Origin of the sequence: Microbacterium sp. Cr-K20, assembly GCF_000708325.1 — a bacterium.
GTDB lineage: Bacteria > Actinomycetota > Actinomycetes > Actinomycetales > Microbacteriaceae > Microbacterium.
This window is the reverse complement of record NZ_JARE01000018.1, coordinates 1-40,705: the sequence shown is the minus strand read 5'-3', so window position 1 is coordinate 40,705 and position 40,705 is coordinate 1. Positions and strand designations below refer to the sequence as shown.

Sequence of the window (40,705 nt, the reverse complement as noted above, 5' to 3'; positions counted from 1 at the left end):
GGCAGGATCCGGGGGCGGGGGCACTGCCTCGTCAGTCCGCGGCCGCCTCGGCCAGAAGGCCCAGCCGACGAGGAACGCGGTGGCGAGGGTGAGCGATCCGAGCACCCAGGGGTTGCCGAACTGTGCGATCACCGGTGCGAGATACGGCACCGACCCGCGCACGATCCGTGCCTCGGTGAGCGTGTACGGCATCGGATCGTCCACGGCGTTTGCATCTCCGCGCATCGTGATCACGCGTTCCGCTGCGTCGCTCCCCTCGCCGACGCTCGTGACCCGGTGCGTGATCGGCAGCGTCCCTGCCCGGTCGACCGTGACGACGTCGCCGACGGCGATCTCGGACGCGGGGATCCGCTGGACCAGTGCGACCGAACCCGCCGGGATCGTGGGCGACATCGAGCCGGTCTTGAACATCATCAGCGAGTACCCGCCCGTGAAGGCGAGCAGGGCGAACACAAGGCACACCGCTCCGCCGACGGCCGCCGCGGCCAGCAGGATGTCCCGGACGAGGCGGCCCGCCCGTGCAGCACCGCGCGAGAAGGCCGTCATCCCGTGCTCCCCGTGAGGACCCAGGTCGGCGTGAGCTGTGCGCCCTGGGCGGCCGCCGGCGCATCGGCCGGGAGCGTCAGGACGATGCAGTACGTCACGGTGGAGCCGCCGGCCGGTTCGACCTGCTGCGCGGGGAGCACCGGGATCTGGGTGAGCCCCGTCACCTCGACCCCCGGTGTGCTCGCGGTGCAGTCGGGCGGAGCGGGGTCGGTCGACGAGGTCACCGATGCCCTGACCACGAGCGCATCCCGGAGCGCCTCCTCCGGACTGCCCGCGGCGGGCTCGGTCGCGAGCGACACCCCGCTGAGGAGCACGTCTCCGTCCACCGATCCGGTCGCCTGGACCTGCACCCATGCGGCCGCACTCTCCCCCGGGAAGAGCGGCGACAGCGTCCAGCTGAGCGCCGCGGCAGCATCCTCGGGGTGCGCGGTGAAGGCACCGGCATCCGTCCGCGATGCGAGGGCGAAACTTCCCGCCGTGAACGGCGAGCCCGCCAGCTCGCTGTCCGACCAGGAGGCGAGGCTCCCCGCTGCGCCCACGCCGAGCAGGAGCGCGCACGCGAGCAGCGCCTGAACACGCGTGAGCGTCTTCAGGCCGCGAACCCGCGCCTGTCGAACCACGATGGCTGTGCCGAGGTGACTACTGCGAGACGGCGTCCCACTGCCAGACCGCGGTGCCGGTGTCGCCCTGCGTGATCGTCGCACCGGCGGTGACCTGCAGGCACAGGTAGACGATGTCGCCCGGATCCATGGTGGCGGGCACGGCCGTCCCCCCGGCGAACGCGGTCTCATCGCATCCGAAGGTCGTCGTGGACACTGCGCCGAACGTCAGCTGACCGGCGAGGTCACCCGTCACGACGGGCGCGACGGCGGTGAGTCCCGCGGGAGACGTGCTGGCCGCGGTCAGTTGCAGCGCGAAGGGCGCGTACACGACGTCGTCCGGCGCGAGGTTGTCGAAGCCGGTGCTGAACGTCAGCACCGCCGCGTCGCCCTCCACGGCGTGGTCGGCCCAGGCCGCACCGTCGGTCGATCCCTGGAATTCGAAGGTTCCTGCGGCGAAGTCGCTCGTCGCGAACTCCGAGTCGTTCCACGCGGCGAGTGTCAGCGCGGATCCCACGCCGACGACGAGCCCACCGGCGAGGACGGCGTAGATCTTTCTCCGGGTCTGAGCAGCGTGCTCAGGCCCCTCCAGAACAGTTCGTACCATGATTCCTCCTGGTCATCCTGCTCCCCCGCGTGCAGCATATACATAGGATTCATCCAGCAAAAGCCTATGTTCGACGGCGTCACCCGCCCGGGTGTGCACCTCCTCCGGGCTCCGCGGTACGGATGTCGGGAGAACGGACGGATGTCGGGAGACACGCCGCTCGTCGGGCCTGCACGCGTGCATCCGTCCGACCGGTGCTCCGCCCCCGCACTCTCGGCAGGCGCCTCTTCCCAGGCGACGGGGGTATGCTGGCCCGTTGGGTCGCTCGACCCGAATGAGTCCCGAAAGGCGGTGATGGCGATGTCCGGTGATAGTTACGACGCCGCCCTCGCTGCGTCGAGACTCCCTGCGTTCACGCGTTGACCCTCGGGTCCGCTCTCGCACGTCCTTCCCGCAGCCGTCGGCGGCGTCATCCGCCCCCTGACGAATCCGCGCACGGAGCTCTCTGCTGCCGTGCACCTGCGAGAACGGAGCCGCATCATGGCGCTCATCGACAACGGCGTGTACGTCCACGGACGTCGCGTGGAGACCCCGAAGAACCTGGACGAGACCTACCGGATGCTGGATGCCGCCGGCGGCATCGCCTGGATCGGCCTCTATCGACCCAGCCCGGAAGAGGTCGCCTCCGTCGCGCGGGAGTTCGACCTGCACCCCCTCGCTGTCGAGGATGCACTCTCGGGGCACCAGCGCTCGAAGGTGGAGCGCTACGGCGACACCCTTTTCGCCGTGCTGCGGCCGGCCCGCTACCGCGACAAGGAGGAGTCGATCGAGTTCGGCGAACTGCACCTGTTCGTCGGCCCCGACTTCGTGGTGACGATCCGGCACGCCGAGTCGCCGAACCTCGCTGCCGTGCGTATGCGCATGGAGGCCAACCCCGAACTGCTCGCGATGGGCCCCGAGGCGGTGCTCTACGCGATCCTCGATGAGGTCGTCGACGGGTACGAGCCGATCGTGGCGGGTCTGCTGAACGACATCGACGAGATCGAGGACGAACTCTTCGGCGACGGCGATGACGACAGCGCGCTCTCCCGCCGTATCTACGAGCTCTCCCGCGAGGTCATCAACTTCCAGCGGGCCGTGCATCCCCTGAGCGGGATGCTGGAGTGGCTGCGCCGCGGGTCGGAGAAGTACCGCATCGACGAGGAGCTGCAGCGGTCGCTGCGCGATGTGCTCGACCACACGATCCGCGTCAACGAGCGGGTCGACTCGTTCCGGGCGATCCTCGAGAACGCGCTGACCGTGCACTCCGCGCTGGTCGCCCGCCGCCAGACCGAGGCCGGGCTGGCGCAGAACGACGAGATCAAGAAGATCTCCTCCTGGGCGGCGATCATCTTCGCGCCGACGCTGGTCGGCACGGTGTACGGCATGAACTTCGACGTGATGCCCGAGCTGCACTGGGCCTTCGGGTATCCGATGGCGATCGGTGCGATGGCCGCGTTCGCCGTCGCGCTCTACGGGGTCTTCCGCTACAAGAAGTGGCTGTAGCGCCACCGCGACGGGCGGAGAACTCGCCGTCGGGCGGAGGATCCAGGTGCATTCTTCCGCCCGACGCGGAGTTCTCCGCCTGCATCCGAGCTGCAACACATTCACCTGTGTGGCGCATCTCAGAGTATTGATATTGCGGCTCTCAGCACACTGGTTCAATAGCGCACGTCGGGCTAGCTTCGAGGAGCGCCAGGGATCGCTGGCGCTCCTACTGACCCCAGGGTGAGGTTCGAAGTCGTGATGTCAGGCATTCCCAGATTGAGCATGGCTGCTGCTTGTGTCGCGCTCAGCCTGGCGTCATTGACCGCCTGCTCGCCTGGTGGGTCAACACCCGACGCCTCCATCGCCGAAGGGGACGTTCCGCGCTTCACGGGCACCTATGCGGACGAGTACCGAGAGACGTGGCTGAGTGCCGATATCGACTTTGTCCGCGATGTGATCCGCGATGAGGAGATCACCGAACAAGAGTGGGCGGAGGTGGTCAAGCGCTTCGACGATTGCCTCGATGAGCACGACATCGAACTCGTGGAGTACGAAGAGGACGGCGCCTACGGTGTCGAACGCGGCGCCGGTCTCTCGGACGAACGCGTGCAGGACGCGATGAAGGAATGCGAAGGCGAATCCGGCGAGACGGTACTCGGCCGCCTGTGGCACAGCCAGCGGCAGAATCCGAGCAACCGCGACCCCAATGAACTCATCTACGACTGCCTCATCCGCTTAGGCGCTCTCGATCCGTCATACTCTCTGGAGAATTATCTTCGCGACAATCCAGAATTCGCATTCCCCTTCCTCACCGATGAAGGCCCCGACCTCTACGCCACGTGTTCGAGTGCGCCACTGACCACAGCGGGCGACCGGCGGATCAGTTCGCACTGATCGCTGAAGGTGGCAAAGGCGCGGTGGCCGTCCTCGCTGGCTGCATCGCGGGGGCATGGGCGATGGCGGCGGGATGCGGCAGCGGCACTTCTTCGCCTGCTTCAAGGGTCGAATCTCATACGCTCAGACCGCGAACTCAGTCGCGGGCTGGATCCAGCACACGCTGACCTCGCAAGCCGAGGCATAGGAGCAAAATGAACGACCAGCGCAGCGCGCAACCGCAGATCGGTGACAACCTGGCGTGGGTGAGTCTCTTCGTGGCGGTCGTGTCTGCGCTGGTCGTTCTGGCACGGACCCTCGAGATCGCGGGCTGCTCCGGTCACTGCGACTACCCGACACTCGAGACCGTAACCCGCGGATTCTGGATGACTGACCTGATCGTCTTCATCGTCACCACAGGCGCGTACTTCTTCACGAGATCTCGACTCCGTTTGGCCTGGCTTTTCCCGGCAGCGGGCATCACGATCACACTGATCGCCCTCCTCATCACGAATCTCGTGATGAACGGCGCGCTGAACCTCGGATAGTCGCCTGCCCTCAAGAGCGTGGACGGTCGGGGCCTGACCTCGCGCGCATCGTTCGGACCACGACCGGAAGAACGACCATCCCGAGCACCCAGAACACCGCACCCCAGATCAGCGCGTCACCGATGAAGGGCAGCCACTCGTACGAAGTCGGATAGGGGATGCCGGTGCGACCGGTGAGCCGCAGGGCGACGTCGGCCGGATACGCCGTGAAGGGATTCGACGAGTGGTCCTGCGTGATCCAGGTCAGCGGAAACCCGAACGGCACGGATGAGAGGTCGGCATCGGATACCACGGACACGCGTTGCGCGGTCGTGATCCACCACGTCACCACGACGCCGACCGCCGCCGCGCCGACCGCGGACAGCAGGATGCTCCCCCGCCCCGGGCGGCGAGATGCGAGCGGTGAGGCCGAGCGAGAAGCGGCGATGTCTTCCACGCGACGAGATCAGTCGTCGGCGCGGCTGATCTCGTCGAGCAGATCGTCGAGGGTGTCGAAGTCGACGGTCTCGGTGCCGTCGAGCTCGCGCACCTCGACGCCCTCGACCTCGAGCTCCTCGTCGAGCTGCACGAGGATCCGCGAGTCCGGGAACTGCTTCGGCGCGAGGAACGCGAGCAGCACGGCATCGGCGAAGACGACGACCGATGTCGCCTCGAGGTCGTCGCGCAGGTCGATCTGCTCGATGACGGGCTCGTCATCGACGGCGTCATCGATGTCGGTGGCGACCTCGTCGACGATGGCCCGCCACCGGGACTCGCCGACCGAGAGGATGCGCGACACCGCCGCGATCAGCGCCTCGTGATCGACGTCCTCCGGGTGCTCGTCGAGTTCCGGGTCGACGTTCACGTTCACGACGGTGCCGGCCGCATCGATGCTCGCCCGTCCGTAGACGAGACCGTTCTCGGCGATCGGGTCTTCGAGCAGCCCGCTCTCGACGATGCGGGCGAGGAGCGAGTCGAGCACAGGCGAAGTCATGCCCCCAGTCTTTCGCATCCATTGCGCTACGGGGCGATCATCGTCTCAGCAGCGGCGTGAGCATCACGCCGACGGCGGTGATCCCCGCCGCGACGAACAGCACGCCCGGCGCACCGACGCCCGAATACCCGATCCCGGCGAGCACCGGACCGCAGACCGCGCCGAGGTTCAACGCCGCCGTGGCATAGGCACCGCCGAGCACCGGTGCACCTTCGGCCTCACCGACGATGCGCGCGATCAGGGCGGAGCCGACCGCGAACGACAGCAGCCCGCCGATCAGCGCCCCGAGGAACACGGCCGACACCGACGCGGCGGCGAGGCCGAAGACCACCCAGACGACGGTCGTGGCCGCGGCACCGACCACGATCCATGTGCGCGCCCAGCGGGCACCCCATCGACCGGTGGCGGCCACCCCGAGAAAGGCCCCGACCCCGAACACGGCGAGGAGCAGCGGGATCCAGGATGCCCCGACCCCGGCATCCGCCCCGATGACGGCGAGGAACGTGAACACCCCGAAGGTCGCGGCGTTCACGAGCACCGCCAGCACCACGGCCACGAGCACCGGACGACGGCGCAGCTCGGCGACCTCGGCGCGCACGTCGATCCGCGGCGAGCGCGGAACGGCGCCGAGCGTGCGGTCCAAGAGCAGCGCGACGACGGCCGGGAGGCAGAGCAGCACCACGGCCCAGAGGGTGGAACGCCATCCGAAGGCGTTCGCGAGCATCGCGCCGGCGGGGACGCCCACGATCGTCGCGAGCGTCGTGCCCGCGAGCAGGACGGCGACGGCCCTGGTCGTCTGCGCCGGCGCGACGATGCCGCGCACGGTGGCCAGCGCGATCGCCAGGAATCCGGCGTTCGCCAGGGCGGCGAGCACCCGGGTGACGAGGAGCAGTGAGAACGACGGTGCGAGCGCACCGACCACGTGCGCGGCGATGAAGATCACGAGGAGCAGCACGAGCGTCTGCCGCGGACGCCAGCGGCTGGCGAACACCGCCATCAGCGGCGCGCCCACCACCATGCCCACCGCGAAGGCGGAGGTCAGCAGGGCGGCGGTCGGAGGGTCGACGTCGAGATCGGCGGACAGGGGGAGGAGAAGACCGGCGAGCATGAACTCGCTGGTGCCCTGGGCGAAGATCGCCAGAGCGAGGACGGGGATGAGGAACGGCATGGAGCATCCAGACGCGCAGAGCCGCGGGCGCTGCGAAACGCGCCGAGCGGCGGGTGAGTGAGGTCGACGAGGATGCGGGGAGCACACGACGTGTGCTCACACCCGCGATCTAGCGTCTATCCGACTCAGGGCTCACCCGCCCAGCGTATCCGACGAGGCTCAGCCTGTCGGCATCCGCCTCCGGCCGAACAGTGGCAGGTCGGCGATCACGATCACGAAGACCAGGTAGGCGGCGCTGAACCCGACGATGCTCAGTACGGACCCACCCAGACGCAGGGCGACCTCGTAACCCTCCGCGGATCCCGCCGTCACCGCTGCCCGTGCGAAGACGCCGAGTCGCACCTGGTTCGTCACCAGGATCAGCACGGTGGAGAGGACCACCGACACGCACACCCGCACCCCGCTGACGCGGGTCGCCGCCAGGATCACACCCCCGAGCCCCCACAGCGGCGCGGCAAGGAAAGCCACCGGGGATTCGACCGCCGCGGTGAACGCGCCAGGGGTGATCGTGGGCAGCCAGAGGCGAGCGACCTCCGTTTCCAGAAAGACGACCTGCGGCACCAGGAAGACGAGCACGACAGCGGCGGCGATCAACCCCACTCCCACGAACAGCCGTACCTTCATCGCGAGCGAGGAGCGGCGAGGAGTCCGGACGCGAACGCGGGGAGGCAGCGAAGCGGTGCGTGACATCAGGCGTCCTTCGCGATCGGACCGGCCACATCGATCTCCGCGTTGCGGCGGGTCTTCGCCCACCCGTTCCGGCCCCGGACGATCCGATAGAGCGCGCGGGCACCCGTCAGATAGACGTAGTAGTCGTACACCCACATCCCGAATCCCCAGAGGACGCCCGTCCAGAATCCGGCATCGGGCTCGCTGTACCGACGGTAGAGCGGCCCCCAGATGAAGAAGGGGCCGATGCCGAAGAGGAGGAAGAGGATGGCGAGGACGGGCAGGAAGCCCCAGGGGAGGGCGAGCGCCCCGGAGACCACTCCCACGATCGCCCCGACGACCAGGGTCACAGCGGCGAGGCTGGCCACCACCTGGAAGACCGGGAGAAGCAGGTAGTAGCAGATCTCGAGAATGCCGGCGTTCGTGAGCATGGGAGATCGGACGATCTCGGGGATGTACCGGATGCACTGCATGTTCCCCTGCGCCCAGCGCGTGCGTTGGACCGTGAACCGTCGGAAATCGTGCAGCGCCTCCTGGGCGACGTAGGTGTCATGCAGGTGACGGTTCTTATGCCCCGCCAGCAGCACGTGGATGCCCAGCTCGTAGTCCTCCAGAAGAGAGCCGTGCCACGGCCTGTCGGATCTCGCGGCGATGTCGTCCAGAACCGACAGGCGCGTGAACTGGCCGTTGCCGCCGAGGCCGACGGTCTCGGTCCAGCCGCGGAGGGATTGGATCGCGGCGATCGGCCCGCGGAACTCGAGGTCCTGCATCCGGATGAGGAATCGTCCGAACGTGTTGCGGGCCCACCCGGCGTCCGGGACCGGGCGCCGATCGTCGCGGTTCTTCATGTAGACGGTGACCTGCGCCGCCCCGACTTCGGGATCTCCGAACGCGTGGGGTGAGGCGGCCTTGCGGAGGATGTTCTCGGCCACCTCGCCATCGGCATCGACGACGCACACGACGACGCGCGAACGGTCGGTGTCGGCGGGGAGGAACGCGTTCAGCGCGAAGTACGCGGCATTGAGCGCATCCCCTTTGCCGGTCCTCGCCTCGGGGCGCCGGCGCTGGACGAGGTGCACGAAGGCGTCCGCCTCGGCGGCCGACTGGACGATCGACGCGGTGCGGTCGTCGCTGTCGTCGTCGATCACCCAGACGTGTGCCTCCGGCACCGTGGAGCGGAGCATCCGGATGGTTCGCGAGATGACGACCTCCTCATCCCGGCACGGCACGAAGATGTGCCATGCGAAGGCATCCACGCGGCCATCGGGGTCCGGAGTGCGGCGGAGGAAGGGAACGATGATCATGAAGACGTAGACGAGGAACGTCAGCGTGACGATGAACGATATGGCGCTAGCGGCGACGAGCATCGCGACCTCGAACAGTGGCGGACATCCGACGACGCATCATGCACTCTCGTCACGGGCGGTCGAGACGGCGGATCGGATGTGCTCCGCGATGCGCTCCGTGGCATGGCCGTCGCCGAACGGCGACGGCAGGGCATCGAGGTCGGCGAGGGTGCGGGTCACCGTCGAGAGCAGGGCGGAGGTCTCTGTCGCGAGGGTCTGCGGGGTGACCAGACGGGTGAAGGAACCGAGCGCCTCGGGACGTTCGGTCGAGTCCCGGACCACGAGGACCGGGCGCCCGAGCACCGTCGCCTCCTCCTGGATGCCGCCGGAATCGGAGACCAGCACGGCGGCGTGCGAAGCGAGCGCGAGGAATCGCTCGTAGGTGTATGGCTCTTCGGCGATCAGCGCGTCGAGCAGGTGCTCCGCGTCGAGTGCCCTCAGCATCGCCCGGGTCCGCGGGTGCACGGGGAAGACGACCGGCCACCCCGATGCGGCGATGTCGTTGAGTGCGTGCAGCGTCGCGAAGAGGTTGTCCGCAGAATCGACGTTCTCCTGCCGGTGCAGGGTCGCGAGCACGTATTCCGCAGGCTCGACATCGATGCGCTCCAGCTCGTCGACGTCAGGGCCGGCGGCGGCGCGCTGCGTGCGGACGGCTTCGACCACGGGATTCCCGGTCACATGGATGCGCTCCTCGTCGATGCCCTCCGCGAGCAGGTTGGCGCGGTTCGCCTGGGTCGCCGCGAACAGGTCGTCGGCGATGTGGTCGACCATGATCCGGTTGTGCTCTTCGGGCATCCGGCGATCGTTGGCGCGCAGCCCCGCTTCGACGTGCCCGAGCCGCACACCCGAGGCGTTCGCGGCGAGCGCGGCCGCGATCGTGGCATTCGTGTCTCCCTGCACGACGACGTAGCTCGGCTCGACCTCGTCGATCGCCTGCGCGATCTGCTCGGCCCCGCGGCCGATCTGCGCGGCCCGCGGGAGCCCGCCCACACGAAGCTGGCGGTGCACCCGCGTGATTCCGCACGATTTCAGGAACACGGCCGACATGTCGCGGTCATAATGCTGACCGGTGTGGACGACGTAGGCGGCATCGCCGAGGCTGCGGACCAGCGGGGCGAGCTTGACGATCTCGGGACGGGTTCCGAACACGATCATCACCGAGGACTTCGGCAGGTGGGCGGGCGCGGTCGGTGTCGAGCACTTGTTCATGGGTACCTCGATCGGCCCCCGGGAGGCTTCCCGTGGCCGACGTGATGAGTGATTTCCGGTGGGTCCGGACCGACAGTACGTGTCGCCGCGTCCGCCCAGCGCGTGGATCCGGGCACGTATATCGACGTTCCGGCATTCGTCGACGGGAGCTGCTCCGCCGATAGGCTCGAGCCGTGTCGAACGCCGCATCCTCCGCCCCCGCATCCGCCGCCTCCGAGCTCGGTCGCCTCGCCGCCGCTCTGGCCGATCCGGCTCCGCTGAACTGGATCATCACGGGCGACTCGATCACGCACGGCCTGGTGCACACCCAGGGCGGGCGCAGCTATCCGGAGCACCTGCACGAGCTGATCCGCGGCGAGCGGGAGCGCGTGCGCGACATCGTGCTGAACACGGCGATCAGCGGCAACCGCATCGTCGACCTGCTCGATGACTGGGACCGCCGCGTCGCGTCCTGGCGGCCGGATGTGGTCACCCTCATGATCGGCACCAACGACGCCTCGGACGGCGGCCCCCGCGAGGTGATCTCGGCGGCGGACTACGCCGCATCGCTGCGGGACTTCGTGGCGCGGGTGCGCGCGCTCGGGGCGATCCCCGTGCTGCAGACCCCGCCGGCGATCGACACCCGCAATGCCCCGGAGCGCGCGCGGATCGGCGAGTTCGCCCAGGCCGTGCGCGAGGTCGCCGCGAGCGAAGACGTGATCCTCGTCGACCAGTTCGCGCGCTTCGCCGAGCTCGGCGCGGGCGGAGTCCCCTGGGGACTCATGAACGACCCGTTCCACCCGAGCGCGACCGGCCACGCCGCCCTGGCCCTCGAACTCGCGAACGTGCTCGGCCTCCGCCCCGACGGGCCTCGTGCGCGCACGCACGCTCTGCTCGAAGGGCTCGTCGCCACGGCCCGCGTCAACGGCTGAACACGCCCCGCCGACGGGTCGCCCTGCCGGGGTGAAATCACTCTGGACGCCGGACTCAGCGCACCACTAGGTTGAGCGCATTCGCACTCGACAGTGAGGTGGGGCATGTCGCACGTCGTCGCAACAGGGGCCGGGAAGGCCATGATGGAGCGTCGGACCGATCCGACGCACGACTACATCCTCGAGCTGACCGGCAAGGAGCGACCCCGGGTCCTCTTCGTCGGCACGGCGACCGGCGATGATGCCGCGTACATCCTGAGCTTCTATTCCACGTACGACTCGGACCGGTGCGCGCCGCACCATCTGCCGCTGTTCCACCGGGCGGTGGACGACCTCGCGGGCTTCGTGAAGGGCTTCGACGTGATCCACGTCGGCGGCGGCAACACCGCGAACATGCTCGACGTGTGGAAGCGGCAGGGCCTGGACGAGATCATGCGCGAGATGTGGGAGGACCCCGACTCGAACGTCGTGTTCACCGGAGGCAGCGCCGGCGGCATCTGCTGGTTCGAGGGCGGCACGACCGACAGCTACGGTCCGACCCTGCAGGTGCTGCCCGAGGGGCTCGGCTTCCTGCACGGCAGCTTCTGCCCGCACTACGACGCCGAGGATCAGCGGCGTCCGCTCTTCCACGCCTCGCTGTTGAGCGGCGAGCTCTCGACCGGATACGCGGTCGGCAACCTGCAGTCGCTGCACTTCGAGAACTCCGAGTTCGTCACCGCGATCAGCCCGGTCGAGGATGCTCTGGCGCTGCGGGTCGAGGCGATCGACGGGAAGATCGTCGAGACGCAGCTCGCGACGAAGGTACTCACGGGGAACGCCCCGATCGTGAAGGGACCGTCGTCATGAACGACAACGTGTGGATCCTCATCGCGCAGCTGATCGTCGTCATCGGCGCGATCTACATGGGCACCCGCACGAGCGGGATCGGCCTCGGTGTCTGGGGCCTGGTCGGCGTGGCCGTGCTCATCTTCGTGTTCGGCGAAGCGCCGGGCAACGCCCCGGTCGACGCGGTCTTCATCGTCATCACGGTCATCACCGCGGCGTCCACCATGCAAGCGGCCGGCGGCATCGACTGGATGGTCTCGGTCGCGGCGAAGGTGATCAGACGCAAGCCGAAATCGGTCGTGTTCCTCGCCCCGGCGATGTCGTTCCTCTTCACGGTCGGCGCCGGTACGGGGAACATCTTCTACCCGCTGCTGCCCGTGATCTACGACGTCTCGTACCAGCAGAAGATCCGCCCCGAGCGGGCGCTGTCGGTCTCGGCCGTCGCCTCGCAGGTCGGCATCCTGTGCTCTCCCGTCTCGGCAGCGACCGCCTCGATGGTCGTGCTGCTCGCGCCGCAGGGCGTCGACCTCGGCCAGCTGCTGCTCATCATGTGGCCGGCCTCCATCGCCGGGCTGTTCGTCGCCGCGCTCGTCATGATGCGCCACGGCAAGGACCTCGAGGACGACCCGGAGTTCCAGCGCCGTCTGAAGGAGGGGCAGATCAAGCCGCCGCAGACCGACGCGCACGAGAACAAGCTTCCGAAGACCGCCGTGCTCTCGGCCACGCTCTTCCTCATCGGCGTCGGGGTGATCGTGTTCTTCGGCCTGTTCGAGGGACTGCGCCCCGTGATCGGCACCGACGACGCCGGCGACCCGGTGCGTCTCAGTGTCACGGTCATCATCGAGGTCACGATGGGCATCATCGCCGCCCTGATCTTCGTCTTCTGCAAGGTCAAGGCCGCCGACGTCCCCAAGCAGCCCACGTTCCCCGCCGGCATCGTCGGTGCGATCGCCCTCTTCGGTATCGCGTGGCTCGCCAACACGTTCGTCGCGGCGAACCAGACGCTCATCGTCGACGGGCTCGGATCCGTCGTCTCCGGATCGTCGGCGTTCCTCGGGGCACTGCTGTTCGCAATGGCGCTGTTCGCGGTCGCGATGCTCACCACCAGCCAATCGAGTGCGACCAATGCGATCGTCCCGATCGGCATCACGATCGGGCTCCCGGCGCCGCTGCTGGTGGGACTGTGGCCCTCGACGATGGGCATCTACACCCTGCCCGCCAACGGCAGCCAGGTCGCCACCGTCGCCTTCGACCAGACCGGCACGACGAAGATGGGCAAGTACGTCTTCGACCACTCGTTCCAGCTGCCGAACCTCGTCTACGTGGGCGTCGCCATCGTCGTCGGGGTGGGCCTCTCCTTCCTCATCAGCTGACATGACCGACACCGTCGACCGTTCGGCGCTCCGCCAGTTCCTGCTCGGGCTGGCGCAGGGGATGAACGCGTCGGCGGAGTCCGTCGACCGCATCCGCGACACGCTCACCGACGTGGCGCGGGCCTACGGCGGCGACGACACGGACTTCGTCGTGCTGCCGACGATCATCCTCGTCGAGACCGGCGAGTCGGATGAGTCCAGGGTCGCCATCCGCTCGGCGACCAACGCCTCGTTCCGGTTCGATCAGATCGCCGCGCTGTACGACCTGATCGGCGAAGCACGGACCGGTGCGGTCCCGCCGCTCGACGGCATCCGCCGGCTGAACGAGATCGGGGCGATGCGGCCGCGACTCGGCTGGTTCACCCGCACGCTCGGACACGGCGTGCTCACCGCCGGTCTCGCACTGCTCCTGGCCCCGACCTGGCAGGGCGTGATCGTCGCGTTCATCCTCGGCTTCGGGATCGGACTGCTGAAGCTCGTGCGGTCCCCGACCCTGCAGCTGATCCTGCCGATCGCGGCGGCCTTCGTGTGCGCGGGCGCCGTCTTCCTCCTCGCCGAGGTGATCGAGATCGGCGACCCCATCCGTCTGCTGATCGCGCCGCTGGTGACCTTCCTGCCCGGAGGCGTGCTCACCACCGCGACCGTCGAACTCGCCGCGGGGCAGATGATCTCAGGGGCCGCGCGTCTCGTCTACGGTTTCGTGCAGCTCGCGCTGCTGGCCTTCGGCATCCTCGCCGCCGGTGCGGTCGTCGGGGTGGAGTCGCGGTCATACGAGCCGCTCCCCGCCTCCGCTTTCCTTCCCTGGTGGGTCGGCTTCCTCGGTGTCCTCGTGTTCGCGGTCGGCAACTACCTGCACTTCTCCGCGCCCGCCTCGACCTTCGGATGGGTGCTCCTCGCGCTGGTCGTCGCGTACGTCGGCCAGTGGGCGGGGACCGAGTTCATCGACCCCACGATCGGCGGTTTCGTGGGAGCCGTCGCCGTCACCCCGGTCGTGTTCTGGATCGCAGGCCTACGCCACGGGGCTCCGTCGCAACTCACGTTCCTCCCCGCGTTCTGGCTGCTCGTGCCGGGGGCTGCCGGGCTCGTGGGCCTCACCGAGGCGTTCGCGACCGACAACGGGCTCGCCGACTTCACGGCGGCGCTCACCTCGATCATGTCGATCGCCCTCGGCGTGCTGATCGGCACCGCGCTGTACCGGGTGGTGCATCACGGGGCCGAGGAGTTCGTGCAGTTCGCCGTGGCGCTGCCCGCCGCACCGGAAGCGGAAAGGGAGCCGACCGTCTGGTCGCGGCTCACCGAGCCCTGGCGGCGGCTGGGCCTGAACCGGGCGGATCGCCGGAGGTAGGCGACGCGGACCGGCTAGCGGGCCACGCCGGCCCGCGTCAGGAGCCGCCGGACGATCGCCTCTTCGTGCCTTCTCTCTTCGTGCTGGCGTTGGCCACGATGCATCTGCGTCCACCGACGCGTCGGGAGCACAAGACGGTGAACGCGTGATCGCGATCGAGACCTAGACAAGAGCCCCCAGGATCGCTTCGACGTCGTCCATGTCGCGCCGGTCGCGGAGCTCCGCAAGCTAGAGCGTCTTCTTCGCCTTGTGAAGCAGGCCCTTCACCTCGTCTTGGTCGAGATCGCCGAACTCCTTCGCGCTCTCAGCGATGAACGCCGTTCGTCGAGCATGGATCTTGTCCCGATAAGCCAAAACGTCCGAAAGCAGGAGCTTTCGCCTCACGGTACCCGGCACGTGCGCCGGCAGCTCTCCGGTCTCGACCAGCTGCACGACAGTCGGTCGGCTGATGCCGAGTATCTCGCCAGCCTGCTGTGTCGTGACCTGCTGGTCGCTAGCAGCGATGCGCACAGACTGTCCTCGGTTCAGAGCCTCGACCGCCTGCTTCAGTACTCCGTAGAGCTGCTCGTTGATCTCGACACGATCGTGTTCGCCGGAGCCGCTGAGGAAGAACTGAGGTCGCGCTGCTTCTCCGTGCTGCGGACCATGCGCAGCTTCGTGCTCTTCCATAAAACGCAGGAGCGAAGCAATACTCGCGGCGTGACCCGGCTCGGGGGAGACAGTGGTGTTCTGCACTCGCGCGGTCATTGCGATCCTCCTCCAGAATCATCGGCACCCGACGATGCGATGAACCACTCACTCTATCTCGAAAACAAAAGTTGCGAAAGTTACGAAAGTTGCAACTTGGCCCCGAGCGTGACGCGCGGCCCACGCGACGGCGGCGGGGAGCGTGCCGAATGGCATGTTCCCCGCCGTCTGCGTTTTGCCGCGCAGCGCTACTGCCGCGACCCGATCTCGTCGATCGGACGGGTGCGCATGGCCGCGGTGGTTCCCGCCCACAGCGCCACGAACGCGAAGGCTCCCATGGCGCCGATGATGGTCAGCGACCCGAGCACCGGCAGCGCGGGAATCGGCTGACCCGAGATGCCCATGCTCACCCCGATGAGCGGAGGGATCGCGACCACGACGCCGAACACCATGCCGATCGCGGCCACCAGCATGGCTTCGATCCGCATCATCGAGCGCACCTGACCACGGGACGAGCCGATCAGCTGCATCAGGGCGAACTCCCGTGAGCGCTCCCCGGTCGCCATCACGAGGGTGTTCACTACGGCGATCGCGATGTAGCCGAGGATCACCAGCAGCGCGATGAGGTTCACCCAGCCCTGCTGCGACTGCGCACCCGCGCCCGCTGCCTCCTGTCCGGAGCCGTCGCTGACGACGAAGCCGCGATCTGTCAGCGCCGCGCGCACGTCGTCGACCGCCCCCGCCTCGACCGTCGCGAGCGCGAACGCATCGAGACCGGCCGTGGTGTGCGCCCTCACGTCATCCGCGGACATGGTGAGGTCGCCGAATCCGAGACCGCGCTCGTACACCGCGACGACCGTGGCCTCCCACGGCGAACCGTCGCCGAGGTGGCCGGTGACCGTGCTGCCGATGTCGAGCCCGAGGCTCTGGGCGGCATCCGTGCTCACGGCCACCGTCGTGGCGCCGTCGAGGTCGGTGAGCGCCCCCTCACGCACGCGCAGGTCGAGGCTCTGCGCCGCTCGCTCCGGATCGATGCCCTGCAGCACGTGCTCGTCGCGCTCGAGTTTCCCCTCGAAATCGTAGGAATCGATCACTGCGGCGCTGAGCGCGACGCCCGACGCCTCGGTCACACCCGGGGTCTCGCGGATCACCTCGACCGCCTCCGGCGTGAGCCCGGTCGGCGCCGTCACCCGCAGGTCGGCGATGACTCCGGCGGTGGCCTGCGTCGCGGCCTCGGCGGCGATGATCGACGGGGCCCCGATCTGCACGAGTCCCAGCCCGATGCCGAGAGCGATCGGCAGGATGGCCGAGGCCAGACGCCGACTGTTCGCCGCGGCATTCGCCGAAGCCAGGAAGCCCGCGGACGACAGCCGCCGCAGCACGCTGCCGATCAGGCGCATGCTCAGCGACACGAGCCACGGGCCGAGCATGGCGAGCGCGATGATGAGCAGCATCACCGCACCGGCCGCGGCGCCCGCCGCGATCTGACCACGCACCACGAGCGGCACCGTTGACACCGAGATGCCGGCAGCGGCGAGCACGATCCCGATGATGATCCGTGTCAGACCGATCGCGGGAGCACCCGTCGCCGACTCGCGCAGCGCCTCGACCGGGTCGAGCTTCGCAACCCTCGAGGCCGCGATGCGCGCCGCGCCCCAGGCGGCGGCGAGCACGAGCAGCACCGCGCCGACCGCGGGAAGCGGACTGAAGGCGAGGGCGAAGTCGCCGGGGATGACGCCTCCCGTGACGAACGCCGACTGCAGCACAGTCGACAGCAGGTATCCGGGCGCGATACCCAGCAGCGCGGCGACCGCCGACACCCACAGCACCTCGCGGGCCACGAGCGAATGCACCTGCGATGGACTCGCGCCGACCGCCCGCAACAGCGCATAGTCCCGTCGACGCGACTGCACCGACAGCGACAGCGTGCCCGCCACGATGAACATCGCCACGAGGATGCAGGTGCCCACGAAGGCGCTGCCGATGGCGACGAGCATCGAACGCGCCGCCCCGGAGTCGAGGAACTCCACATCGCCACGGGCGTCTCCCGTGCGGGCGACCAGGCCGGGGAAAGCCTCGCGGATCGCGGTGGCCGTCTGCTCGGGGTCGTTCCCGGCGACGAAGACACCCAGCGCCTGCGCGGCACCGCCATGCGGGTCGAGTCGACCGATGCGCTGCTCCGTGAGGAACACGTGTGCGCTCCGCTCCGGTGCCGCGGGGGCTGCGACCTCCCCGACGACGCGGTACTCCGACGGGATGCCGCCGTGAGCTAGGACGACCGTGCCACCCACGGCCTGGCCGCTGCCCGTAGTGACGACGACCTCGTCGGCCGCCGCGGGTTCCCGCCCCTCGCGCAGTTCGAAACCGGTCAGCGCCGTGGCCTCCCACGGGTGCGCCTCGACGACGGCGGGCGCAGCGGCATCGGCATCCGCATCCGTACCTGCGCCCTGCAGCACGAGCGGAACGGTCACGTCGGCCACGACGCGGTCGACCCCCGGCAGCGCGGCGATGTCACGCGCCGCGTCGGCGGGCAGCGACGCGCGCTCCCGCAACGGAACGGGGAGGCCCTCCGGCACGTCCACCTGCTGCGGCGCGCCCACGACCACATCCACCGCGGCATAGCGTTCGGGGGCGAGCCCGCCGCGCATGCCGGATTCGACGAGCACGCCGAGGCCCGTCACCAGAGCGCTCGCGACGAACACGGCGACCGCGACTCCGACGAAACTCCGACGGTGGTGGCGAAGATCCGCTCGGACGAGTCGACCCAAGCCCAGCGGCCCCGACATCACCACTCCCCCAATGCGCTCATGCGGTCGTTGATCTGCGCGGGGTCGGCGCCGTCGAGGTAGCCCGCGAAGGCGCCGTCGGCGAGGAAGATCACGCGATCGGCGTGCGATGCCACGACGGGATCGTGCGTCACGACCACGACAGTCTGGTTCAGCTCCCGAGCCGTGTGAGCGAGCAGATCGAGCACCTGCTTGCCCGAGCGCGAGTCGAGCGCGCCGGTCGGCTCGTCGCCGAACACCACGTGCGGTCGGGTGATGAGGGCGCGCGCGATCGCCACCCGCTGCTGCTGGCCACCGGAGAGTTCGGAGGGGCGGCGGTGACGGAACTCCGCGAGCCCCACCGCGTCGAGCAGGAAGTCGAGCCACCGCGCCTCCAGGCTCCGGCCGCCGAGCCGCAGCGGGAGGGTGATGTTGTCCTCGACGTTCAGGGCCGGCAGCAGGTTGTACGCCTGGAACACGAAGCCCACGTGGTCGCGCCGGAAGGCGGTGAGTTGACGTGCCTTCAGGCTCGAGATCTCGCTTCCGCCGAGGTGGACGGTGCCGCTGCTGGGCCGGTCGAGTCCCGCAGCACTGTGCAGCAACGTGCTCTTGCCCGAGCCGGAGGGGCCCATGATCGCGGTGAAGGTGCCCTTCGCGATGGCGAGGTTCACGCCGCGGAGGGCGGTGACGCGGCTGGCGCCTGCGCCGTAGGTCTTGACGACGGACTGCAGGCGCAGCGCTTCGGCGGGGCCCGCATCGACGGCGGGGGCGAGTGGTGTGGAGGTCATGATTCGACGCTAGGGACGGCCGATCCGGCATCCCATCCCGCCCGCTGCCGCATCGATGGTGGTGCTGGCTATACCGTGCTCGGCCGACCCCTCCGGCAGACTGTGAGAGTGAAGGACGGACGGATGCGACGCTGGCTGCGCGCCTGGGGATACCTGGCCGTCGAGGCCGGAGTCTCGATCGCGTCCGTGGTGTTCCTCAGCCTCGGGCTCGCCCTGCTCCCGCTCATGATCATCACCGGCGGCGTGCTGCTGATGCCCGAGGCGGTCCGCGGCCTGCACGGGTGGACGGATGTGAACCGCCGTCGCGTCGGCGCCTACCGGGGCGAGGAGCTGCCGCCGATCGGCCACGTGCTGCCGCCCGCCTCGACCATCGACGACCGTCTGCGCTTCGCGTTCTCGCGCGCCACGGGTCGCGACCTCCTGTGGCTGGCGGTGCAGGGGATCCCCGTGCTGTTCCTCTCCATGCTGACGATCTCGCTCCCGGTAGCAGCGGTCAACTCGCTCGCCATCACCTACTACTGGCAGTTCGCGCCCGCCGACGACCCCGTCAGCTCGGTGTACCCGGTCACGTCGTGGGAGCTCGCGGCGACGATGCCGCTCGTCGCTCTGGTGTATGCGATCCTCGCCGTGTTCCTGATCCCGGCCGTCGCGCGGCTGGTGTCCTTCGTCTCCGCCCAGCTGCTCGCCACCCCCGAGAAGTCGCGCCTCGCCGCCCGGGTCGACGCCCTCACGCTCAGCCGGGCCGCCGCCCTCGACGCGCACGCCGCCGAACTCCGTCGCATCGAGCGCGACCTGCACGACGGGGCCCAGAACCGCCTGGTGAACGTCGTGATGATGCTCGGGATCGCCGAGCGGGCGCAGGAGACCGGGGGCGATGTGCTCGAACCGCTGCGGCGAGCGCAGGATGCCGCGACCGACGCCCTCGCCGGACTCCGCCGCACCGTGCACGACATCTACCCGCCGATCCTCGACGAGCTCGGGCTGGAAGGCGCGCTGGCCTCGCTCGCCGGGCGCAGCGTCGTGCCCTGCACGATCGAGGCGGCCGACGTCGGGAGGGTTCCGGCGGCCGTCGAGTCGGCTAGCTACTTCGTCGTGGCCGAGGCCCTCACCAACGTCAGCAAGTACAGCGCGGCGACACGGGCCTCCGTCGAGGTCGCCCGCGAGGGCGAGGTGCTGCTCATCACGGTCCAGGACGACGGCGGGGGCGGAGCCGTGGAGCGTCCGGGCGGCGGTATCACCGGCATCCGTCGTCGCATCGAAGCCTTCGAGGGCACGCTGGAGCTCACGAGCCCGGCCGGCGGGCCCACCATCCTGAGAGCGGAGCTGCCATGCGGATCGTGATCGCCGAAGACGACACCCTCCTTCGGGAGGGCCTGGCGCTGCTGCTGCGCAGCGAGGGCTTCGACGTGGTGGCCGCGGTCGACAACGCCGAGGGCTTCCTGGAGCGACTCGACGAGGCGGATGCCGCGGTGGTCGACGTGCGGATGCCGCCGACCTTCACGAGCGAGGGGTTGAAGGCCGCCGCCGAGGCGCGCGCCCGCCGCCCCGGCTTCCCCGTGCTGGTGCTGTCGGCCTATGTCGAGGACCGCTATGCCGGCGAACTCCTCGCAGCCGGCGCCGACGGTCTCGGCTACCTCTTGAAGGAGCGCGTGGGCAAGGTCGCCTCCTTCATCGATGCCCTCAACCGCGTGGCTGCCGGGGGCACGGTGATGGACCCTGAGGTGATCTCGCAGCTGATGAGCCGCCGTCGCGCCGACGATCCGGTGCAGACGCTCACCCCGCGCGAGCGCGAGGTGCTCGGGCTCATGGCCGAGGGGCTCGACAACGGCACCATCGCCGGGCGACTCTTCGTGACCGAGACCGCGGTGAGCAAGCACATCGGCAACATCTTCGGCAAGCTCGGGCTCGCCTCCAGCGACAGCGGACACCGGCGCGTGCTGGCCGTGCTCGCCTACCTCCGCACCTGACGGCATCCGCCCTGGCGCTCAGGCGCGATTCGATGCCATGCTGACGGGGATGAAACGCTCCACCAAGATCACCACCGCAGTCGTCGTCGTCGCCGTCGCCGGGTTGTTCGCCGCCGCGGCCCCTGCCGTGGTCAGCGCCGCGCCCGCGGTGTTCGGCGTCGCCTCCTGGGCGTCGGAGCGCTTCGCCGCCGCCGAGCCCTCCACGGCCCCCACGCCGGCACCCTCGGATGCCGGCGGGAAGACGGAGGAGAACCTCGTCTCCCTCGGCGACGGCATCAGCGTTCCCGCCGGTGGTCCCGGCGACTGCACCACCAACGCGTTCATCAACGTCGGGAGCACCGACGGCGAAACGACGCATGCCAAGCTCCTGGGCGAACTCGTCGACATGGGTGAGTCGGAGCTGGCGAGCGGCCCGGTCACCCTCGATGCCGACGGAGAGATCTTCTCGTACGAGGTAGAGGCCGGCGACAGCCTCATCGCGATCGGCGAGCGCTTCTGCGTCGACTACGTCACCGTCGGCAGCTTCAACCATGTGCGCGGCTTTGAGCCGATCGCACCCGGGGACGTCCTCTACCTGCGCCCGGATCCGACGCTTCCGTTCGTCGACATCTACTCGCCGTACAACGCCGCACCCGGGTCGTCGACCATCCCGTACTACGACGGTGTGGCGGCGTTCTCCACCGCCGTCGCCACCGCAGACCTGGGTGCCGCGCGGTTCCTGTGGCAGCGCCTGGAGAAGGACATGCCCCCGGAGACGGCGGCCGTGATCACGCAGGCGCTGAACGACGAGGATCTGTCGCTGCTCCGCCGCATGTTCCCGTAGCAGCAGGCGCTCTTCGCCGCCGGTCCGTCGGCGGTCGTTCCCGCGCGCCCGGAAACCCCTCGCAGATCTCCTCCGAAAAGTTCGGTATTCGGTGTTGCTAAGTACCGGTACTCAGTGTTACTTTGTACCGGTACCCAGCAACACTGAGTACCAACCGAAACGAAAGGAGGACCTGATGGGCAAGCAGATGACCGAGATGCTCAAGGGCACTCTGGAGGGCATCGTTCTGGCTCTCCTCGCCGAGCAGCCGGCGTACGGGTACGAGATCACCACACGCATCCGCGACCACGGATTCACCGACATCGCCGAGGGCACGATCTACGCACTCCTCGTGCGCATCGAGCAGAAGAACCTCGTCGACGTCGAGAAGGTCCCGAGCGAGAAGGGTCCGCCCCGCAAGGTGTACACCCTGAATGCCCAGGGCCGGCAGGAGCTCGAGGAGTTCTGGACCACCTGGAGCTTCCTCAAGACACACATCGAACAGCTGGAAAAGCGCAACACCGAGAACAAGGAGAACTGACCATGGCCGCGAAGTGGATCGAAGCGATCACCGGATCCCTCGAAGAGAAGAAGCTCTACAAGCAGGCGCAGGCCCGCATCAACGCCCTCCCCGAGCCGTACCGCGAGGTCGCGAAGGCGCAGCAGCGCTACAACATGTACTACGGCGGAGTCACCGACGGCGACACCATCGTGAAGATGTTCCTCGACATCGCCGACCTGTGGGAGCGCGCCGCGCTCGACGGCACCCCCGTCAGCGCCATCGTCGGCGACGACCCGGTCGAGTTCGCCGAGAACTACGCCGCCGCGTACGGCGGACGGCAGTGGATCGACAAGGAGCGCGCACGCCTCATCAAGGCGTTCGACGACGCGAAGAAGAAGGAGGAGTCATGACGAATGCAGCCATCTCGGTGCGCGGCATCGAGAAGTCGTACAAGGATCTGCACGTGCTGCGCGGCGTCGACTTCGAGGTCGAGAAGGGCAGCATCTTCGCCCTCCTCGGCTCGAACGGCGCCGGCAAGACCACGGTGGTGCGCATCCTCTCCACCCTGCTGAAGGCGGATGCCGGCACGGCGACCGTGCAGGGCATCGATGTCGCCGCGAACCCGGTCGGCGTCCGCGAGGTGATCAGCCTCACCGGGCAGTTCGCCGCGGTCGACGAGATCCTCACCGGACGCGAGAACCTGGTCCTGGTCGCGAAGCTGCGGCACCTGCCCGACGCCGGGAACATCGCCGACGACCTGCTGGCGAAGTTCCGCCTGACGGATGCCGGAGCCCGCAAGGCCGGCACCTACTCCGGCGGCATGCGTCGCCGGCTCGACATCGCGATGAGCCTGGTCGGTCACCCCGAGGTCATCTACCTCGACGAGCCGACCACCGGCCTCGACCCCGAAGCCCGCATCGAGGTGTGGGACGTGGTCAAGGAACTCGCGAACACCGGCACCACGGTGCTGCTCACCACGCAGTACCTCGACGAGGCGGAGCAGTTGGCCGACCGCATCGCGATCCTGCACGAGGGCCGCATCATCGCCAACGACACTCTCGCCGGCCTCAAGCGCCTGCTGCCGGCCGCCAAGGTCGAGTACGTCGAGAAGCAGCCCACCCTCGAGGAGATCTTCCTCACCCTCATCGGCCCCCAGGCCCCCGGAAAGGAGAACGCAGCATGAGCACGCACTTCGCCGCCGATACGGCGACACTCACCGGCCGCTCCATGCGGCACATCTTCCGCAGCCCCGACACGATCATCACCACGGCGGTCACCCCGATCGCGCTGATGCTCCTGTTCGTCTACGTCTTCGGCGGAGCCCTGCAGCAGAGCACCGGTGCCGAGAACTACGTGAACTACCTGCTCCCCGGCATCCTGCTGATCGCTGTCGCATCCGGCATCGCGTACACCGCGTTCCGGCTCTTCAACGATCTGCAGAGCGGAATCTTCGAGCGGTTCCACTCCATGCCGATCGCCCGATCGAGCGTGCTGTGGGCCCATGTGCTCACCTCCCTCACGGCGAACGCCATCACCCTGGCGATCATCTTCGGCGTCGGATTCCTGATGGGCTTCCGCACCGGGGCGAGCCCGCTCGCCTGGCTCGGAGTCATCGGCATCCTGCTGCTGTTCACCCTGGCCCTCACGTGGCTCGCGATCATCGCGGGGCTCAGCGCGAAGACGATCGACGGGGCGACCGCGTTCTCGTACCCGCTGATCTTCCTGCCGTTCATCAGCTCGGCCTTCGTGCCGACCGACACCATGCCGGCTCCGGTGCAGTGGTTCGCCGAGAACCAGCCGGTCACCTCGATCGTCAACACCATCCAGGCACTGTTCGCCGAGAAGCCCGTCGGCGACGACATCTGGGTCGCCCTCGCCTGGTGCGTCGGCATCCTCGTGGTCGCCTACGTGTTCGCGATCATCGCCTACCGGAAGAAGGTCAGCTGATCTTCGCCCAGCGAGACGGGACGCTCCGACCGGGTCACTCGACCCGGCCGGGGCGTTTCGCCGCGCTCGGCGGCGGTTCGGCGTTGTGAGCCGCGCGTTGTGAAGGAGATCTCACGATCTGAAGGAGCTGTTTACGGAAAGGCGCCTTCGAAGCGTGAGATCTCCTTCACGTCAGGCGGGCGCCGGGTACGCGGCAACGATGAGCACATAAGCGACGGTGATGGCCACGAGGCTCAGACCGATCGCCACACCACCGATCACGTGCGGCGATCTCCTCTTGACGAGTGCGATGACGAGCAGGGCGAGGTGTGCGACGAGGATGACGATGAGTGCCACCCTCAGACCGTCGATCGCCATGTTGGCGACATCGTCCCTGCAGGAAGATGCACACCCATCCATTCGCATCGCAGTGAGATAGACGAGAAGGATGCCCCCGCAGGCAACTACGATCTGAGCCAACGCCCAGAGCCCCGCGGCGACGTAACGTCGCCGCGGCATGCGCTGGATCGGCCCCCACTGGCTCGTCCCGGTCATGAGAAGTCAGTCATCATGTGTCGGACAAACGCTCGCGGATCGGACATGTAGCCCTTATAGGAGCTATGGATCTGGTTGTCAATCGGCGCCCCGGCCTGGCAAGCCCAATCCTTGGCGCCGCGCTCGGCGGGAGTCGCTTGATCCGAGCCACGTGTTCTGAAGGAGAACTCCCGCTTTGAAGGGGTCCTGCGCTGCATGGCTCCTTCAGAACGTGAGATCTCCTTCGCGTTGGGTGGGCGGGACGGATGCGGGACGGATGCGGGACGGATGCTGCACGAAGCGGGTAGGGGCACACCCGCTCACCGCAGCCCGAACGGGCCGAGCACCACGCGGCGGCGGCTCCGCACCCACACCACACCATCTGCGCGCTTCTCGGCGTGTGTGGCGAAGCGGTAGCGGTACGAAACGGCCCGCACCCACCGCGGCCGCTCGCCGTCGAAGGGATCGACCCGGATCAGCGCGAGTGTCGGAGCATCCGCTTCGAGCAGTCGGACGAGGAACGCCGTGAACCAGTCGTCGAACGAGTGCCCGAGCGGCAGGAACCACATCAGCCAGTCGAGGCGCAGATGGTATGGAGCGAACTGCCGCGGCATCCGTCGCACGTCTCCGGGCTTGCCCCGGAACTCGTACTCCCGCCACTCGCTCCCCTCCTCATCGACTGAACCCTCGACGACGATCTCGATACGTTCCTTCGTGACCGTGCCGAAGGCGCCGTAGGCGTTGGCGAGCTGCCAGCGGTTGAAGCTCGCGTTCATAAGCTGCCGCCGCGCGAACAGGTTGCGCATCGCCGGCACGCTCACCACGACGTACAGCAGCCCGACGCCCGAGGTGATGATCACCCACAAGAGCGGGAGGCCGGAGAGGACCCACGGCGCGTCGGTCGGCGGCGTAGCCTCGGCCGCCCCCACCCCCGGCAGCCCGATCACCGAGAAGGCGATGACCATCGTCGCCCAGTTCAGCCACGCGAAGTTCCCCGTGAGCACCAGCCAGGCCTGCGTCAGGATCACGATGGATGCCGCGACTGCGCCCACGATCTGCGGCACCGGGCCATCCACCCACAGCGACAGCAGCGGCGCGAACAGGAAGAACGGCACCACGAGCTGCGCGAAGTGATTGCCCACCACCTCGCCGCGATGGAACCAGCGCGGCAGCAGATGCGCCTGCCGACTGAGCGGCCCCGGCATCGGCTGCGTCTCGTGGTGATACATGAGGGCCGTCAGATCACGCCACTCACGGCCGCCGCGGATCTTGATCATTCCGGCACCGAACTCCAGCCGGAAGACCAGCCACCAGAACAGCACGATCACGACCGTGGGCGGCGGCTGGTCGTTCGACCCGAGGAAGGCCGCGAGGAGCCCGGCCTCCAGCAGCAGCATCTCCCAGCCGAACGAGTAGAAGGTCTGCCCGATGCTGACGATCGACATGTAGCCGAGCCACAGCGCAAGGAAGCACAGCATCGGCACCCACGGCGGACCCCACTGCGGGATGCCGATGACGAGGAGAGTCGCGACCACGATCCCCGCCACACACAGCGCGACGAGCCGGCGGTCGGAGTAACGGATGCGCGAGAACAGGGTCGGATGCAGCATCCGCCGCCGCTCCGCCTTCTGGCCGACCCACTCGAGGAGGGCCGGCGCCGGGAGCAGACCGTGCTCACCGAGCAGCGATCGGAACTGGTTCAGGCTCGACAGGAACGCGACGAGGTACAGCGCCGCGATGCCCCGCTGCAGCACCTCGCGCGCGAACCCGAAGTCGACCGCCGCGAACCCGTCCACGGCCACAGGCTACGCCGCCGGCATCCGCGGGGAAGGGGGCTTGCGCACGGGTCCCCCTCACGCAATGAAGGAGATCTCACCCGACGAAGGAGCCCCTGCGCGAACAGGGCCTTCGAAGGGTGAGATCTCCTTCGTATCGCGTGCCGACTCCGAGCGGATGCTGCACCTCGGAGCCGGTGTGACTCAGGTCAGCTGGTGGCGACCCAGTCGAACTGGTCGCCGTACTCCTCGAGCCATGCGTCGACGGCATCCGCTTCCTTGCCCTCGCCGTACTCGTTGACCACGAGGTCTTCGAGTGCACCGTACTGCTCGTCGTCGAGCTTGATCTGCTCGATCAGCTCAGCGGCCTCGGGGAACTCCTCGGCGAAGCCCTTGGTGCCCAGGAAGTGCAGGCCCTCGGCCTTGCCCATGGCGCCCTTGGGGTCTTCGAGGTCCTTCACGGGGAAGGCGTCGTTGGCCCAGAACGGTCGCCACAGCGTGACGACGATGTCCTCCTGCTTGTCGGTCGCGGTCTTCAGCTCGGTGAGCATGGCCGCGGTCGACGAGGTGACGAGCTCGTACTCGCTGTCGAGTCCGTACTCGGGCATCATCTTCTGGGTCTGGGCGGTGAGGCCGGCACCCGGCTCGATCCCGTAGATCTTGCCGTCGAAGTCGGCCGCCTTGCCCTTGAGGTCCTCGATCGAGGTGAGCTCCGAGTACTCCGGCACCGCGAGAGTGAGCTTGGCGTTCTCGTAGTACTTGCCCAGGTCTTCGATGTCGTCGCCGTACTTCTCCATGTACTCGGCGTGCGTGAGCTCGGGCCAGGCCGACGGGTACATGTCGACGTCACCCTGCGCGAGACCCGTGTACAGCGGGCCCGCCTCGGTGAGGGTCTTCATCTCGACCGTGTAGCCGATCTTCTCGAGCTGGTCCTGCAGCAGGTACGCGGTGCTCAGGCCGTCGGTCCACGAGGGCAGGAAGCCCAGGGTGATCGTGCCCTTGTCGTCGGAGCTGCCGTCGCCGCCGCCCGTGCCGCCGGCGCCGTCGCTGCTGCAGCCCGCGAGGGTGAGCGCCGCTGCAGCGCCGAGGGCGGTGATTGCGAGGATCTTCTTCTTCATGTGATTTCTCTCTCTCGGTTCCGTATGGGTGTTGTTCCGTAGGGGTGAAAACTCAGTGCACGAGTGCCGGGTCGGCATCCTGCGCCGAGGGTGCCTCGGCTGCGGGGGCGGATGCTGCTCCGCCACCACCGCCGTGCGGCTTGCGGCGCCGCTCGATCATGCCGAGCAGCGACGAGCGGTTCTCGCCCGGGGCACCCAGTGCGGCGGTGACCCGATCGAGGAAGACGGCGATCAGCACGACGCCGAGACCGGCCTCGACGCCCTTGGGGATGTTGATCGTCGAGATCGCCTCGACCACCATCTTCCCGAGGCCGTCGGCACCCGCCATTCCGGCGATGACCGCCATCGACAGGGCGAGCATGATGACCTGGTTGACGCCGGCCATGATGGTCGGCATCGCGAGCGGGAGCTGGATGCCGCGGAGGATCTGCCCCGGCTTGGCGCCGAACGCGTGTCCGGCCTCGACGGTCTCCGAGTCGACGCCGCGGATGCCGAGCTCGGTCAGACGCACGCCCGGAGGCAGCGCGAAGATCACGGTGGCGACGAGTCCGGGGACCACGCCGATGCCGAAGAAGACGATCGCCGGGATCAGGTACACGAACGCCGGCATGGTCTGCATGAAGTCGAGCACCGGCTTCAGCACGGCCCGCACGGTCGAGTTGCGCGCCGACCAGATGCCGAGCGGCACCGCGATCAGCACGGCGATGATGGCGGCGACGAGCACGAGTGCGAGCGTCTGCATCGCGGGGACCCAGAGGTCCATCCCGACGATCAGCCCGAACGACACGATGGTTCCGATGGCGAGCTGCCACGAACGCACGATCCAGGCGATGAGCGCGGCGATCACGATGATGACCGCGAAACTCGGCGTGAGCAGGATGCTCGTGAGCCCCTCGACGAGGAAGCTCATCACGAACGAGATGACGTCGAGCAGACCGTCGAGGTTGTCCTTGATCCAGTCGACGCCGGATTCGATCCAGGTCCCTACGGGGATGCGGAAGCCGTCCATCAGCGCACCTCCTCCGTGGTCGGGGCATCGGCCGGGTCGGCGGTCCACCCGTCATCGAGCACCGCATCGATCTCGGCCTGCGGCATCGGCATCATCGGCAGGGTGATCTCCTCGGTCGCGCCGGGGCCGGGGCCCAGGGCGGCGAGCAGCGTCACACGCGGGATCACACCGGCCAGACGCCCCTCGGCATCCGTCACGGCCAGCGGCAGCGGGGACTCGACGGCGGGCACGAACAGGTTCATCAGCACCTCGTCCTCGCGCACGCTCTGCGGCACGGGCTTGATGATGGAGTCGAGGGTGGTGGCGCCCTGGCGCACGAGCTTGACCGCGTCGCGGTCGGTCACGACACCCACGAGCTGGCGGTCACGGCCGACGACGTAGGTCGCCGACATGTAGGCGTCGCGCATCTGGCGGAGCGCGGTGCGCGGACCGGCGGTGTGCGGCACGACGGGGCGCGGGCGCTCCATCACGTTCGCGGCGGTGAGCACACGGGCGCGGTCGACGTCCTGCACGAACTGCTCGACGTAGTCGTTGGCCGGGTCCATCAGAATGTCCTCGGGCGTGCCGATCTGCACGATGCGGCCGTCGCGCATCACGGCGATCCGATCACCGAGGAACATGGCCTCGTTGAGGTCGTGCGTGATGAACACGATCGTCTTCTGGAGCTTCTGCTGCAGCTCGAGCAGCTGCTCCTGCATCTCGCGGCGGATCAGCGGGTCGAGTGCGCTGAACGCCTCGTCCATCAGCAGGATGTCGCTGTCGGCGGCGAGCGCACGGGCGATGCCGACGCGCTGCTGCATTCCGCCGGAGAGCTCGGAGGGGAGCTTCTCGCCCTGACCTTCGAGGCCGACCAGCGAGAGGATCTCCTCCGCCTTGGCCAGGCGTTCGGCCTTCGGGGTGCCTTTGAGCTCGAGCGGGTAGGCGACGTTCGCGGCGACCGTGCGGTGCGGCAGCAGAGCGAAGTGCTGGAAGACCATCGAAATGCGGTCGCGACGGATCTCGCGGAGCCTCGAGGCGGGGATTCCGGTGATCGGGTCGCCGTTCACCGTGACGGTGCCCGACGTGACGTCATGCAGCCCGTTGAGCATGCGGATGATGGTGGATTTGCCCGATCCGGACAGGCCCATGATGACGAAGATCTCACCGCGGTTCACGGTGAAGCTGGCGTCGATGACCGCCGCGGTCCCCGCATCGGCGACGGCCGTGCGACTCTCTCCGGCCTTCAGGCGGCGGACGGCGGTGCTCGGATTCTTACCGAAAACCTTGTATAGATTGCGCGCTTCGAGAGCGATTTCGGACACGTTTCCCCCGCGGCTCGCCTTCGGGTGGCTGAGCCTGCTTCGGTTACGCCCGGGTGAGGCTCTCAAGGCCGTTCGACATGATCGCTGTGGCGGCACAGACGGCGGATTTCGGATCCGCCGCGATAGAGCATCGACCGTACGCCCACGCCTCTTCGCAGCACAGCTCATCGAAAGAAGGACGTGACCGCGGACTGGTCTTCGGACCGTCAGGCCCGCATTCCAACGTAACGAAATGGCCGATCAGGGGCAAATCCTGGGTCCGCCGGCAGTGCGAATTTCAGCGGCTGACCGGGGGATTGCACGGGTGTTCAATATTCCGGTCCGAGACCGATTCGGGGTCAGGATCGGCGCTCTTCGGAGGTGCGGATGCTGCGCGTCACGGTGAACTTCGGGGTGCGCGACAGCTGTTCCGTGTGGCCGATCAGGCGGGCGAGTTCGGCCCGATAGCCGAGCGAGGAGTTGTACACCGTGAAGAGTTCTCCGCCGGGTCGGAGCACGCGCGCGGCAGCCTCGAACAGACGGGTCGCGGCACCCGTGTGCACACTCGTTCCGAGGTGGAAAGGCGGGTTCAGCAGCACGACGTCGACACTCGCGTCCGCGATCTCCGAGGCCGCGTCGTCGTGCATGACCGTGATGCGGTCGGCGACCCCGTTCGCGGCGGCCGTCGCGCGGGCGGAGGCCACTGCCGCCGCCGAACGATCGGTCGCGATGACCTGCGCCTCGGGATGGGCGAGTGCATACGAGACGGCGAGTGCGCCGGTGCCGCAGCCGAGGTCGAGCACGCGGGATACGGAGCCTCCGCCCCGGGAGCCGAGCACTTCGAGCAACACCCGGGTGCCGATGTCGAGGCGGGCGCCGGCGAACGCCCCGCCGTGCGCGACCAGAGTCAGCCCGTCGTGCTGCGCGGTCACCGGAAACGGCGGATCGGCGGGCACCGGACGCGGGGCGGAGGCCACGATCAGGCGGGACTTCCGCTCGGCGCGCTGGGGCTGCACGTGCGCGAAGCTGCGCCCGAGCACTTCGTTCTGCGCGAGCGTCATGTGCTTCACGCGGCCGCCGGCGACGAGCACCACACCGGATGCCGCCCAGCGGGCCAAGGCATCCGCGATCTCCTCGAGCTCCGCGAGCGACTTCGGCAGCTGCAGCAGCACGAGCCGTGCGCCGGAGAGCAGCTCGGCATCGAGCTCATGCGCCACGAAGCCGGCGAGCCCGAGATCCTCGGCGTTGCGCTCCAGGGCACGGCGGCCGGTCGCGAGGTCTTGATGCACGCGGATGCCGTGCCGCCCGGCATCCGTCAGAGCCAGCGTGATCGCGCCGTATTCGTCACCGATCACGACGGTTTCGGAGCCCGGGATGTCGAGGGAGAGCGCCCGCTCGACGAGCAGCAGATCGGTCGCGTCATGGGCCTGGAGGTTGTCCGCCTCGACGTCGGGCCACCGGCGCAGGCGACTGTAGGGGAACTCCGGCACCAGCCCACTGTACGCGGGCGTCCGCCCGCACACGCCCGGGGTTGACACCGGACAGGTTCCATGGTTACTTAGTCGAGTAAGTAACCCACTAACCCACCGGAGGACTCGTGATCGAAGAAGGCAAGCCGCTCTTCCTCCAGATCGCCGAGCAGATCGAGGACTCGATCGTCGACGGCTCACTCGCCGAGGAGGCACAGGCTCCTTCGACGAACGAGCTCGCCGCGTTCTACCGGATCAACCCCGCAACCGCTGCGAAGGGAGTCGCCATGCTCACCGACAAGGGAGTGCTCTACAAGCGCCGAGGCATCGGCATGTTCGTCGCCGACGGAGCGAGGGAAGTCCTCCTCGGCGAGCGCCGCGCGCTGTTCGCCGACCGCTACATCGATCCACTCCTCGCCGAGGCCCGCACCCTGGGTCTCGGCGCCGAAGACCTCGCGGCACTGCTCCGGCAGCGCGCCGCACTCACCACCGACACAGAAGGGAAGAACCCCGCATGACCGCCGTCATCGAGGTGCAGAACCTCAACAAGCGCTACAAGGAGAAGCGAGCGCTCGACAACGTCTCGCTCAGCATCGAAGGCAACGCCATCTACGGCCTTCTCGGTCGCAACGGCGCCGGCAAGACCACCCTCATGTCGATCCTCACCGCCCAGAACTTCGAGTCCTCGGGCTCGGTCCGGGTGTTCGGCGAGCACCCGTACGAGAACGCGCACGTGCTCGGCCGGATCTGCTTCGTCCGGGAGAGCCAGAAGTACCCGGACGACGCCTACCCGAAGCACGCGTTCAAGGCTGCGAGCCTGTTCTTCCCCCACTGGGATCAGGCGTTCGCCGACGAGCTCATCGCGGAGTTCCAGCTGCCGATGAAGCAGACGATCAAGAAGCTCTCCCGCGGCCAGCTCTCCGCGGTGGGCGTGATCATCGGACTCGCCTCGCGCGCCGAGATCACCTTCTTCGACGAGCCCTACCTCGGACTCGACGCGGTCGCCCGACAGATCTTCTACGACCGACTGGTCGAGGACTACGCCGAACACCCGCGCACGATCATCCTGTCGTCGCACCTGATCGACGAGGTCTCCAACCTCATCGAGAAGGTCATCGTGATCGACAACGGCCAGATCATCCTGAACGAAGACACGGATGCCGTCCGCGAACGCGCCGTCACCATCGTGGGCGAGGCCGCCAAGGTCGACGCCTGGGTCGTGGGCCGAGAGGTGCTCCACCGCGAGGCTCTCGGGCGCGTGGCATCCGTCACCGTGCTCGGCCGTCTCAGTGCAGAGGAGCGGGCCGAGGTCACGGCATCCGGTCTGGATCTCGCTCCGGTCTCGCTGCAGCAGCTCGTCGTCCGTCTCACCCAGAAGGCGGAGGCCCACTCCGCCACGAATGACTCCGGCGCGAAAGAGGAGGTCCGCTGATGCGACGCACAGTCAACGTCATCCGCCTGCAGCTGATCAACAAGGGGACCTTCGTCTGGTACCCGCTGATCATCCTCGCCGCAGCGGTGGTGATCTCGGTCCTCATCTACGCGATGATCCCGGTCGACACCCCGAAGTACGGCGGCGGCGGTCAGGCTCCGCTCTGGTACTTCTTCGCCATCGGGATGTCGGCGATGACGCTCACCTTCCCGTTCTCGCAGGCGATGAGCATCACCCGCAGGGAGTTCTTCTTCGGCACGCTGCTCACCGCGATACTCGGCAGCGCGATCATGGGGGTGCTGTTCCTCATCGGAGGCGGCATCGAGGTGGCCACCGACGGATACGGCATCAACGGCTACGTCTTCTACCTGCCGTGGCTGTGGGATGCGGGTCCGGGCGGCGCCTTCGTGGTCTACTTCACCCTCGCGCTGTTCTTCTTCGTGCTCGGCTTCACCGGCGCGACGATCTACAAGAGCTGGGGACAGCTGGTGCTCATCATCGTGGGCATCGCGCTCTCCCTGGTGCTGCTCGGCCTGGTGTTCCTGGTGACGCGGCTCGACCTCTGGCCGCACGTCGGCGCGGGGATCATGGACCTCGGCGCGCTCGGTCTCGCACTCTGGGGCCTCCTCGCCACCGCGGTGCTCACGGGCGTCTCGTTCCTCGCCTTCCGGAGGACCATCCCGTAAGCGCACCTCCGCCGCCGCATTTCTCGACGCCGGTCACCCTCCCTGGGGTGGCCGGCGTCGTCGCGTCTGCGCGCTACCGGTACCCGGCCGACGAAGCAACCCACTCGTCGGCCGCGCACCGGGCGCATACGCTCGCGGAATCACCGGCACCACGCCCCACCCGCACGCGCCGAAAGAGAGGATGCCGTGACGCAGAGCCAGCCCCGATTCCGCGCACGCCGCGCAGGCATCGCGCACGCCCTCCGCGAGGCCGTCCTCCCCGCACGCCTGCTGCTCGTCGCGAAGACGATGCTCGCGGTCGGTCTCGCCTGGCTGATTGCTCCGCACATGCCGGGCGTCACCGACGAGTACCCCTACTACGCCCCGCTCGGGGCACTGTTGAGCATGTACCCCACGCTGATGGGGTCGGCGAAGTCGAGCTTCCAGACGCTGCTCGGGCTCGCCGCCGGCATCGGCCTCGCCACGGTGGTCGTGCTCACGGTGGGGCCCACGTGGTGGACCATCCCGCTCGTCGTGGGTGTGGGAGTGCTCGTCTCCGGGACGGGCTGGTTCGGTGCCGGACGCGAATACATCCCGATGGCCGCGATGTTCGTGCTGATCATCGGCGGACAGAACGCCGACGACTACTCCCTCGGATACCTCACGCAGACCGCGGTCGGGATCGTCATCGGCCTCGTGGTCAACGTCCTGATCGCGCCCGCACCGCTCACCGTCGCCGCGGAGGGACGAGTGGCCGCCTTCCGCGAGCAGCTCGCCCGACATCTCGACGACATCGGATCGGCGGTCTCCGAGTCCTGGCCGCCGGAGCACGGGCAGTGGGCCGACGACGCGGCCTCTCTCGCCGACACCGCAGGTGAGTTGCGGGCAGCGCTCGCGGAGGCCGACGAGAGCCGACGGGGCAATCCCCGGGCGAAGGGCCACCGATCGCGGATGCAGCAGAGCCACGAGGAGCTCGCGGCACTCGACCGGATCGCGCACCTCATCCGCGACATCTCGGACGAGATCGCCGACACCATCTGGGACCGGCCGGCCGGCCTGCCGCTCGATCCCGCGCTGCCCGGTCCCCTGTCCGAGGCGTGCCACGCGGTGGCGGAGGTGATCGCACGCGGCGGTGCCTCATCCGCTGAAGATCACCGCGTCCGCGGCGAAGCCGCCCGCGCCACGCGGCTCCTCCTCGAGACCGTGAACGATCGCACCGTCGACGCAGGCAGCGCGATGGGCCCGGGCGTGCTCACCGCGATGCACCTGCGCCGCATCCTGATCCTCAGCGGAACGGGTTCGTCGACCGGGGACTGACTCCGGACCGCGTCAGATGGTGTCGTCGGCGGCGATCACGTCCACCTGCCAGTAGCGGCCGTCGGGGTCGGCACTGTCGTGCGCGTCATCGGCGGCGCTCAGCACATCGTTGATCTTCACCATCGCGTCGTCGAACTCGGACTCGGTCAACCGGATCGTCCTCTGGGTGAAGGCGGCGTGCACCTCGGTCGTGCGTCCGGCGACATACTCGGGGGTCCAGGCGGTCACCCGGCGCATCAGATCGTGATGGTCCTCCACCAGCGCAGCGATCACCGCGGTCCCGAGCTCCTCGTCGGCCACGGGGCTGTCCGGGCCGCCCACGTTGAGGGGACCCTTGTGCCCGGTCCAGACACGATCACGCCGGTCGCGGGCCTGCTCGGGCGCCTCTTCGATGAGACCGGCGTCGGCGAGTGCGCGCAGGTGGAAGCTCGCGCTGTTGGCCGGCACCCCGAGCTCGGCGGCGATGTCCGCCGCTCGCAGGAAGTCTCGGCGCGAGAACAGGCGGATCATCTGTCGGCGCAGCGGGTGGGAGTAGGCCTTGAGCATGGCCGAGGTCATCCAGACGGGATCGTCGCCCTTGCTCTCGCTGGTGTCGGCTGCCATGCCCCGATCCTACCCGCACCCAAAATTGCGCAATAGAACTTGCGCAATTGTTCTTGCGCAATTACTGTCGACGCATGACCACCCTCACCGAGTCGCATCGCTTGTGGCACAACGGCCGCTACCTCACCTGGTTGCTGAGCGACACGAGCAAGGGCCTCGCGGCCGCGCTCTTCGGTTTCGCGATCCCGCTGCTCGCGCTCATCGTGACGAACGATCCCGCTCAGGCCGGCATCATCGGCGCGGCCGGAATGATCGCCCGCCTGCTCATGACCCTCGCCGGCGGTGTCCTCGCCGACCGCCACCGCCGCATCGCGCTGATGCTGCTCGGATCGCTCATCGGCATCGTGCTGGCGGGGGCCTTCACCCTGCTCGCCCTCGGTGACGCGATGACCTTCGGTTCGCTCCTCGTGATCGACATCCTCCTCGCCGCCCGCAGCGGACTGTTCGACGTCGCCGGCGAGAGCGCGATCAAGGAGATCGTCCCCGACGACGCGATGGGTCGCGCGCAGGCCGCGAACCAGGGCCGCGATGCCGCGCTCCAGCTCGCGGGCGGCCCGCTCGGCGGTCTGCTGCTGGGCATCGGCGGCTGGGCGGTCGGCGCCGTCATGACCCTCTGCCACGCGATCGCCGCCCTGACCGCCTGGATGCTGGGGCGCCAGGCCCGTCGTGCCGGGGTGGTCGACACCGGAGCAGCCGGCGAAAACGGAGACGACCCGGACGACCCGCGGCGTGTCGTGGCAGAACACGCCGTCGCCGCGACGGAGGACCTGGGTTTCGGCACCTCTGCGTCGGCCGCCCCCGCGAAGCGCAACGCCTGGGCGGAGCTGCGAGAGGCGTTCGCCTGGCTGCTCTCTCGGCCCGACCTCGGCGGAGTCCTGCTCATCACCACGGTCGTGAACCTCGGGTTCAACGCCGCGATCACCACCGTCATCTACTCGCTGCAGCAGGACGGCCACTCCGAGCTCCTCATCGGCACGCTGAGCGCATCGATCGGGGCGGTGATGCTCGTCGGAGCCGTGTGCGCCCCCCTGCTCGTCCCCCGCATCAAGGCCGGGATCCTGACGATCGCCGGGCTATCGGTCGCGACCGTCGGGGTCGTCGCGCTCACGATGGTCACCACACCGTGGGCGATCGCCGTCGTGCTCGGCGCCTCGGTGCTGCTGGTGCCCGCGCTCAACGCCGGGATGATGGGCTACTTCATGGTGGCGACACCGACCCACCTGCTCGGCCGCGCCAACAGCGCCGCGGGCGTGCTCGGCATGGGGGCGATGCCGCTCGCGCCCCTCATCGCCGGCTTCGGTCTCGCCTGGATCGGGCGGGAGTGGACGCTGCTGCTCTGCGCCGCGCTGTGCCTGGCATCCGTGGCTCTGGCCGTCGGCAATCGGGCACTGCGCGCGCTGCCGGTCGAGTCGCGGTGGGCCGCGCATGCGAAGGAGTTCGAGTCGGCCTGACCCGCTCCCGGAAGAGGTGCCGCGCTAGAGGGCGCCGGTCAGCGCCGCGACGCCGGCGAGCACCGAGACCAGTGCGAGCACCAGGGCGATCGCGATCAGGACGGCGTGCACCTTGAGGAACGCGGTGGCCTTGCCGTTCTCGTCGCGCGCACGCGGATCGTGGGCGACGCGCTTGTAGAACTGCGGCCAGACGACGGCGTTGAAGGCGGCGTTGAGGAAGAGCACGACGGAGAGGGCGATCACCCCTCAACGCTATCGAGGTCCGCCCCCAGGCCCGACCGCCGGACGAGCGTGGAATTCTTGGATGAAGTCATGTATCAGAAACCTCTTGCCGTGCTCCTGGTAGATGTGATCACAATGGGCTTCATGATCGACGGCGCACCCGGCGCCGCTCTCGATCCTGCTTCGGATGACGGGCGCGCACGCTGGGAGCGCGCCGCGGATCTGTTCGGCGCATGGCGCGAGGGCGATGGCCGCGCGATGGACGAGCTCGTACGACTGATGACCCCCGTGCTCTGGCATGTGGTGCGCGCGTACGGGCTCGAACGCACGCTCGCGGAAGACGTGGTGCAGACCACCTGGCTGCAGCTCGTGCGCGGCCACGGTTCGATCAGCGACCCGCGGGCCGTGTCGGCCTGGCTCACGACCACCGCCCGGCGCGAGGCCTGGAAGGTCGCCAAGGCGCACGGCAAGATCGACACGACCGTCGACGACGACCTCGATGCTCTCCTTCCCGAGCAGGCGTCGGCCGAGGAGCACGCGACGCTCGGCGACGAGAACCGACGGCTGTGGACGGCCGTGCGCCGCCTCAACGAGAGGTGCCAGAAGCTCCTGCGCGTGATCGCCTTCGAAGAACGGCCCGACTATGCGCGCATCGCGAGCGACCTCGCGATGCCCATCGGAAGCATCGGCCCGACGCGCAATCGCTGCCTGGCCAAGCTCCGCGCGCTGCTGGACGCACCCCCGACCGCCCAGGCGGGGGGATTCGCATGAGCACTCACGAGGACGCCGAGATGTTCGCACGCCTCCGCACGCTCTGGAGCGACGTCGACCCCGTGCCCGCCGGTCTGATCGACCGCATGGTCGCCGCCGTGGCCGCCGACGGGCTGAACCGCGAGTACGCGCTGCTCACCCTCGTGGAGGGGCAGCTCGGCGCCGTGCGGGGTGAGGCGGATGCGCTCACCCTGCAGTTCAGCGACGGCACCACCAGCATCCTGCTGCACGTGACGCGCACCGCATCCGGTCGCCGCCGCGTCGACGGCTGGGTCGACACCGGTGCCGCAGAGGTCTTCCTGACACAGGGCGAGAAGACGATCTCGGCCGCGCCGGAGGAGACAGGACGCTTCGCGTTCGACGAGGTGCCGCCCGGTCTCACGCGCGTGCGCCTGACGACCGCGATCGGGGACGAGACGCGCACGCTCGCGACCCCGCAGTTCGAGCTGTGACCGCGGGCGCCGCCCGTCGATGAAGCCGCGGGGCGACCCGCACCGAGAGGATGACGATGGAGCAGCCCAAGGGATGGACCTGGCAGGACCGCGCGGAAGGATCGATCCGCCGGGGAACGGCCCTCGACCCGAGCACGGAGCCGGTGGACGGCATCCGCGCCTTTCCGACGGCGTACCTGCCGGAGCGACTGCTGGTCACCCGAGCCCTCGGCGACGAGGAAGCCTACGACCAGGAGGTACGGACGCTGCGCGATGCGGCGGACACCTTCGGGTGGCAGCTCGAGGAAGAGCGCGGAGCGCGACGGATCGGCGACGGCGAGCTGGTTCCGGGCGTCGCCGGGTTCCAGCGCCTGCTGTTGACGACCCCCGTCGAGCCGGTGGGCGGCGAGGCCCCGTTCTCGCCCGACGCCTGGCGGGTGCTCCAGCGTGCCCGGCGCATGTCGCACTCGCCCATGCCGCGCACGAGCCTGGACCACGTGCTGTCCATCGATCCGGTCGGGCTCAACCCGTTCACCCGGACCAATCCCTTCACGCGGACCAACCCGTTCACCCGGACCAACCCGGTGCGCGGTGAGGGCGCCGCGGGCAGCGACGACTACCTCGAGCCCGGGAGGGGCGCACGACAGCCGGTGACCTGGCTGGGCCCTGCTCCCGTGCGCGCACCGGCGCCGAAGCGCGGGCGGCGACCCGTCGTCGCGGTGCTCGACACGGGATGCGGCGAGCACGCCTGGCTTCCCGACGACATCGTCACCCGGCATGTCGACCTCGACGGCGTGCCCGTGGGCCTCACGGACGACGCCGACCCGGAACGCTACCCCGACCTGTACGGACAGCTCGACGGCGCGATCGACGCGGTCGCCGGCCACGGCACGTTCATCGCGGGGCTCGTCCGGCAGGCAGCGCCGGATGCCGACATCCTCTCCATCCGCGTGGCGGGCGCACTGGGCGTGGTCGACGAGAGCACCCTGCTCGACACGCTCGCGCAGGTCGTCACGCTGCTGATCCGGCACCGCGAGGACCCGACGACGGGCTTCCCGATCGACGTGCTGAACCTGTCCCTGAGCTACTACCACGAGACTCCGGTCGACAAGATGTTCAGCCTCACGCTGCACCAGCTGCTGGCCAAGGCCCGCGAGCTCGGCTGCGTGGTCGTGTGCTCGGCGGGCAACGACGCCATCGATCGGCCCTCGTTCCCGGCATCGCTGTGGCCGTGGCCGGACTCGGACAACGGCATCCCGCACGACGACGGCACCCCGCTCGTGTCGGTCGGGGCGCTCAACCCCTCGGCGCAGTCGGTCGCCCTCTTCTCGAACGTCGGCCCGTGGGTGCAGACCTACGCCCCGGGCGCCGCCGTGGTGAGCACCTCGCCCGCCTTCGTCGGAGGCTCTCAGGCGGCGACTCGCGCAGACGTCGACGGCCTCCGCCGCGAGACGATCGACCCCGACGACTATCGAGGCGGATTCGCGATCTGGAGCGGCACGTCGTTCGCGGCCCCCTACGTCGCCGGACGCATCGCCGCGCAGCTCGGCACCGTGCCGGTCGGCGGTGCGGCCCCGAAGGCCGCGAAGAAGGCCATCGCCGCCGTGCTGAAGTCCCTGCCGACACCCGTCGACCCGACCTGACCACCCCCGAGCCGGACCGCCCGCACCGATACGGGCGGTCCGACTTGGTGTTCGGCCTGCATCCGCGCTCTTCCGCCCAGCCGCGGGGCAGGGCATCCTGGACGGATGCCCCTGTCCGCCAACGAGCTGCACCGGCGCGGAGTCGAGGCGGCGAACGCGAGACGGTTCACGCAGGCGCGGCGCGCGCTCGACACGGCATCCGCCCGCACCGACGATCCCGACCTGCGCGCCCGCATCGACGGCACGACCGCCTACGTGCTCGCGCAGACCGGGCAGCCCGCGGCCGCCCAGCAGCTGTGCCGCGACGCCCTCCGCCGCTCCGGGCTGCGCGCCGAGACGATCGCCGTGCTCAGCGGTCAGCTCGGTGTGCTCCTCATGCACGCCGGCACGCTGGCGGCGGCCGAGGTCGAACTCAGCCGTGCCATCGACACGTTCACCGCGATCGGCGACGAGACCACCGAGCTCGCGAACTGCCTGATGAACCGCTCGGTCGTGCGCATGCAGCAGCGCGAGCTCGACACCTGCATGGAAGACCTGCGGCGCGCGGTGGCCGTGTACGAGGCGAACGACGACCAGGAGCCGCTCGCCGAGGCACGGCACAACCTCGGCTATGCGGCGCTGCTCGGCGGAGACCTCGTCAGCGCACTCACCCTCATGACCCGCTCCCGTCCGACGCTCGCCGCGATCAGCGACCTGGCCGCCGCGATCAGCGACCTCGACCGCGCGGAGGTTCTCCGCGACGCCGGCCTCACCACAGAGGCGGAGACGCTGCTGGGTCGGGTCGCCGCGGAGTTCGGCGCGCAGCGGATGCAGCAGGCCAGGGGGGAAGCCGAGTTCCACCTCGCGCGCTCGCTGCTGCGCCACGATCCGGCTGCCGCCGAGCGCACGGCCCGCACGGCGACACGGCGCTTCACCGCGCTCGGGAACCACGGGTGGGCGGCGCGCGCCGAAGCGGTGCGGCTCGAAGCGCGGCAGCGTGCGAAGCCGGACCGCCCGGTCGACGCACCCGCCTTCGCCCGCACCGCCAGAGCCCTCGACCATGCGGGATTCCGGACCGAGGCGACCGGCCTCCGCCTGAGCGCACGACGC

At 68.8% G+C, this 40,705-nt stretch carries 42 protein-coding genes and 1 pseudogene; 23 read left to right on the top strand and 20 right to left on the bottom strand.

The genetic code is table 11. The features are described from left to right. From GZ67_RS0103245 to GZ67_RS20030, 3 genes are all read right to left on the bottom strand, one after another. A partial coding sequence (locus tag GZ67_RS0103245; RefSeq protein ID WP_081859862.1) for a signal peptidase I occupies nucleotides 1-546 on the bottom strand: 546 nt, incomplete at its 3' end. After that, the gene (locus tag GZ67_RS20035) at nucleotides 543-1,166 is read right to left on the bottom strand and encodes a SipW-dependent-type signal peptide-containing protein (RefSeq protein WP_051662308.1); all 624 of its coding nucleotides are present in this window, start codon (nucleotides 1,164-1,166) and stop codon (nucleotides 543-545) included. The genes GZ67_RS0103245 and GZ67_RS20035, both read right to left, overlap by 4 nt. A gap of 19 nt (nucleotides 1,167-1,185) precedes the next feature. Beyond that, entirely contained in the window at nucleotides 1,186-1,752 is a 567-nt protein-coding gene (locus GZ67_RS20030; protein ID WP_029263175.1) for a SipW-dependent-type signal peptide-containing protein, read from the bottom strand. A 480-nt stretch (nucleotides 1,753-2,232) separates the two neighbouring features. Between GZ67_RS20030 and GZ67_RS0103230 the strand changes: the two genes are divergently transcribed. The 3 genes from GZ67_RS0103230 to GZ67_RS0103215 all read left to right on the top strand — a co-directional run bounded on the left by GZ67_RS0103230 (nucleotide 2,233) and on the right by GZ67_RS0103215 (nucleotide 4,640). Continuing rightward, entirely contained in the window at nucleotides 2,233-3,237 is a 1,005-nt protein-coding gene (locus GZ67_RS0103230; RefSeq protein ID WP_029263176.1) for a magnesium and cobalt transport protein CorA, read from the top strand. 237 nt (nucleotides 3,238-3,474) lie between these two features. Further along, on the top strand, nucleotides 3,475-4,113 hold the full coding sequence (locus tag GZ67_RS0103225; RefSeq protein ID WP_136025700.1) for a hypothetical protein: 639 nt from the start codon (nucleotides 3,475-3,477) through the stop codon (nucleotides 4,111-4,113). Nucleotides 4,114-4,307: 194 nt separating this feature from the next. After that, complete coding sequence (locus tag GZ67_RS0103215) at nucleotides 4,308-4,640, top strand: hypothetical protein (RefSeq protein WP_029263178.1); 333 nt, start codon at nucleotides 4,308-4,310, stop codon at nucleotides 4,638-4,640. A gap of 10 nt (nucleotides 4,641-4,650) precedes the next feature. On the opposite strand, the gene GZ67_RS0103210 is transcribed toward GZ67_RS0103215, so the two are convergent. The 6 genes from GZ67_RS0103210 to wecB all read right to left on the bottom strand — a co-directional run bounded on the left by GZ67_RS0103210 (nucleotide 4,651) and on the right by wecB (nucleotide 10,005). Then, on the bottom strand, nucleotides 4,651-5,076 hold the full coding sequence (locus GZ67_RS0103210) for a hypothetical protein (protein ID WP_029263179.1): 426 nt from the start codon (nucleotides 5,074-5,076) through the stop codon (nucleotides 4,651-4,653). Between the two features lie 9 nt (nucleotides 5,077-5,085). After that, nucleotides 5,086-5,613, bottom strand: coding sequence for a hypothetical protein (locus tag GZ67_RS0103205; RefSeq protein ID WP_029263180.1), 528 nt, complete (start codon nucleotides 5,611-5,613; stop codon nucleotides 5,086-5,088). A 37-nt stretch (nucleotides 5,614-5,650) separates the two neighbouring features. After that, nucleotides 5,651-6,781 (bottom strand): MFS transporter, encoded by a 1,131-nt coding sequence (locus tag GZ67_RS0103200; RefSeq protein WP_029263181.1) that lies wholly within the window; start codon nucleotides 6,779-6,781, stop codon nucleotides 5,651-5,653. A 159-nt stretch (nucleotides 6,782-6,940) separates the two neighbouring features. After that, nucleotides 6,941-7,471, bottom strand: a complete 531-nt coding sequence (locus GZ67_RS0103195) for a hypothetical protein (protein WP_029263182.1) — start codon at nucleotides 7,469-7,471, stop codon at nucleotides 6,941-6,943. Further along, nucleotides 7,471-8,817: a glycosyltransferase gene (locus GZ67_RS0103190; protein ID WP_029263183.1), complete on the bottom strand. Its 1,347-nt coding sequence runs from the start codon at nucleotides 8,815-8,817 to the stop codon at nucleotides 7,471-7,473. The genes GZ67_RS0103195 and GZ67_RS0103190 overlap by 1 nt, the downstream gene beginning before the upstream one ends. 36 nt (nucleotides 8,818-8,853) lie before the next feature. Beyond that, nucleotides 8,854-10,005: a non-hydrolyzing UDP-N-acetylglucosamine 2-epimerase gene (gene wecB, locus GZ67_RS0103185; RefSeq protein ID WP_029263184.1), complete on the bottom strand. Its 1,152-nt coding sequence runs from the start codon at nucleotides 10,003-10,005 to the stop codon at nucleotides 8,854-8,856. A 173-nt stretch (nucleotides 10,006-10,178) separates the two neighbouring features. Here wecB and GZ67_RS0103180 point away from each other — a divergent pair, with 173 nt between their 5' ends. The 4 genes from GZ67_RS0103180 to GZ67_RS0103165 all read left to right on the top strand — a co-directional run bounded on the left by GZ67_RS0103180 (nucleotide 10,179) and on the right by GZ67_RS0103165 (nucleotide 14,459). Further along, entirely contained in the window at nucleotides 10,179-10,916 is a 738-nt protein-coding gene (locus GZ67_RS0103180; protein WP_029263185.1) for an SGNH/GDSL hydrolase family protein, read from the top strand. Between the two features lie 105 nt (nucleotides 10,917-11,021). Then, nucleotides 11,022-11,762 carry a peptidase E gene (locus GZ67_RS0103175; protein WP_029263186.1) on the top strand — a complete coding sequence of 247 codons (741 nt, stop codon included), beginning with the start codon at nucleotides 11,022-11,024 and terminating at the stop codon, nucleotides 11,760-11,762. Beyond that, nucleotides 11,759-13,114, top strand: coding sequence for an anaerobic C4-dicarboxylate transporter family protein (locus tag GZ67_RS0103170; RefSeq protein WP_029263187.1), 1,356 nt, complete (start codon nucleotides 11,759-11,761; stop codon nucleotides 13,112-13,114). The genes GZ67_RS0103175 and GZ67_RS0103170 overlap by 4 nt, the downstream gene beginning before the upstream one ends. Before the next feature lies 1 nt (nucleotide 13,115). Continuing rightward, on the top strand, nucleotides 13,116-14,459 hold the full coding sequence (locus GZ67_RS0103165; protein WP_051662307.1) for a threonine/serine ThrE exporter family protein: 1,344 nt from the start codon (nucleotides 13,116-13,118) through the stop codon (nucleotides 14,457-14,459). Nucleotides 14,460-14,687: 228 nt separating this feature from the next. Here GZ67_RS0103165 and GZ67_RS0103160 read toward each other — a convergent pair whose 3' ends face one another. The 3 genes from GZ67_RS0103160 to GZ67_RS0103150 form a co-directional block, all read right to left on the bottom strand. Continuing rightward, nucleotides 14,688-15,206, bottom strand: coding sequence for a helix-turn-helix domain-containing protein (locus tag GZ67_RS0103160; RefSeq protein WP_029263189.1), 519 nt, complete (start codon nucleotides 15,204-15,206; stop codon nucleotides 14,688-14,690). 188 nt (nucleotides 15,207-15,394) lie between these two features. After that, nucleotides 15,395-17,932, bottom strand: coding sequence for an ABC transporter permease (locus tag GZ67_RS0103155; RefSeq protein ID WP_036303904.1), 2,538 nt, complete (start codon nucleotides 17,930-17,932; stop codon nucleotides 15,395-15,397). Further along, a complete protein-coding gene (locus tag GZ67_RS0103150; protein WP_036303906.1) occupies nucleotides 17,932-18,699 on the bottom strand; it encodes an ABC transporter ATP-binding protein in 768 nt (255 codons plus the stop codon). Before GZ67_RS0103150 ends, GZ67_RS0103155 begins: the two co-directional genes overlap by 1 nt. 123 nt (nucleotides 18,700-18,822) lie before the next feature. Between GZ67_RS0103150 and GZ67_RS0103145 the strand changes: the two genes are divergently transcribed. From GZ67_RS0103145 to GZ67_RS0103115, 7 genes are all read left to right on the top strand, one after another. Then, nucleotides 18,823-20,040 carry a sensor histidine kinase gene (locus GZ67_RS0103145; RefSeq protein WP_029263192.1) on the top strand — a complete coding sequence of 406 codons (1,218 nt, stop codon included), beginning with the start codon at nucleotides 18,823-18,825 and terminating at the stop codon, nucleotides 20,038-20,040. Next, on the top strand, nucleotides 20,028-20,666 hold the full coding sequence (locus GZ67_RS0103140) for a response regulator (protein ID WP_029263193.1): 639 nt from the start codon (nucleotides 20,028-20,030) through the stop codon (nucleotides 20,664-20,666). Before GZ67_RS0103145 ends, GZ67_RS0103140 begins: the two co-directional genes overlap by 13 nt. 49 nt (nucleotides 20,667-20,715) lie before the next feature. After that, nucleotides 20,716-21,489: a LysM peptidoglycan-binding domain-containing protein gene (locus GZ67_RS0103135; protein ID WP_136025698.1), complete on the top strand. Its 774-nt coding sequence runs from the start codon at nucleotides 20,716-20,718 to the stop codon at nucleotides 21,487-21,489. Nucleotides 21,490-21,664: 175 nt separating this feature from the next. Beyond that, nucleotides 21,665-22,009, top strand: coding sequence for a PadR family transcriptional regulator (locus GZ67_RS0103130; protein ID WP_029263195.1), 345 nt, complete (start codon nucleotides 21,665-21,667; stop codon nucleotides 22,007-22,009). A 2-nt stretch (nucleotides 22,010-22,011) separates the two neighbouring features. Then, nucleotides 22,012-22,380 carry a DUF1048 domain-containing protein gene (locus tag GZ67_RS0103125; RefSeq protein WP_029263196.1) on the top strand — a complete coding sequence of 123 codons (369 nt, stop codon included), beginning with the start codon at nucleotides 22,012-22,014 and terminating at the stop codon, nucleotides 22,378-22,380. After that, nucleotides 22,377-23,153: an ABC transporter ATP-binding protein gene (locus GZ67_RS0103120; protein ID WP_029263197.1), complete on the top strand. Its 777-nt coding sequence runs from the start codon at nucleotides 22,377-22,379 to the stop codon at nucleotides 23,151-23,153. Before GZ67_RS0103125 ends, GZ67_RS0103120 begins: the two co-directional genes overlap by 4 nt. Beyond that, a complete protein-coding gene (locus GZ67_RS0103115; protein ID WP_029263198.1) occupies nucleotides 23,150-23,917 on the top strand; it encodes an ABC transporter permease in 768 nt (255 codons plus the stop codon). Before GZ67_RS0103120 ends, GZ67_RS0103115 begins: the two co-directional genes overlap by 4 nt. A 171-nt stretch (nucleotides 23,918-24,088) precedes the next feature. Here the strand turns inward: GZ67_RS0103115 and GZ67_RS0103110 are convergent, their stop codons facing one another. From GZ67_RS0103110 to GZ67_RS0103085, 6 genes are all read right to left on the bottom strand, one after another. Continuing rightward, a complete protein-coding gene (locus GZ67_RS0103110; protein ID WP_231481682.1) occupies nucleotides 24,089-24,253 on the bottom strand; it encodes a hypothetical protein in 165 nt (54 codons plus the stop codon). 497 nt (nucleotides 24,254-24,750) lie between these two features. Further along, nucleotides 24,751-26,226: a lipase maturation factor family protein gene (locus GZ67_RS0103105; protein WP_029263200.1), complete on the bottom strand. Its 1,476-nt coding sequence runs from the start codon at nucleotides 26,224-26,226 to the stop codon at nucleotides 24,751-24,753. 188 nt (nucleotides 26,227-26,414) lie between these two features. Next, nucleotides 26,415-27,323, bottom strand: a complete 909-nt coding sequence (locus GZ67_RS0103100) for a glycine betaine ABC transporter substrate-binding protein (RefSeq protein ID WP_029263201.1) — start codon at nucleotides 27,321-27,323, stop codon at nucleotides 26,415-26,417. Between the two features lie 52 nt (nucleotides 27,324-27,375). Next, on the bottom strand, nucleotides 27,376-28,332 hold the full coding sequence (locus tag GZ67_RS0103095) for an ABC transporter permease (RefSeq protein ID WP_029263202.1): 957 nt from the start codon (nucleotides 28,330-28,332) through the stop codon (nucleotides 27,376-27,378). Beyond that, entirely contained in the window at nucleotides 28,332-29,633 is a 1,302-nt protein-coding gene (locus tag GZ67_RS0103090) for a quaternary amine ABC transporter ATP-binding protein (protein ID WP_029273756.1), read from the bottom strand. The genes GZ67_RS0103095 and GZ67_RS0103090 overlap by 1 nt, the downstream gene beginning before the upstream one ends. 338 nt (nucleotides 29,634-29,971) lie before the next feature. Beyond that, nucleotides 29,972-31,102 carry a class I SAM-dependent methyltransferase gene (locus GZ67_RS0103085; protein WP_029263204.1) on the bottom strand — a complete coding sequence of 377 codons (1,131 nt, stop codon included), beginning with the start codon at nucleotides 31,100-31,102 and terminating at the stop codon, nucleotides 29,972-29,974. Between the two features lie 107 nt (nucleotides 31,103-31,209). Between GZ67_RS0103085 and GZ67_RS0103080 the strand changes: the two genes are divergently transcribed. The 4 genes from GZ67_RS0103080 to GZ67_RS0103065 all read left to right on the top strand — a co-directional run bounded on the left by GZ67_RS0103080 (nucleotide 31,210) and on the right by GZ67_RS0103065 (nucleotide 34,495). Further along, on the top strand, nucleotides 31,210-31,599 hold the full coding sequence (locus tag GZ67_RS0103080) for a GntR family transcriptional regulator (protein WP_029263205.1): 390 nt from the start codon (nucleotides 31,210-31,212) through the stop codon (nucleotides 31,597-31,599). Further along, nucleotides 31,596-32,513 carry an ABC transporter ATP-binding protein gene (locus GZ67_RS0103075; protein ID WP_029263206.1) on the top strand — a complete coding sequence of 306 codons (918 nt, stop codon included), beginning with the start codon at nucleotides 31,596-31,598 and terminating at the stop codon, nucleotides 32,511-32,513. The genes GZ67_RS0103080 and GZ67_RS0103075 overlap by 4 nt, the downstream gene beginning before the upstream one ends. Further along, nucleotides 32,513-33,199, top strand: a complete 687-nt coding sequence (locus tag GZ67_RS0103070; RefSeq protein WP_029263207.1) for a hypothetical protein — start codon at nucleotides 32,513-32,515, stop codon at nucleotides 33,197-33,199. Before GZ67_RS0103075 ends, GZ67_RS0103070 begins: the two co-directional genes overlap by 1 nt. Nucleotides 33,200-33,385: 186 nt before the next feature. Further along, nucleotides 33,386-34,495 carry an FUSC family protein gene (locus GZ67_RS0103065; protein WP_029263208.1) on the top strand — a complete coding sequence of 370 codons (1,110 nt, stop codon included), beginning with the start codon at nucleotides 33,386-33,388 and terminating at the stop codon, nucleotides 34,493-34,495. A gap of 12 nt (nucleotides 34,496-34,507) precedes the next feature. Here the strand turns inward: GZ67_RS0103065 and GZ67_RS0103060 are convergent, their stop codons facing one another. Next, the gene (locus GZ67_RS0103060) at nucleotides 34,508-35,098 is read right to left on the bottom strand and encodes a winged helix-turn-helix domain-containing protein (RefSeq protein WP_029263209.1); all 591 of its coding nucleotides are present in this window, start codon (nucleotides 35,096-35,098) and stop codon (nucleotides 34,508-34,510) included. A 74-nt stretch (nucleotides 35,099-35,172) separates the two neighbouring features. Between GZ67_RS0103060 and GZ67_RS0103055 the strand changes: the two genes are divergently transcribed. Then, the gene (locus tag GZ67_RS0103055; RefSeq protein ID WP_029263210.1) at nucleotides 35,173-36,549 is read left to right on the top strand and encodes an MFS transporter; all 1,377 of its coding nucleotides are present in this window, start codon (nucleotides 35,173-35,175) and stop codon (nucleotides 36,547-36,549) included. Nucleotides 36,550-36,573: 24 nt separating this feature from the next. Here the strand turns inward: GZ67_RS0103055 and GZ67_RS0103050 are convergent, their stop codons facing one another. Then, on the bottom strand, nucleotides 36,574-36,792 hold the full coding sequence (locus GZ67_RS0103050; RefSeq protein WP_029263211.1) for an SCO4848 family membrane protein: 219 nt from the start codon (nucleotides 36,790-36,792) through the stop codon (nucleotides 36,574-36,576). A 69-nt stretch (nucleotides 36,793-36,861) separates the two neighbouring features. Here GZ67_RS0103050 and GZ67_RS0103045 point away from each other — a divergent pair, with 69 nt between their 5' ends. From GZ67_RS0103045 to GZ67_RS0103030, 4 genes and pseudogenes are all read left to right on the top strand, one after another. Beyond that, nucleotides 36,862-37,542 (top strand): RNA polymerase sigma factor, encoded by a 681-nt coding sequence (locus GZ67_RS0103045; RefSeq protein WP_231481681.1) that lies wholly within the window; start codon nucleotides 36,862-36,864, stop codon nucleotides 37,540-37,542. Further along, nucleotides 37,539-37,994: a hypothetical protein gene (locus GZ67_RS0103040; protein ID WP_029263213.1), complete on the top strand. Its 456-nt coding sequence runs from the start codon at nucleotides 37,539-37,541 to the stop codon at nucleotides 37,992-37,994. The genes GZ67_RS0103045 and GZ67_RS0103040 overlap by 4 nt, the downstream gene beginning before the upstream one ends. Before the next feature lie 56 nt (nucleotides 37,995-38,050). After that, the gene (locus GZ67_RS0103035) at nucleotides 38,051-39,616 is read left to right on the top strand and encodes a S8 family peptidase (RefSeq protein WP_029263214.1); all 1,566 of its coding nucleotides are present in this window, start codon (nucleotides 38,051-38,053) and stop codon (nucleotides 39,614-39,616) included. Between the two features lie 105 nt (nucleotides 39,617-39,721). Then, nucleotides 39,722-40,705 (top strand): annotated as a pseudogene (locus GZ67_RS0103030) (CHAT domain-containing protein); the annotation flags it as partial.

What these genes read in the sequence shown, in the direction of transcription:
- GZ67_RS0103115 (WP_029263198.1), top strand. Translation starts at nt 23,150, where the DNA reads ATGAGCACGCACTTCGCCGCCGATACGGCGACACTCACCGGCCGCTCC.
- GZ67_RS0103135 (WP_136025698.1), top strand. Translation starts at nt 20,716, where the DNA reads ATGAAACGCTCCACCAAGATCACCACCGCAGTCGTCGTCGTCGCCGTC.
- GZ67_RS0103070 (WP_029263207.1), top strand. Translation starts at nt 32,513, where the DNA reads ATGCGACGCACAGTCAACGTCATCCGCCTGCAGCTGATCAACAAGGGG.
- GZ67_RS0103170 (WP_029263187.1), top strand. Translation starts at nt 11,759, where the DNA reads ATGAACGACAACGTGTGGATCCTCATCGCGCAGCTGATCGTCGTCATC.
- GZ67_RS0103150 (WP_036303906.1), bottom strand. Translation starts at nt 18,699, where the DNA reads ATGACCTCCACACCACTCGCCCCCGCCGTCGATGCGGGCCCCGCCGAA.
- GZ67_RS0103215 (WP_029263178.1), top strand. Translation starts at nt 4,308, where the DNA reads ATGAACGACCAGCGCAGCGCGCAACCGCAGATCGGTGACAACCTGGCG.
- GZ67_RS0103060 (WP_029263209.1), bottom strand. Translation starts at nt 35,098, where the DNA reads ATGGCAGCCGACACCAGCGAGAGCAAGGGCGACGATCCCGTCTGGATG.
- GZ67_RS0103230 (WP_029263176.1), top strand. Translation starts at nt 2,233, where the DNA reads ATGGCGCTCATCGACAACGGCGTGTACGTCCACGGACGTCGCGTGGAG.
- GZ67_RS0103160 (WP_029263189.1), bottom strand. Translation starts at nt 15,206, where the DNA reads ATGACCGCGCGAGTGCAGAACACCACTGTCTCCCCCGAGCCGGGTCAC.
- GZ67_RS0103165 (WP_051662307.1), top strand. Translation starts at nt 13,116, where the DNA reads ATGACCGACACCGTCGACCGTTCGGCGCTCCGCCAGTTCCTGCTCGGG.
- GZ67_RS0103055 (WP_029263210.1), top strand. Translation starts at nt 35,173, where the DNA reads ATGACCACCCTCACCGAGTCGCATCGCTTGTGGCACAACGGCCGCTAC.
- GZ67_RS0103200 (WP_029263181.1), bottom strand. Translation starts at nt 6,781, where the DNA reads ATGCCGTTCCTCATCCCCGTCCTCGCTCTGGCGATCTTCGCCCAGGGC.
- GZ67_RS0103040 (WP_029263213.1), top strand. Translation starts at nt 37,539, where the DNA reads ATGAGCACTCACGAGGACGCCGAGATGTTCGCACGCCTCCGCACGCTC.
- GZ67_RS0103130 (WP_029263195.1), top strand. Translation starts at nt 21,665, where the DNA reads ATGGGCAAGCAGATGACCGAGATGCTCAAGGGCACTCTGGAGGGCATC.
- GZ67_RS0103120 (WP_029263197.1), top strand. Translation starts at nt 22,377, where the DNA reads ATGACGAATGCAGCCATCTCGGTGCGCGGCATCGAGAAGTCGTACAAG.
- GZ67_RS0103125 (WP_029263196.1), top strand. Translation starts at nt 22,012, where the DNA reads ATGGCCGCGAAGTGGATCGAAGCGATCACCGGATCCCTCGAAGAGAAG.
- GZ67_RS0103155 (WP_036303904.1), bottom strand. Translation starts at nt 17,932, where the DNA reads ATGTCGGGGCCGCTGGGCTTGGGTCGACTCGTCCGAGCGGATCTTCGC.
- GZ67_RS0103075 (WP_029263206.1), top strand. Translation starts at nt 31,596, where the DNA reads ATGACCGCCGTCATCGAGGTGCAGAACCTCAACAAGCGCTACAAGGAG.
- GZ67_RS0103145 (WP_029263192.1), top strand. Translation starts at nt 18,823, where the DNA reads ATGCGACGCTGGCTGCGCGCCTGGGGATACCTGGCCGTCGAGGCCGGA.
- GZ67_RS0103195 (WP_029263182.1), bottom strand. Translation starts at nt 7,471, where the DNA reads ATGTCACGCACCGCTTCGCTGCCTCCCCGCGTTCGCGTCCGGACTCCT.
- wecB (WP_029263184.1), bottom strand. Translation starts at nt 10,005, where the DNA reads ATGAACAAGTGCTCGACACCGACCGCGCCCGCCCACCTGCCGAAGTCC.
- GZ67_RS20030 (WP_029263175.1), bottom strand. Translation starts at nt 1,752, where the DNA reads ATGGTACGAACTGTTCTGGAGGGGCCTGAGCACGCTGCTCAGACCCGG.
- GZ67_RS0103100 (WP_029263201.1), bottom strand. Translation starts at nt 27,323, where the DNA reads ATGAAGAAGAAGATCCTCGCAATCACCGCCCTCGGCGCTGCAGCGGCG.
- GZ67_RS0103205 (WP_029263180.1), bottom strand. Translation starts at nt 5,613, where the DNA reads ATGACTTCGCCTGTGCTCGACTCGCTCCTCGCCCGCATCGTCGAGAGC.
- GZ67_RS0103035 (WP_029263214.1), top strand. Translation starts at nt 38,051, where the DNA reads ATGGAGCAGCCCAAGGGATGGACCTGGCAGGACCGCGCGGAAGGATCG.
- GZ67_RS0103140 (WP_029263193.1), top strand. Translation starts at nt 20,028, where the DNA reads ATGCGGATCGTGATCGCCGAAGACGACACCCTCCTTCGGGAGGGCCTG.
- GZ67_RS0103175 (WP_029263186.1), top strand. Translation starts at nt 11,022, where the DNA reads ATGTCGCACGTCGTCGCAACAGGGGCCGGGAAGGCCATGATGGAGCGT.
- GZ67_RS0103045 (WP_231481681.1), top strand. Translation starts at nt 36,862, where the DNA reads ATGTATCAGAAACCTCTTGCCGTGCTCCTGGTAGATGTGATCACAATG.
- GZ67_RS0103095 (WP_029263202.1), bottom strand. Translation starts at nt 28,332, where the DNA reads ATGGACGGCTTCCGCATCCCCGTAGGGACCTGGATCGAATCCGGCGTC.
- GZ67_RS0103190 (WP_029263183.1), bottom strand. Translation starts at nt 8,817, where the DNA reads ATGCTCGTCGCCGCTAGCGCCATATCGTTCATCGTCACGCTGACGTTC.